Raw genomic sequence first — 56,118 nt, 5'->3', positions numbered from 1 at the left:
GCGGACCCTGGTGACCGTCCTGGCGGTCGTCACCCTCCTGGTGGTCGCGATCTCCATCGCCAACCGGGGCAAGCCCGACCCGACCACCACCACCGCGAGCGGCTCCGCCGACCGCGCCACCCCGAGCGCCGCCTCCGGCGCGGGCCCCGCGCCCAGCGGCGACCAGCCCGTCGCCACCACCGCGAACGGCATCGCCGCCGGCTTCCCGCACACCGACCAGGGTGCCCAGTCGGCCGCGGCCAACTACGCGGTGGCCATCGGCTCCGCCGACATGTTCCGCACCGACAGCCGCCACACCATCGTCACCACCATCGCCGACCCCGCGGCCGCCCCGGCCCTGCAGGCCCGCCTGGACCAGGGGTTCGGCGGCGACACCGTGACCCGCTACGGCCTGGACGCCCAGGGCCGCGCACCCAAGGGCCTCACCTTCGTCAGCCGTACCGTGCCGGTCGGCACCAAGGCGGTCGGCTACAACGACACCGAGACCAAGGTCGAGGTGTGGTGCACCGGCATCACCGGCCTCGCCGGCGAACGGTCCGTCCTGCCGGTCGTGGCGAACTGGTTTACGCTCACCTTCACCCTCCGCTGGACGGGCAGCGACTGGAAGCTCACCGACTACGCCAGCCGGCAGGGCCCCGCCCCCATGCCCGGCGACCAGCAGGCCGCCACCGCCGAGGAGATCACCGGCGCCGTCCAGCAGTTCGGGGGTTTCCGCTATGCCCGTTGACCACGCACCGAACCGTCGTAGCGCGGGCCGAGGCACCGAAGCCTCGCCTTCCGGTCGCACCACCGCCCGTCGGACGGGCACGGTGGCCGGCGCCGTGGCGGTCATTCAGCTCGGGGCGTTGCTCGCGGCCCAGCGGGTCTTCGCCGAGCCGTCGCCGACGGCGACGCCGTCGCCAACGCCGAGCGCGACCTGCCAGAAGGTCGATCTTCCGATCCCGGGCAGCGATGCCGGCTGTGCCCCGAACGGGGCCGTGGTCATCCCCGGGAGCGGGACGGTGGGGAGTGTGACGGATCCGCTGGGGTCGCTGGCGAAGGGGTGTGCGCAGGCTGCGGCGTGGGTGGTGCGGAAGCTGTCGGGGGCGATCGATGGGACGACGGAGGTGGACTTCACCAATGCGTCGTTCCTGCAGCAGTACGCGGTGGTGTTCGCCGCGTCGACGATCATCACGCTGGTGCTGTGGCTGCTGGCGGTGACCAAGCGGGCGGTCCGCGGGGCGCCGTTGGCGACGGCGGTGTCGGAGGCGATCGGGTTCCTCTGGCTGACCGTGGTGGCCTCGGCGTTCACGCCGCTGATCCTGTACACCGTGGTGAGTGCGACGGACGGGCTGACCAAGGCGATCGCGGTGGGGACGAAGTCGGACACCGGGACGTACCTGGGCGGGTTCGCGGACACCCTGGAGAAGGGTGACATGGGCGGTGGGCCGCTGATCCTGATCATCGTCTCGCTGGTGGCCGTGCTGGCGGCGGCGGTGCTCTGGATCGAGCTGCTGATCCGGGCGGCGATGCTGTACGTGGGCGCGCTGCTGGGGACGGCGGTGTACGCGGGGCTGGTGGACAAGCAGTTGTGGAAGCACGTGCGCCGCTGGGCGGGGCTGATGGTGGCGGTGGACCTGGCGAAGCCGATCATCGTGATCATCCTCGGGCTGGCGGGTGCGGTGGCGGCCGGGGCGGGTGCCACGGACGACTTCGCCCGGGTGCTGTCGGGGCTGGCGATCCTCTTCCTGTCGATCTTCGCGAGTGCCGCGGTGTACCGGTTCGTGCCGGGCTTCGGCGACGAGATGGTGAACATGCGTCAGGCCCGGGCCAGTGCGGTGTCGGCCGGGTCGGCGATGATCAACGGGACCGCGAACCTGATGAAGCAGGGCATCACCACCCATGGCGACCGCGGCCCGCAGCCGGGTGGCGGGGGCGGTGGGGGTGCGGGCGGCGGTTCGGTCGCGCCGGGCATCGCCGCCCACGCGGCGCGGACGCCTGCGCCGCCGCCGCAGGCCGGGCCGCCGGCCCAGGCCGCCGGGGCGATCCGCGACAGCAATCCAGCGAAGGGAGGGTGACGGGTAAGTGAGCAGCGAACCGCTCGGCCAGTACGGTGCCCAGTACGCCCAGTCGTACGTGCACCAGCGCCGTACCTATCTGATCGGCAAGGCCCGCCCGAACGCGCCGATCGGCCGGAACCGCGAGTCCGGCGAGATCGTGCTGATCATCTTCGGGGCCTTCCTCGGCATGGTCTGGGGCCTGATGATGCCGATCCTGCCGTTGCGGATCGGGGGCCTGGTGGGCCTGCCCCTGCTGGCGATCGCGGCGGTGTACGTGCCGTACCGGCGCCGGACGTTCTACAAGTGGGTGGAGATCAACCGCACCTACCGCCGGACGGTCCGCAGCGGGCGGGGGGTGTGGAAGTCGGAGGTCATGGACGCCGGGACGCGGCTGGACGGCCGCGAGGTGGAGATCGGCCCGCCGCCGGGGGTCGGGCGGCTGCGCTGGCTGGCGGCGCCGTTCGGGCCGGACGAGGTCGGGGTGCTGATGCACCTGGAGCGGCGCACGGTGACGGCGGCGATCGAGATCGAGGGCCCGGGCGTCGGGCTGCGGGACTCGGAGGATCAGGAGGCGCTGGTCGACCGGTTCGGGACGCTGCTGAAGCACGTCGCGAACGGGGACGGCTTCGTGACCCGGCTGCAGATCCTCGCCCGGACGCTGCCGGCCGACCCGGACGCGCACGCCAAGGACGTGGAGCGGCGCGGTGACCCGGACTCGCCGCGCTGGCTGAAGGACTCGTACGACCAGCTGCAGTCGATGGTGTCGACCTCCTCCGAGCAGCACCGGGCGTACCTGGTGGCCTGCATGCACTACACCCGGGACCTGGCGGCCGAGGCGCACGCGATGGGCCGGACCGCGAACGGGCGGCGGGCCCGGGACGACGAGGGGCTGGCCGCGGTGATGGCCCGCGAGCTGACCGACATCTGCGCCCGGCTGGCGGAGGCGGACATCCGGGTGCGGCAGCCGCTGGGCCAGGCCCGGCTCTCCTCGCTGCTGCACTCGATGTACGACCCGGACCACCCGATCGACCACATCCAGGCGATGTCGAAGCGGAACGCCTGGCCGGCCGAGCTGGACGCCACGCACCCGCAGTACCTCCAGGCGAAGACCCGCGAGTCGGCGACCCGGGAGCCCTGGTGCCACGCCACGGCATGGGTCAAGGAGTGGCCGCTCACCCCGGTCGGCGTCAACTTCCTGGCGCCGCTGCTGGTGCACACCCCGGACGTGATCCGGACGGTGGCGGTGACGATGGACCTGGAGCCGACCGACGTCGCGATCGAGCGGATGCTCACCGAGAAGACCAACGACGAGGCGGAGGCCAGCCGCGCCGCCAAGATGAACCGCACGGTCGACCCGCGCGACCTGGCCCACACCGGCCGGGTGGACCAGCGCGGCGACGACCTGGCGTCCGGCGCGGCCGGCGTCAACCTGGTCGGCTACATCACGGTCTCCTCGCGCAATCCGGACGCGCTGGCCCGGGACAAGCGGACCATCCGCGCCTCCGCCGGCAAGAGCTACCTCAAGCTGGAGTGGTGCGACCGCGAGCACCACCGCGCGTTCGTCAACACCCTGCCGTTCGCCACCGGCATCCGCCGCTGATCCACCTGGAGGCCCCGCATGGCGATCGGCAACCTCACCGACGCGTTCACCAGCCTGATGTACGGCAAGGTGGAGACCACCCGTCTGCCGGTGCGCACCTCCACCGGCCAGGCGCAGGCGGTCTACCTGCCGACCGCCGCGCCGGGGCTGGGCGACTCGGGCGTGATCATCGGGCGTGAGGTGTACAGCGGCAAGGGGTACGTCTACGACCCCTTCCAGCTGTACGGTCAGCAGCTGCCGGCGCCGCACTGGCTGGTGCTCGGCGAGTCCGGGAACGGCAAGTCGGCGCTGGAGAAGACCTACGTACTGCGCCAGCTGCGGTTCCGGGACCGCCAGGTGGTGGTGCTGGACGCGCAGGGCGAGGACGGGGTCGGCGAGTGGAACCTGATCGCCAACGCGCTCGGCATAAAGTCGATCCGGCTGGACCCGATGGCGGCCCGGGACGGCGGGGTGAAGCTCAACCCGCTGGACCCGGCGATCACCCAGACCGGGCAGCTGTCGCTGCTGCGCACCATCGTCGAGGTGGCGATGGGGCGGGGGCTGGAGGAGCGGGCCGGCTTCGCGCTGAAGGCCGCGCACGCGCACGTGGTCGCCACCGTCCAGGACCGGCAGCCGGTGCTGGACGACATCATCGACACCCTGCGCAACCCCGAGCTGTCCTCGGTGGAGTCGCTGGGGGTGGCGGTGGACGAGGTGCAGTCCTGGGGCCTGGACGTGGCGCTGGTGCTGGACCGGCTGGTCGACGGTGACCTGCGGGGCATGTTCGACGGGTCGACCACCGACGGCATCGACCTGGACGCGCCGCTGATCGTCTTCGACCTCTCGCACATCGACCGGAACTCGATCGCGATGCCGATCCTGATGGCGATCGTCGGGGTCTGGCTGGAGCACACCTGGATCAGGCCGGACCGGAAGAAGCGGATCTTCCTGGTCGAGGAGGCCTGGCACATCATCAACAGCCCGTTCGTGGCCCAACTGTTCCAGCGCCTGCTGAAGTTCGGCCGTCGGCTGGGCCTCTCCTTCGTCGCGGTGGTGCACCACCTGTCGGACGTGGTGGACGGCGCGGCCGCCAAGGAGGCCTCGGCGATCCTGAAGATGGCCTCCACCCGGACGATCTACATGCAGAAGGCGGAGGAGGCGCGGGCCACCGGCCGGGTGCTGGGGCTGCCGCGCTGGGCGGTGGAGATCATCCCCACACTTTCGCCCGGAATCGCGGTCTGGGACGTCAACGGGAACGTCCAGGTGGTGAAGCACATCATCACCGAGGCGGAGCGCCCACTGGTCTACACCGACCGCGCGATGACCGAGGACGCCGTGGCCGAACGGGTCCGTGCGGAACGCCAGTTGGCGGCCGAGCCGGGGGTCTGAGCCGGTTCCGGCAGTGTCGCCGACGCCCCCCGGCGGGCCTTCGGCGGCTCTCGCCGGGGGCGCCGGAGGCGGCCCGAAGGGGTGCGCCGGAGGGGAAAGTCCGGCGACGATTCGTCAGTAGGTAACCCTGTCGTTACGTTCAGGGTCCTGACAGCTACGCGCGTTGACTCTAGGCTGCACTCGCGCAACGACACTCAGCGCCCGCCCGGACCCGTCCACAGCAGGGCGCTCTCTCTCAGGTGCAGGGGACCCCTTCATGCTCTCCGTCAGATCCCGACGTGCGGCGCTGGCCGTCGTCGCCGCCGCCGGCCTGGTCGGCACGGTGGCCGTGCCCACCGCGGCCCAGGCCGCGGACGCCAAGCGTCCCAAGACCGTCAACCTCCAGTTGCTGGCCATCAACGACCTGCACGGCAACCTTGAGCCCCCGGCCGGCTCGTCCGGCACCATCCGCGAGGTCGACCCGGCCACCGGCCAGGTCGTCAGCACCCCGGCCGGCGGCGTCGAGTACCTGGCCACCGCGCTGCGCCAGGCCCGCATACCGGCCGACGACTCGATCACCGTCGCCGCCGGCGACCTGGTCGGCGCCTCCCCGCTGACCTCGGCGCTCTTCCACGACGAGCCCACCATCGAGGCGCTGGACCAGCTCGGCCTGGACGTCACCTCGGTCGGCAACCACGAGTTCGACGAGGGCGCCGCCGAGCTGCGCCGCCTCCAGGACGGCGGCTGCCACCCGGTCGACGGCTGCTACGAGGAGGGGCGCAAGTTCAAGGGCGCCAACTTCAACTACCTGTCGGCCAACGTCCTCAACGAGAAGACCGGCAAGCCGCTGCTGGCCCCGTACTGGGTGACCAAGTCGCAGGGCGTGAAGGTCGGCTTCATCGGCGTCACCCTGGAGGGCACGCCGAACATCGTCACCGCCGAGGGCGTCAAGGGCCTGAAGTTCGGCAACGAGGTCGCCACGATCAACAGGTACGCCGCCGAGCTGAAGGCCAAGGGCGTCAACTCGATCGTCGCGCTGATCCACGAGGGCGGCCTCCCGGCCAGCAGCACGTACAACTACGACTGCGGCGCGGCCGGCGAGGGCATCTCCGGCCCGATCGTCGACATCGCCAAGAAGATCGACCCGGCGGTCGGCGCCATCGTCACCGGCCACACCCACAACGCGTACGCCTGCACCATCCCCGACCCGCAGGGCGTGCCGCGCTCGGTCACCAGCGCCGCCTCCTTCGGCCGGCTCTACACCGAGATCGACCTGAAGCTCGACAAGACCACCGGCGCGATCGTCCGCCCGTCGGTCAAGGCCGAGAACCACGTCGTGCGCCGCACCGTCGAGAAGGCCCCGGACATGACGGAGCTGATCTCGCGCTACTCCAAGCTGGCCGCGCCGATCGCCAACCGTCCGCTCGGCTACATCGCCGCGGACGTCAACGGCCGGGGCAACAACGACCCGGAGAAGCCGCTCGGTGACGTGATCGCCGACGCCCAGCTGGCCGGCCTCGCGCCCGCCGACAAGGGCGGCGCGCAGATCGCCTTCATGAACCCGGGCGGCATCCGCTCCGACCTGGTCTACAAGGCCAGCGGTTCCGAGGGCGACGGCGTGGTGACCTACGGCGAGGCGTTCACCGTCCAGCCGTTCACCAACATGATGCAGGTCAAGACGCTGACCGGGGCACAGCTGATCCAGCTGCTCCAGCAGCAGGTGAGCGGCTCCAACGAGGCCTCGCCGAAGATCCTGCAGTCGTCCAAGGGCCTCACCTACACCCTGGACATGCGCAACAAGGGTGCCGAGCGGATCGTCCTCGACTCGGTCCGGCTGAACGGCGCGCCGATCGACCCGGCCGCCAAGTACCGCGTCGCGGCCAACGAGTTCCTGGCCGGCGGCGGCGACGGCTTCCCGGCCTTCGCGGCCGGCACCGACAAGCTCGTCGGCGCCTCCGACCTGGACGTCTTCGCCGCTTACCTCGGTGCCAACAGCTCGGCCGCCGCGCCGCTGAAGGTGCCGGCGCAGGACCGCATCAAGGTCATCGGCCCGGGCAGCTCCATCGGCTGACCGTGAGCCGGTCGGGGCGGGGCGCTGTCGGGGCGCCCCGCCCCTCTTTGCGTTCCGGAGCTGCGTTCCGGGCCTGCGTTCCGGGCCTGTCTGCCGGGCCTGTCTGCCGGGCCTGCCTGCCGGGCCGCCTCCGGGACCCGCGCTCCCGGCTCAGTCGGCGCCCGGGCCGCCGGGCAACCGGACGGTGGCCAGCGTGCCCGGGCCGTCGTCCGGGGCCGGCCCGAGCGACACCTCGCCGCCGGCCTCCCGGACGCTCTGCGCCACGATCGACAGGCCCAGCCCGGAACCCGGGAGCTGGCGCGAGGACGGGGAGCGCCAGAACCGGTCGAAGACGTACGGCAGTTCGTCCGGCGGGATGCCGGGGCCGTGGTCGCGGACGGTCAACACGCCCTGGTGGAGGCGGACTTCGACGGTTCCGCCGGGCGGGCTGTACTTGACCGCGTTGTCCAGCAGGTTGATCACGGCCCGCTCCAGGGCGGCGGCGTCGGCGTGCACGAACCAGGGCTCGGTGGCCGTCTCGAAGACCAGCCCCGGGCCGCGCAACCTTGCCCGTGCGACGGCCCGTTCGGCGATCTCGTGCAGGGCGACCACGGCGAGGTTCCGGCCGGGCTTGGGGGAGTCGGGGCGGGACAGCTGGAGCAGGTCGCCGATCAGGGCGGTGAGTTCCTGCATCTGGGCCTTCATGTTGCCCAGCAGCTTGGTCTTCGTGGCGGGCGGCAGCGGGCGGCCGGTCTCGTCGCTGCGGATCAGCAGGTCGACGTTGGTGCGCAGCGAGGTGAGCGGGGTGCGCAGCTCGTGCCCGGCGTCGGCGATCAGACGGGTCTGCCGCTCACGGGAGTTGGCGAGCGCGGTGCTCATCGAGTTGAACGAGGTGGAGAGCCGGGCGATCTCGTCCTCGCCGTGCACCGGAATGGTGCTGCCGACCTCCTCGGTGCGGGCGATGTGCTCGACGGCGTCGGAGAGCTGGTCGACGGGCTTGAGCGCGGAGCGGGCGACGAGCCGGCCGGCGAGGCCGGCCAGGATGACCCCGCCGAGGGCCACCCCGCCGAGGACGAAGGCGAGTTGGCGGAGGTCGCGCTCGACCCCGTCGACGGGGGTGGCGGTGAGGTAGGCGTAGCGTTCACCGGTGGCCGAGTCAGCGAGCAGGTTGATCCGGACCATGGCCGGTGTGCCGTCGAGGTAGCGGCCCTCCCGGTAGACGAATTCCGTGGAGAGGGTGCCGACGCGGTCGGTGGCCTTGGTCTCGATGGCCTTCGGCACCGAACTCGGCGTGAGACAGATGCTGCCGTTCTGGCCGTAGAGCTCGGTTGTGAACTGGCCGGTGCCCCGGGGCGGTACGTTGCCGACCAGGCCGGGCATGAGCCTGTCGCGGATCTTTGCTGCGGCCACCGCCTTGCTCTGGGCTTCGGCGGCCGACGGGGCGCAGTACCCGAGCCGGCTGCGCTGGAGCACCGGGTCGGCGGGCTCCAGCGCAGGCTGGTCCATGGCTCGTGAGAGGTTCTGCCTCACCTGGCCGTAGAGCTTCTCCTCCACGATGAACCAGCAGGCCAGGGCCGAGGCGGCGATGGCCACCGCGACGGCCGCCGCGGTCAGGAAGGTGAGGCGGCTGCGCAGCGAGCGGGCGCGGTACCAGGCGAGGAGGCGGAGGCGGCCGCGGTGCGGGACGCGGGGCGGTGCGAGCGGGGGCGGCGGGATCGGGGGGGTCACGTGAGCGTGCCGGCGGCCGGGCGGAGTGCGTAGCCGACGCCGCGGACGGTCTGGATGATCCGGGGCAGGCCGCCCTGCTCGGTCTTGCGCCGCAGGTACATCACGTACACGTCCAGCGAGTTGGAGGAGGGTTCGAAGTCGAAGCCCCAGACCGCCTTGAGGATCTGCTCGCGGGTGAGCACCTGCCGGGGGTGGGCGAGGAACATCTCCAGCAGCATGAACTCGGTGCGGGTCAGTTCGACGGGGCGGCCGGACCGGGTGACCTCGCGGGTCGCGGTGTTCATCCGCAGGTCGGCGAAGGCGAGGACGTCGCCCTCCTCCTCGACCGCGGCGGCCCGGGCGGCGGCCTCGGTGGCGAGGGCGTTGCGGCGGAGCAGGGCGCGGACCCGGGCGAGCAGTTCGTCGAGTTCGAAGGGCTTGGCGAGGTAGTCGTCGGCGCCGACGTCGAGGCCGGTGACCCGGTCGCCGACGGCGTCCCGGGCGGTGAGCATCAGCACCGGGACGGTGTCGCCGCGCGAGCGCATCCGGCGGACGGCGGTGAGGCCGTCCATCCGGGGCATCATGATGTCGAGCAGGACGAGGTCCGGCCGGTCGCGTTCGACGTACTCCAGTGCCTCGTAGCCGTCGGTTGCGGTGGCGACCTCGTAGCCCTCGAAGGCGAGGCTGCTCTCCAGGGCGTCCCGGAGGGCGGGTTCGTCGTCGACCACGAGGAGCCGGGCGGTGGGCTGCTGCCCGGGCTCTGCGGGGGTGCGGTCGTCAACGGACGGGGTCATGGGCGGTTGCCCTTTCTGTGGGCCTCGTGGGCGGTGGTGGGAGGGCCTGCTCGGGTCAATTGTCGGACGTCGTCAGACGTTCTGGCCGGACTGCAGCTTCGGCAGCACCTGCTTGATGTCGTCGATCGGGATGGCGAAGCCGAGGCCGACGCTGCCGGCGCTGCCGCCGCCGGCCGTGGCGCCGGCGCCGGTGGGCGAGTACATGGCCGAGTTGATGCCGATGACCTGCCCGTTCGCGTTGATCAGCGGGCCGCCGGAGTTGCCGGGGTTGAGCGCGGCGTCGGTCTGGAAGGCCTGGTAGGTGGTGGTGTCGCCGCCGGTGGGCTGGGTGGTGCCGCGCAGTCCGGGCAGGTTGGGGAAGCCGAAGCCGCCGTTGCCGCTGGTGGTGCCCTCGTCGAGCTGGACGGTGACCTCGCGGTGCTGGGCGCTGATGATGCCGGAGGTGACGGTGCCGGTGAGGCCCGCCGGGTTGCCGATGGCGACGACCGGGTCGCCGACGGAGACGGCGGAGGAGTCGCCGAGGACGGCGGGGGTGAGCTTCTTCGCGCCGCTCGCGGTGATCACGGCGGCGTCCAGGCTCTTGTCGGTGCCGGTGAGGGTGGCGCGGGTGGTGGAGCCGTCGTGGAAGGTGACGGTGATCTGTCCGCCGGAGGCCGCGCCGGAGACCACGTGGTAGTTGGTGAGGATCTGCCCGTCCGCGGTGAGCACGACGCCGGTGCCGGTGGCGGTGCCGTTGGCGGTCTGGACGGCGACCTGGACGACGCTGGGCGAGACGGCCGCGGCGATGGCGGCGACGTCGGCGCTGCCGTCGGAGCGGGCGGAGACCGGGCTGGCGACGGTGCCGGTGCGGTTGCCGGAGCCGTGCTCCTGGGCGGCGACCACGCCGCCGGTGACCCCGCCGAGCACGGCGGCGACCGCGGCGACGGCGGTGACCAGGGCGAGCCGGCCGCGCAGCAGGCCGCGTCGGGCCCTGCCGCCGTGGGAGGCCGGGCCGCTGCCGTCGCCGCCGTGCCCGGCGGGGACCGGAGGGACCGGGGGGACCGGGGGTACGGGCGGGGCGGTGGGCGGCGGAGGGGGCGGGGTGCCGACCGACGGGGTGCCGGCGGCCGGGTACCCGAAGTCCTGGTGGGTGGTGCTGCCGAGCACGGTGCCCGGGATGACCTGCGGGTCCCCGTGGCCGTATGGCGCCCCGTGGCCGTGGGGGGCCCGGCCGTACTCGCTCCCGCTCCCGCTCCCGTACGGGCCGTCGTCCTGCGTGCCGCCGCGGTACTGCTCGTGATCGCTCATGCGGACCAACGTCCGCCCGCCGGATGAGAATCCGATGAGAGTGCGCTCAGAACGCTCCGAGAAGCCCGTTGACTTCTCATAAAGCCTGGTCAGGCTAGGCCGCGGGGTCGGGCGGCGTGCAGCCGCAGGAACGCCGGACGACCAGGCGCGACGGGAACTTGCGGACCCGTTCGGTGTCCGAGCCGGGCACCATCAGCGAGTCGTCGAGCACCAGGTCGACCGCGGCCCGGGCCATCGCGTCCCGGTCGGAGGCGACGGTGGTCAGCGGCGGGTCGGCCAGCGCGGCCTCCGGCACGTCGTCGAAGCCGGCCACCGCGAGGTCCTCCGGCACCCGCAGGCCGAGCTCGCGGGCTGCCCGCAGCACGCCGATCGCCTGGTCGTCGGTGGAGCAGAAGATCGCCGGCGGGCGGTCGGGGGAGCCCAGCACGCCGAGCGCGACGTCGTAGGCGCCGTACCGGTGGAACGGCGCGTCGATCAGGTGCGGTTCGGTGGGCAGGCCGTGCGCGTCCATGGCGCGCTGCCAGCCCTCGACGTGGTCGATGACCGGGTCGCCGGGGGCGGGGGACTCCACCGGACCGCCGAAGCAGGCCACGTACGGGTGCCCGTGCACCTCCAGCAGGTGGCGGACGACGGTCTCGGCGCCGCCGACGTCGTCGGTGACCACCGCGACGTCGTCGATGGCCTCGGGCCGGCGGTGCAGCAGCACGACCTTGGCGCCCTCCATCGCGGCGAACTCCTCGGCGGCCCGCTGGGAGGGGCCCTGGCTGACCAGGATGAGGCCGGAGACCCGCATGCCGAGGAAGGCCCGGACGTAGTGGACCTCGCGGTCGTCGACGTAGTCGGAGTTGCCGATCAGCACGAGCTTGCCGCGCTCGGAGGCGGCGCGTTCGACGGCGTGCGCCATCTCGGCGAAGAACGGCTGGCGGGCGTCCGGGACGACCATGCCGATGAGGTTGGTGCGGCGGGAGGCCATCGCCTGGGCGACGCTGTTCGGCCGGTAGCCGAGCTGCTCGATCGCCGCGAGCACCTTCTCCCGGGTGGCGGGCGCGACCGGGCGCGGCCCGTTGTTGATGACGTAGCTGACGACCGCGGTCGAGGTACCAGCCAGTCGGGCTACATCGTCGCGCGTCACTTTGGCCACGGGGGGAGTCTACGCGTGTGGCGTGCGGCCGGGCAGTGGGGACCGCGGCCGCCGGGCGGTGCCCGCCGGACAGCACGGGGCGAATGCGGACAGGCCGGGCGGGTGTTCCCGCCCGGCCGGCCTGTCAGGCCTCCAGCGGTGCCGTGGAGCGCAGCGAGGCGGTCTCCGGGCGCTCCCCCTTGTCCGGCTTCTCGGGGACGACGAAGCGGTAGCCGACGTTGCGCACGGTGCCGATCAGCCCTTCGTGCTCGACGCCGAGCTTGGCGCGCAGGCGCCGGACGTGCACGTCGACCGTCCGGGTGCCGCCGAAGTAGTCGTAGCCCCAGACCTCCTGCAGCAGCTGGGCCCGGGTGAAGACCCGGCCGGGGTGCTGGGCGAGGTACTTGAGCAGCTCGAACTCCTTGAAGGTGAGGTCGAGCACCCGGCCCTTGAGCTTGGCGGAGTAGGTGGCCTCGTCGACCGAGAGGTCGCCGTTGCGGATCTCCATCGGGCTGTCGTCGGTGACGACCTGGAGCCGGCCCATGGCCAGCCGCAGCCGGGCCTCGACCTCGGCGGGGCCGGCGGTGTCGAGCAGGACGTCGTCGATGCCCCACTCGGCGGTGACCGCGGCCAGGCCGCCCTCGGTGACCACCAGGATCAGCGGGCAGCCGATGCCGGTGGAGCGGAGCAGCTGGCAGAGGCTGCGGATCTGCGGCAGGTCGCGCCGGCCGTCGACCAGGATCACGTCGGCACTGGGGGTGTCGACCAGGGCGGACCCCTCGGCGGGGGCCACCCGGACGTTGTGCAGCAGCAGGCCGAGGGCGGGCAGTACCTCCGCGGAGGGCTGCAGCGCGTTGGTGAGGAGGAGCAGAGAACTCATACCCGGTAGTCCCCTTTCCGGGTCGTCGCGGTCGCGTTACGGCTGCCGCCACAGCCGGATGGCGCACGTGCTGGGGAGGGGGAGGATGCGGACGCCGCTGGGGAACCGGGGGACTCGCCGGCGCGCACGGCGGAACGGGGCGCGCGTCGAGGGTCCCGCAACCCGCGATGCACCGTTTCTGCCCTGCTCATCTGCGAACCTTCCGGTCCTGTCCCGTTCCGGGCGGCGGCCCGGAGCCGGGGTTCCGACACCCCGGCCTGGCCCCGGCACGTCGTTGTGCCGTTTGTGGCGGGGCGGTTCCTGCGGCACGCCGGGGGTGGGCCGACGATTCGCACGAACGTCCGTACTGGCGTCCTGAAAGCACAAAAGGATCCGGGGGCGACTCTGCCCGGATCCCTCAGGGGTCGAGGATAGCCGACCCGTCCCCGCCCCGGGGAGGGCTCGAATCCGGCGGTTCGGCCTTTTCGGGCGCGCCCCGGGTGAGCCTGGCCACAGCTTCGCGGGGCCGCGGACGGGCATCGGGCCAGGGCGATTGCCGGTCGCGCGGGCGAACAGGCCATCATGGGACGCACATCGGCGGCACCGTGCGCGTACACCGTTCGGGTGGGGCGCTCGGCGGCTCCGGTGGTGGACCCGGCCGGGTTACCGGGCCCGGGCGAGGACGACGAAGAAGGGGTTGCCATGGGCGCGACCACCGGGCACGACCCGGCCGGCGCCACTCGGGTGGGCGGGACGATCCGCTACTGGGCGGCGGCGAAGTCGGAGGCCGGGCTGGCCGAGGAGCCGTACCGGGCGGCGACCCTGGCCGAGGCGCTGGAGGCGGTCCGGGAGCGGCACGCGGACCGGCCGAAGCTCGTCGGGCTGCTCGGGCACTGCTCCTACCTGGTGGACGGCTCGCCGGTGGGCGGCCGTGACCACGCGACCGTGGCCCTCACCGAGGGCGGCACGGTCGAGGTGCTCCCCCCGTTCGCGGGCGGGTGAGCGGCGTGACGGAGAGGAACGACCCCACCCCGGACGGCCGGCCGCAGCCGCAGTACCCGTACGAGCAGCCCCGGCCGCAGTACCCGCACGGGCAGGCGCAGCGGCTGCCCCCGCAGCCGCAGCCGCACCAGGCTCAGCAGCAGCCGCCCTATCCGTACGCCCCGCAGCAGGCGTACGCGCCGGATCCTTATGCGCAGCAGGGGCTTGCGGCGCAGCCGTACGCCCCCGAGGCGGGGCATACGCCGTATAGCGGCCGCCCCGGGCAGCAGCAGTCCGCGCAGCACTACGGTCAGCAGCCGCCTGCGCCGCAGACCTACGGGCAGCAGCCCCAGGCGGGCCAGGTCCCGGGCAGCCAGGCCCCGAGCGGCCAGGTCCCGAGCGGCCAGGTCCCGAGCGGTCAGCCGTACGGTGGCCACGTCCAGGTTGGTCAGCCGTACGGGCAGCAGCCGTACGGCGCCGGTCCGGGCGGAGGCGGGGGCGTGGACGACGCCGCGACCGCGCTGCTCCCGCCGGTCCCGCCGGTCCCGCCGGTCGACGACGCGGCGGCGACCGCGCTGCTGCCGCCGGTGAGGGTGTCGGGAGCGATGCCGCAGGCCCAGGCCCAGGCCTACGCGCAGGACCCGGCCCAGGCCCAGGCCCACGTGCAGGACCCGGCCCAGGTCTTCGACCCGCCGACCATGACGCTGAAGCGTCCGCCGGTTCCCGCCCCGACCGTTCCGACCGATCCGGCCGCCGCCCGGGCTGCCCGTGCCGCGCGCGCCGCCCGGTCCACGCGGCAGGCCCCGCCCGCCGGGCAGGCCCCGCCCGCCGGGCAGGCCCCGCCCGCCGCGTACACCGCGCCGGTCGCGCCCGCCCCCGGGCTGCCCGCGCAGCCGCCCCCGGCCCCCGCGGCGCCGGCCGTCCCGTCCGGCGCCGCCCGGACCGGCTCGCCGATCATCGATCCGGGCCTTCAGCCCGCTCTGATCACCGCGGGTGCGGCCGCCCTGCTGGCCGGTGGCGCGGCCCTCGGCCGGTTGCCGCTGGCCCTGGTGGTCGCGCTGCTCCAGGCGCTGACGGCGGCCGGCTGGTTCCGGCTCAACGGCATGTGGCCGGCCCGCCAGGGCATCGCGCTGGCGGCGCTCGCCGGCCTGGTGGCCGACGTGGCGGTGCTGCTGGCCGACGACGACGGCGGCACGGCGGCGGTGGTCGGCACCCTCGGCGGGTTCTTCCTGCTGGTCCTGGTGCTGCAGACGTTCCGGCCGGCCGACCCGAAGGAGCGTTTCTACGCGCTCACCGTGCTCGGCTCGGCCACCGTGGTGACGGTGCTCTGCACCGCGCTGCTGCTGGCGGACTGGGTGCCGGCGGCGGTCGGCGCGGTCGCGCTGGCGACCTTGCTGGCGGCGGCTCCGCTGCCCGGCCCGAAGCCGCTGGGCCCGGTGCTGGGCCTGCTGGCGGCGGTGGGCCTCGGCCTGGCCGTGGGCGCGCCGCCCGCGCTGGGTGCGGCGGCCGGGATCGGCGCGCTGGTCGGGCGCCGGGTGGCCGGGTACGACTTCCCGTCCCGGTTCGTGCACATGACGGCGGGCGTGGCGCTGCCGCTCGCGGTGGCCGCGCCCCTGGTGTGGATCGCCACCGAACTGCTGGCCGGCTGATCCGGCCGGTCCGGGCGTCCGCCCTCCCGGGGGCGGGCGGCCGGACCTGCGGCGTGCCGTACGACGCCCGCCCCGGAACCATGCTCCGGGGCGGGACGTCGTACGGTCGTGCGGGAGCGGCCGCTCGGGAGCGGCCCGGTCCGGATCCGGACACGGTGTGCGGATGCGGTTCGGAACACGGCGACCGGCGACGACGGGGGAGAGCGATGCGCGGCTGGCTGAAGGCGACGATCGGCCTGGTGGTGCTCTCGGGAGTACTGGTGGGCGCCGACCGGATCGCGGTCGGGGTGGCCGAGGACGAGGCCGCCGACCAGCTGTTGAAGAGCGGCCGGATGAGCCAGCGGCCGGACGTGTCGATCGACGGCTTCCCCTTCCTCACCCAGGTCCTGTCGATGAAGCTGGACGACGTGCGGATCTCCGCGGACGGGCTGACCGTCGGCGACGGCAGCCGCCAGGTGGCGCTGCACTCGTTCCGGGCGAAGCTGTCGGGCGTCGAGGTGAGCGACAGCATGAGCAGCGCCACCGTGGACAGCGGGACCGGTACCGGGCTGATCTCCTACGCCGACCTCTCCCAGCTGCTGCCGCCGGCCTCCCAGCTGGTGCCGAACGCGAGCGGGCTGGCGCTGGGCGGCAACACCCGGCTGAGCCTCTCGTACGGCGGCCCGGGCAAGATCAAGGCCGCGTTCGGGCCGGTCCCGGTCGGCGAGGGCACGGTGCACAGCAAGGGCAACACGGTGACGGCGGAGGGCTTCCGGCTGACCGGGGTGGCCGCGATGCTGGCCGGGCTGACCAGCCAGCCGCTGGATCCGGTGAGCTTCACCCTCTCCTCGCTGCCGGCGGGGCTGAACCTGTCGGAGGTCACCCCGAAGGAGGACGGCCTCCAGCTGTCCTTCGAGGGCAAGGGCGTCAAGCTCATCGGCTGACCGCCACCGCCCGGCGGCTCCGCGCCCACGCGGTTCCCGCCGGTTCGTGTCCGTTCGCCTCCGTTCCGCTCCGCGAGACGCGCTGTCCAGCGCGGACGGCGGAGCGGTGTCGTTTCCACCCCCTGACCGGGTCCCGCGGGGCGTCCGGCCGGTTCCCGACGCCCACGAATCGGTCAAATCCCAGCATGCGATCCATTTGATCTCAGTATTCGATACGCTGATGACAGCAGGTGCCGGGTGTCCCTAGCATCGTCGGCATGAAGCGACAGACGGACCTCACGAAGCGGCGGGCGGTAGACCTGTGCCGCGTGGCCGCCTGTCTGTGTCGAATGCGTTAACTCGGCGATTTGGCAGGGCGTTTGTCGCCCGCCGCCGATTCCCCCGGTGACCTGGACCGGCCCCCCGGGCCGAACGTCGCCGCCCTGCACCGCAGATCACCGCCCGGCCGTACCGCGGATCCGCCCCCGTCCCATCATTCGGACGGAATTTCGGACCGGGCGTCGTCGGGCAACCCGGCAGCACCCCTCCCCGGCCTCCGGCCGGGGACCCCAGAGCAGCAATACCTTCCGCAAACCGCCCTCGGATGGAGAACATCACCATGAGCCGTAGCGACGTCCTGGTCGACGCCGACTGGGTCCAGGCCCACCTGGACGACCCGAAGGTCGTCATCGTCGAGGTCGACGAGGACACCTCCGCCTACGACAAGAACCACATCCGCAACGCGGTCCGGATCGACTGGAAGTCGGACCTCCAGGACCCGGTCCGCCGCGACTTCATCGACCAGGCCGGCTTCGAGGCGCTGCTCAGCGCCAAGGGCATCGCCAACGACGACACGGTCGTGCTCTACGGCGGCAACAACAACTGGTTCGCGTCGTACGCCTACTGGTACTTCAAGCTGTACGGCCACGGTGACGTCCGCCTGCTCGACGGCGGCCGCAAGAAGTGGGAGCTGGACTCCCGCGACCTCGTCTCCGAGGTGCCGACCCGCGCCGCGACCGAGTACAAGGCGCAGGCCGCCGACGCCTCGATCCGCGCCTTCCGCGACGACGTGATCGCCGCCATCGGCAACCTCAACCTGGTCGACGTGCGCTCGCCCGACGAGTTCTCCGGCAAGCTGCTCGCCCCGGCCCACCTCCCGCAGGAGCAGTCGCAGCGCCCCGGCCACGTGCCGAGCGCCCGCAACATCCCGTGGGCCAAGAACGCCAACGACGACGGCACCTTCAAGAGCGACGACGAGCTGAAGGCCCTGTACGAGGCCGAGGGCATCGACCTGGCGAAGGACACCATCGCGTACTGCCGCATCGGCGAGCGCTCCGCGCTCACCTGGTTCGTGCTGCACGAGCTGCTCGGCCAGGAGAACGTCAAGAACTACGACGGTTCCTGGACCGAGTACGGCAGCCTGGTCGGCGTGCCGATCGAGCTCGGCAACTGAGCCGCCCGCTCCACCCGTAAGGCTGAAGGGAAGACAAGACATGTGCGGTGCGAAGGCCGGTGGGCCGGACCTGGCAGGAGTTGACGTGGCGAACGAGACGATCATCCAGGGTTCCGTGACCCGCGACGGCGAGCCGGTCAACGGCTACGTCCGACTGCTCGACGAGGGCGGCGAGTTCACGGCGGAGGTGCCCACCTCGGCGACCGGCCAGTTCCGGTTCTTCGCCCGCCCGGGCAAGTGGACCCTGCGGGCGCTCATCCCGGGCCAGACCGTGGACCGCCAGGTGGTCGCCTCCCAGGGCAACCTGACCGAGGTCGCGATCGCGGTCTGATCCACCTCCACCCCGGTGGACGGAGTACCGAGGGCCCCTGCCGAGCAGGGGCCCTCGGGCATACCGTGGAGGTGTGCAGGCACGCCGGCGACACCGCTACTACTTCGCCATGATGGGCGTCTGCCTCGGGCTGTTCGTGCTGGCCTGGGGCGTCGTGCGGTTCTGGTCCGTCCCGGCCGCGATCGGCATGTGCGTGGTCGCGATGGTGATCCCGCCCGCCGCCGCGGTCTTCGCCAACAAACGGGACCCCGAGGACGACTGGTGGAACGACCCGCGGTGGGAGGACCCGAAGTGGGACGACCCCGGCCACGACCGGGACCGTCCCGACAGCGACCGCCCCGACCGGGGCCGTCCCGACAGCGACCGCCCCGACCGCGGACCGCGTCCGTAGCCGGTCGTCAGTAGACGAGCGCCTGCACGCCGTCGGCCATGATCTCGCTGACGAAGACCTGTGCGCCCGCGATCCGGACACCCTCGACGGTGTCCTTCTGCTCGATCCCGCGCCGCACCGCGCACTGGGTGCAGAGGGTGACCGTGCCGGCCGCCAGGACCGACTCCAGCAGGTCCGGCAGCGGCGCCGCGTGCGGCAGCTCGAACTCGGCCGCCCGCCCGGGCAGCGCGAACCAGGACGACTCCCCGGTCAGCCAGAGCGAGACCTCGATCCCGCTGGCGACGGCGACCGCCGCCACCGTGAAGGCCTGCGAGCACCGCTCCGGCGCGTCCGCGCCGGCGGTGACCTTGATGACGAGCTTCTTCGACTGCGACTGCTGCGACTGCTGCGACTGAGACGACATGCCGACACCCTAGATCGACGACGTGGTGGGGCTCACCGAGAACCGTCGGCACCCGGCGGATAGAGTGAGCGCGAGCAAAATCCACCACACTGTCGCCGCCCTGGGAGCCCCCCGTGTCCGGTCTGGAAATCTTCTTCGACGGTCTGCTGGCCCTCATGGCCGTGCTGATCACCTGGTTCGCCATCTTCGCGGTGATGAAGCTGTACCAGGGCCAGCGCTGAGCGACTGCCGTACGGTTGAAGCAGTCCCGCACCGACGACAGTGACCAGGAAAATGATCGAGATCCCTTCTGACCTCCACCGGGACGTCGTCCCGCTCGCCTTCCTCCTCGGCACCTGGGAGGGCGCGGGCGTCTACGCCCCGCTGCCGAACGAGGAGGGCTCCGGCGCGGAGAAGTGCAACTTCGGCCAGGAGATCGTCATCCGCCACGACGGCCGGCCCTTCCTGGAGTTCCGTTCCCGTACCTGGGTGCTGGACAACGAGGGCGAGAAGGTCCGTCCGCTGGAGAACGAGCACGCGTTCTGGCGCATCACCAGCAACCACCAGGGCACCAGCGGTGTGCGCGGCGTCGAGATCTCCTCGGTCCGCGACGACGGCACGGTGGAGATCTGGTACGGCGAGCTGGCCGACGGCAAGCCGCAGATCGACGTCTCCACCGACGCGGTGGCCCGGATCGAGGGCTCGCCGGAGTACTCCGGCGGCAAGCGCCTCTACGGCTTCGTCAACGACGAGCTGCTCTGGGTCGGCGAGAAGGCCGCCCCGAACGTGCCGCTGCGGCCGTACATGTCGGCGCAGCTGAAGAAGGTGCTCAGCCCGGCCCAGCTGATCAAGGACATCAACGACCTGCCGGACGACGGCATCGCGTTCTTCCGCTGAGCCCGGCCCCTCCGCGCCGAGCACACCACGCCTGAGGTAGGGACCGGCCCCGCGGCCGGTCCCTACACTTGCCTCAGGACCCCCGACATTGGCAGGGACAGGACCCGTGGCGGACACCGGCACCACCGACTGGCAACTCTCCGGCGACTGGAAGGCCGGCCTGCGTGAACGCGGCTACCGGCTCACACCCCAGCGCCAGCTCGTGCTGGAGGCGGTCGACGCCCTCGACCACGCCACCCCCGACGAGATCCTCGGCCACGTCCGGCGGACCGCCAGCGGCGTCAACATCTCCACCGTCTACCGGACCCTGGAGCTGCTGGAGGAGCTGGGGCTGGTCTCGCACGCGCACCTCGGCCACGGCGCCCCGACCTACCACCTGGCCGGCCGCCACCACCACCTGCACCTGGTCTGCCGGGACTGCGAGCGGGTCACCGAGACCGGCACCGAGATCGCCGGGCCGCTGATCGACGGCCTGCGCGCACAGCACGGCTTCGACACCGACCTGGAGCACTTCGCCATCTTCGGCCGCTGCGCCGACTGCACCGCCAAGCGCTCCGCGGCGCAGTCGTAAGCTTTCCGGTATGAAGAGCCCGCTGCTTGCGCTGCCCGGTGCCGTCCCCGCCGAGGGAACCGACGAGGGGGTGGCCGCCCACTACGGCGACCTCTTCCGCGAGCAGCGCAGCCTCGCGCAGGGCACCGGCTTCGTGGACCTCTCGCACCGCGGCGTGGTCACCGTCACCGGCGACGACCGGCTCGCCTGGCTGCACCTGCTGCTCACCCAGCACGTGAGCGCGCTGCCGCCGCAGCAGGCCACCGAGGCGCTGGTGCTCTCCCCGAACGGGCACGTTGAGCACGCCCTCTACCTGGTCGACGACGGCACCACCACCTGGGCGCACGTCGAGCCCGGCACCCAGCAGGCGCTGATCGGCTACCTGGAGAGCATGAAGTTCTTCTACCGGGTCGAGGTGGCCGACGCGACCGCCGACTACGCGGTGGTCCACCTGCCGGCCGGCTCCACCGCCTCCGCCGAGGGCGCGGCGGCCGTCCGCGAGCTGCCGTACGGGCGGGACCTCTTCCTGCCGCGTGCCGAGCTGGCGGCGCTGACCGGGGGGTACGGTCCGGCGTCCGGGATCTGGGCGTACGAGGCGCTGCGGATCGAGGGCCACCGGCCGCGGCTCGGCTTCGAGACCGACCACCGGACCATCCCGCACGAGGTGGACTGGCTGACCAGCGCCGTCCACCTGCAGAAGGGCTGCTACCGCGGGCAGGAGACGGTGGCCCGGGTGCACAACCTCGGCCGCCCGCCGCGCCGGCTGGTCTTCCTGCACCTGGACGGCACCGAGGAGGTGCTGCCCCCGCACGGGACGGAGGTGCGGCTCGCCTCGGACCCGGAGGGGCGGGCGCTCGGCTTCGTCACCTCCTCGGCGCGCCACCACGAGCTGGGACCGGTCGCGCTGGCGATCGTGAAGCGGAACGTGCCGCTGGACGCGGTGCTGCTCGCCGGCACGGTGCCGGGGACGCAGGACGTGATCGTCCCGCAGTAGCCCCGCCGACCGCAGTAGCCCCGCCGGCCGCGGTAGTCCCGCCGGCCTAGCAGCCGCCGACCGCCGGGGCCCCGCCGACCGCGGCGGTCAGACCTCGACCAGCACCGTGAACGGCCCGTCGTTGACCAGCGCGACCTGCATGTCCGCACCGAACCGGCCGGTCTCGACCTTGGCGCCGAGCGCCCGCAGCCGGGCGACGACCTCGTCCACCAGCGGCTCGGCGACCGGGCCGGGGGCGGCGGCGTTCCAGGTGGGGCGGCGGCCCTTGCGGGCGTCGCCGTAGAGCGTGAACTGGCTGATCACGAGCAGCGGCGCGCCGATGTCGGAGCAGGACCGCTCCACGCCGTCCTCGTCCGGGGGCAGCAGCCGCAGGGTCCAGAGCTTGCGGGCCAGCTGGGCCGCCTGGGCGGGGGTGTCGTCGTGGGTGACGCCGACCAGGACGCAGAGCCCCGGCCCCTCGATCGCGCCGACGGTCTCCCCGGCCACCGTCACCCGGGCCTCGGCCACTCGCTGTACCACTGCTCGCATGCGGCCATTGTGCCGGAGGCGGCGGGGGCGTCCGCGAGCCCCCCAGGGGCGCTCAGCTGTCTGGCGCGCGCTGGGTAGCGTGCGCCTGCGCGCCGGTTGGCGCCGCTCTCCCTGCGGAAAGCTTCGGTCATATCAGCCACCCCTCTTCGCCAGGGGGCCGTTCGGGTGCACGGGCGGTGCGGCGGCGCCGGGCGGGGTGGCACGCTGGGGGACCGTACAAGGGGTCCGGGGCGCCAAGGTCCGCCGCACCGGGCCGGGTTCGGCCACACGGTCGAGCCGGTGGGTCAGGTGTTCCGGTCGCGTCGCCCCGGTGGGTGGCGGTGGCCGGGGGCGGGAACCTTCGCGGGTGGCCCGGGCGTGCCCCGGACGGGTGGGCGCCACGGGCGCACGCGACGGGAACGGGCCGGACCGGCGGCAGGCGACGGGGTGCCGCGAGCGGGCGGGATCGGGACGACGGCAGGTGGTTGGTTGATGGACGCTAGCAGCACGGCGCAGGACCGTTCCGGGCGTGCGCCCGAGGGGGCGGGGCCGGAGCGGGACCTGGAACGGCTGGGCCTGGATCAGCTGCGGATCCTGCGCCGGGAGACCCTGGAGCAGGAGGCCGACCTCTCCTACCTGCGGCGGCTGCTGCACGGGCGGATGGACATCCTGCTGGCGGAGCTGGACCGCAGGCCGGGCGGCGCGGCCCCCCGCCCGGCGGAGGCCGGGGAGCCGGCCGGCGCCCTGCTGGAGCGGCTGCCGGCGATCCTCACCGACGCGCCGTCCACCGTCCGCCGGTCGGCCCGGCACGTCACCCTGGGCCCGCCGCGCGGCCACCAGTCCCAGCTGGAGGCGGACGAGCTGATGGGCGACGTCCAGCTGGCCGATCTGGCCGCGCACCCGGCCGAGGAACTGCTGGCGGCACTGGACCGGCTGCGCTCGCACGAGCGCGAGGTGTCCGGGCGCCGGCAGCTGCTGCTGCGGACGGCGGACGGCTGCAACGCGGAGATCACCCGCAGGTACCGTGATGGGGAAGCACGGGTCGACGACCTGCTCGCAGGCGGCCCGCTCTGACCGGGTGAGGCGCCGGGGGCTGGGTCGGGCCCGGCTCGCCCCCGGCCCACCCTCACCTCCGGAAGGCTCCCGCCATGTCCAAGCCCACCGCCCTGTCCGTGCTCGCCGAGGTCGTCCGCTCGGGATTCACCGAGGGCCGCCACCACGGCTCGCTGGTGCTGCTGGCCGCCGACGGTTCGGTCGAGTTCGCACTGGGGGCGCCGGAGGCGCCGGTGTTCCCGCGGTCCTGCGCCAAGCCGTTCCAGGCGGTGGCCACCCTGCGGGCCGGGTTGGCGATCGAGGGCGAGCTGCTGGCACTGGCGGCCTCCAGCCACTCGGCAGAATCGTTTCACCTCGATGGGGTACGACGGATCCTGGCCGGGGCCGGGCTGGACGAGTCCTCCCTGCGGACCCCGGCGGACCTCCCGCTCGACGAGACCGAGGCCGAGCTGCACCTGCGCGCCGGCGGGGAGCGCGCGCCGATCCTGATGGACTGCTCCGGCAAGCACGCCGGCTGGCTGGCCGCCTGCGTGGCCAACGGTTGGCCCGTCGACAGCTACCTCGACCCGGCCCACCCGGTCCAGCTGCTGGCCCGCGAGGCCATGGAGCAGGCCACCGGCGAGCCCGCCGGGCACGCCGGGGTGGACGGCTGCGGCGCGCCGCTGCTGGCCGTCAGCCTGACCGCGCTGGCCCGCGGCTACCGGGCGCTGCTGCTGGCCGGTTCGGGCACGCCGGAGCGCCGGGTGGCCGACGCGATGCGCGCACACCCCGAGTACGTCGCCGGCACCCGCCGGGCCGACACCTGGCTGATGCGGGCGGTGCCGGGCGCGCTCTCCAAGATGGGGGCGGAGGCGGTCCAGGTGGTGGCGCTGCCGGACGGCCGGGCGCTCGCCTTCAAGATCGACGACGGTGCCGAGCGGGCCCGCGGACCGGTGCTGGCGGCCGCGCTGCGCCGGCTCGGGGTGTCCGCCGAGGACGGCACGGTCGAGCGGATAGCCGCCTCCCCGCTGTTCGGCGGCGGGGTCCCGGTGGGCGAGGTCCGGGCCGCTTTCTGAGCCTCCGACCGCGGGCGCCCGGAACGGCCGCCCGCCGGTTTCCCCGCCGGTCCCCCCCCCGCCGGTCCCCCCGCCCCCTCCCGGCGGGCGGACCTGGACGGCGGTCGCCGGAGTGCGGACGGACGGCCCCCGGTGCACGGTGGACCGGGGGCCGTCGCACAGCTGAGGGAGTCCGTCATGAGCGAGCACGTCTACCGGGTGACCGAGATCGTCGGGTCGTCGACCGAGAGCATCGACGCCGCGATCCGCAACGGCGTCGAGCGGGCCTCCCGGACGCTGCGCAACCTCGACTGGTTCGAGGTGACGCAGGTCCGGGGCCACCTCGCGGAGGGGCGGATCGAGCACTACCAGGTCGGCCTGAAGATCGGCTTCCGGCTGGACGACGAGGCCTGAGCCGGACGCGGCCTGAGCCGACGCGGTACGGCCGGGCGCGGTACGACGGGGCGCGCGCCGGCCGGCCTCAGCCGCGTTCGGGCAGCACCAGCGGGACGCCGGTGCGCGGGTGCGGCAGGACCTCGACCGGGTGGCCGTAGACCTCGCTGAGCAGCGGCGCGCGCAGCACCTCGGCCACCGGCCCGTCCGCGACGGTGGTGCCGCCGGTCAGCAGCACCACCCGGTCCGCGTAGGCCGCCGCCAGCGACAGGTCGTGCAGGACGACGACCACGCCGTCCCCGGCGGCCGCCCGTTCGCGGGCGACCCGCAGCACCAGCTCCTGGTGGCGCAGGTCGAGCGCGGCGGTGGGCTCGTCGAGCAGCAGCAGCGGGGTCCGCTGGGCCAGCACCCGGGCCAGGGCCACCCGGGCCCGCTCGCCGCCGGAGAGCGCGGTGAACGGCCGCCCGGTGAAGGCGGTGGACTCGGTCGCGGCCATCGCCCCGCCGACCACCGCGTCGTCCTCGGCGGCGGCCGCCGTGCCGGACCAGGGCGCGCGGCCCATCCGGACCACCTCGTCCGCCGGGAACGGGAAGGACAGCGCGGCCGACTGCGGCAGCAGGGCGCGGTGCCGGGCGAGCTCGGGGGGCCGGTAGCCGGCCAGCGGGCGGCCGAGCAGCCGGACCTCGCCGGAGGTCGGCGCGAGGTCGCCGGCCAGGACGGAGAGCAGGGTGGACTTGCCGGCGCCGTTCGGCCCGAGCAGGGCGACCACCTCGCCGGCCGTCACCCGGACGTCCGCGCCGGTGAGCAGCTCGCGCCCGCCGACCGTCAGCCGGACGGCCTCGGCGGTGAGGAGTTCGGTGCCCGGGGCGGGGCGTCCGGGTACGTCGGGGCGGGTTCGCAGCCTCATGCCCAGCCTCCCTGCTTGGTCCGGGTGCGGCGCAGCAGCCAGAAGAAGAACGGGCTGCCGATCAGTGCGGTGAGCACGCCGAGCGGGAGTTCGGCGGGCTCGGCCAGGGTGCGGGCGGCGAGGTCGGCGGCGACCAGGACGAGCGCACCGCCGAGGGCGGAGGCGGGCAGCAGGAACCGGTGGCCCGGTCCGGCCACCATCCGCAGCAGGTGCGGGACGACCAGGCCGACGAAGCTGATGATGCCGCTGACCGCGACGGCGGCGGCGGTGAGCAGCGCGACCAGGGTGATCAGCACCAGGCGCATCCGCTCGACGTCGACGCCGAGGTGGCGGGCCGGCCGTTCGCCGAGCGCCAGCAGGTCCAACGGCCGTGCGTAGCGGGGGGCGAGGGCCAGGCCGACGAGTGCGAACGGCAGGACGGCCAGCACCTTGCCCCAGGTGGCCTGGGAGAGCGAGCCGAGCTGCCAGAAGGTGACCTGGTTGATCGCGGCGGAGTCGGCGGTGAACAGGAAGAGGCCGATCAGCGCGCCGCAGAAGGCGTTCACCGCGACGCCGGTGAGGATCAGGGTGACCACCTCGGTGCGGCCGCCGGAGCGCGACATCGCGTACACCGCGAAGACCGTCAGCAGGCCGGTGGCGAAGGCGAAGGCGGTGATCGTCCAGTTCCCGAAGGCGTCCAGGCCGAGCACGATGCAGGCGACCGCGCCGACCGCGCCGCCGGAGGAGACGCCGATCACCGCGGGTTCGGCGAGCGGGTTGCCGAAGACGCCCTGCATCAGGGCGCCCGCGCAGCCGAGCGAGCCGCCGACCAGCAGGGCCAGCACCACCCGGGGGAGGCGCACGTTCCAGAGCACCGACTCGGGGACGCGGTCGAGCGGGTGGCCGCCGAGGCCGAGCCGGTGGGCGAAGGAGGCGAGGATGTCGCCGAGCGGGATGCGGTAGGCGCCGATGCCGGCCGCGAGCAGGGCGCAGACCACCAGGGCGGCGGCCAGTCCGGCGATGACCAGGGTGGTCCGGCTCCGGCTCCGGCTCCGGCTCCGGGGCCCGGCCGGCGGGGCGGACTTCTTCTGCACGGCGGCGGCCTGGGGCGGGGCGGTGGTCACTTGGCGCCCGTCGGGTAGAGCTGTTCGGCGATCTCGCGGATGACCTGGGGGGTGCGCGGGCCGTAGCTGAGCAGCTGGCCGTCCTCGATCGAGACGATCCGGCGGTCCAGTCCGGCCGGGGTCTGGGCGACGCCGGGCAGCTTGAGCAGGCCGTCGACGCCGCCGACGGATTCGAGTCCCTTGCTCATCACCAGGATCGCGTCGGGTGCCGCCTTGACCAGGGCCTCGCTGGTGAGCGGGGTGAAGTCGCCGGAGAGTCCGGCGGCGGTGCCGGCGTCCGTGCCGCCGACGGCCTCGATCAGCGAGCCGGCGCCGGAGGCCGGGCCGCCGAGCAGGAAGACCGAGGCGCTGCCGCGCAGGTAGAGGAAGGCGACCTTGGGGTGGCGGTCGACGGCGGGCAGGGCGGCCCCGGCCTCGGTGATCCGCTGCTCGGTGCGCTCCTTGAGCTGCCGTCCGGAGTCGGGGACCCCGAGGGCGGCGGCGACCGTGTCGATGCGGGGGCCGACGTCGCCGAGCTTCTTGGCGTCGTCCAGCACGATCAGCGGGACGCCGGCGGCGCGGATCTGGTCGATCGCCTCGGCGGGGCCGGTGGAGCGGTCGGCGAGGACGACGGTCGGGTGCATCGAGAGCACGCCCTCGGCCGAGACGTCGTGCGCCTGGGTGATCACCGGCAGGGCGGCGGCCTGCTGGAAGGTGGTGGAGACGTCCCGGGCGACCACCCTGGGACCGAGGCCCAGGCTGAACACGATCTCGGCCAGGCTGCCGTTGAGCGGGATGATCCGGTCGGCGCTGGCGACGGTGACCTGTCGGCCGTCGGCGGAGGCCGCGGTGGCGGGGAGTTGCGGGGCGGGCTCGCCGGGCAGCGGTTCGACCGTGTCCGGGGCCTTCGAGGTGCCCGCTCCGGTGGCCGCGCCGGCGGAGCCGGCGGACGGGCCGCAGGCGGTCAGGGCGAGCAGCAGGCCGAGGGCGAGCAGCAGGAGGGCGGGCCCGGTGGCCGCCCGGGTTCGGGTGGTACTGCTGCTCAACATGGGCCCCTTCGCTGGGAGTTGTCCCCGCCGTGCGCCATGTGGAGGGGGGCGGTCGGCGGGGCTCTTGACTCATATATTAGGTTAGCCTTACCTCAATATCGCAAGGGGGTCGGTGGTGTACCGACTCCCCTTGCCCCGTCGCGCCGAGGAGTGATCCGCGTGCCTCTGCCCAGCCGCCTACGCCGCCTGGCCGCCACCCTGGTGGCCGCCCTCGCGGCCCTGATGACGGTCGTGGTGCTGCCCGGCCAGGCGGTGGCGGCGGAGGGGAAGGTCTCCGGCGGGCGGCTCGACTGGGGGATCAAGCAGTCCTTCCTGACCTACGTCACCGGGCCGATCGCCAAGGGGAGTTGGGCGCTGACCGGGGGAGCGGCCACGGTCTCCGGCAGCGGCTTCCGGTTCCACTCCGCGAACGGCACCTACGACCCGGCGACCGGTGCGCTGACCGCCGCGTTCTCCGGCGGGGTCCGGTTCACCGGGCACCAGGAGAACGGCGTCAACGCGCTCGACCTGAGCGTCGGGCGGCTCACCTTCCGGGCCGCCGCGGGCGGCGCGGCCGGGCTGTACGCGGACGTCAGCAGCAAGTCCAAGGAGACCGGCCAGGTCAGCAGCGCGAGCCAGGCCAAGCTGGCCGACCTCTCGCTGGCCGGCGTCGACCTGCGCGGCGCGGCCGGCACCCTGACGCTCAGCGGTGTCCCGGCGACGCTGACCGACGCCGGGGCCAAGGCCTTCGGCAACTTCTACACCGCGGGGACCGCGCTCGACCCGGTCAACCTCTCGGTCAACCTCCCGGCCGCCCAGTCGGGTTCGGCGGCACCCTCGACGGCCCCGACGGCCGCCGCGCCGACCCCGACCGGGACGCCCACGCCGACCGCCGCCCCGGCCACCGCACCGGCCACGACGCCGGCCACCGCACCGGCGCCGACCGCCGAGCCGACCGCCCCGCCCGCGACCCCGGAGGCCGCCGCCCGGACGGAGTTCGGCAACGGCGCGCTCGACTGGGGCGTCCGGCGGACCTTCCGCGACTACGTCACCGGCTCGATCGCCCAGGGCCGCTGGGAGCTCACCGGCGGTGCGGCGGACGGCGGCGCCTTCTTCCGCTGGACCCCGGCCAAGGGCGGCTACGACCCGGCGACCGGCGCGCTGACCGCCGCCTTCACCGGCAGCGTCCGCTTCACCGGCATGAAGACCGGTGAGACCTACGGCCTGGACCTCACCCTGGCCAACCCCTGCGTGACGATCGCCGACGGCCAGGGGCGGCTGCTCGCCGACGTCTCCGGCCGCACGCCGGACGGTGCCACCCAGCAGCTCACCGGCGTCGAGCTGGGCACCTTCGACCCGGCCGGACTGAAGCCCGAGGGCGGTCTGCTCAAGGCCGTCGAACTCCCGCTGAAGCTCGGCGAGTCGGGCGCCAAGGCCTTCGGCGGCCTCTACCCGGCGGGCACCGCGATGGACCCGCTGAGCTTCGCCGTCGCGCTCGACCCGGCCGCGGCCCTCCCGCCGCTGCCCGACATCGGCAGCGCCCCGGTCACCGCCTCGCCCTCCGCCGCACCGGTCGCCGCGTCCTCCGACGCGGGCGGTTCGGGCGGCGTGCCGACGGCGGCCGTGGTGGCCGGCGGTGTGCTGGCGGCGGCGCTCGCCGCGGCCGGTGCCGTGTACACCCTCCGCCGGCGCCGCGCCGAGCCGGCGGACCCCCAGGCCGCCGAGCCGGCCGACGCGGCCTGACGGCCGCCCCACCCTTCCCCCGCCTCACCGAACGGAGTCCCCCATGTCCCGCAGCACCGCCCTGCCCCCGGCCGGCCGCCGCAACCGCACCCGGATGGCCGCCCTGGCCGCCGTCACCGCCGGTCTCGCCCTGGCCGCCGCCGGTGCTCCCGCCCTGGCGTTCGGCGCCGGTGCGCCGAGCACCGTCACCTACGACACCGGTTCGCTGGACTGGGGCGTGAAGGCCAGCTTCCGCAGCTACGTGACGGGGCCGATCGGCCAGGGTGCGATCGAGCTGAGCGGCGGCGCCACCACCAACGCCGACGGCAGCTTCCGCTTCGGCCTGGCGAGCGCCACGTACGACATGGGCACGCACGAGCTCAAGGCCGGTTTCAAGGGCGGCGTCCGGTTCACCGCCCACCACGGCGCGCTGGACCTGACGTTCACCGACCTGAAGATCGTCACCGCGGGGACGACCGGCCGGATCACCGCCGACACCAGCGGCACGGAGACGATCGGCTCCCCCGAGGTGACGAAGCGCGACGACGTCCCCCTGGTGACCTTCACCGTCGGCCGGGACACCACGACCGGTGTCCCGACGGAGACCAAGCTCACCGCGGAGGGCGCCAAGATCCTCGGGAGCTACCCGGCCGACACCGTGATGGACCCGCTGTCGCTGGTGCTCAAGCAGAGCCCGGCGACCCCGTCCCCGACCGCCACGCCGACCCCGACCCCGACCGCCACGCCGACGGAGACCGCCACGCCGACCGCGACGGGCTCGCCGACGGCCACCGGCTCCCCGTCGGCCACCCAGTCGCCGACCACGTCGGGCTCCCCGTCGGCCACCCAGTCGCCGAGCGCCTCCGGCTCGCCGTCCGCGACCGGCAGCCCGTCCGCGACCGGCTCGCCGTCCGCGACCGGCTCCCCGAGCGGGACGCCGTCCGCCACCACCACGTCCACCACCCCGCCGGCCGCCGCCGGTGAACTCGCCGTCGTCAACGGCACCCTGGACTGGAAGGTCAAGGAGAGCTTCCGCAAGTACCTGCAGAGCCCGGTGGCCAACGGCAAGGTCGAGTTCGGCGGCGGCGCGGCCGACTACCGCTTCGGCAACGCGACCGGCAGCTACAACACCAGGACCCACGCGCTGTCGGCGGGCTTCGCCGGCTCGGTCCGCTTCCTCGGCCACCCCGCGGCCGGCGGCCACCAGCTGGACACCACCTTCTCGAAGCTCGGCCTGAGCATCGCCAAGGACGGTGCCTTCCTGACCGCCGACGTCAACGCCAAGTCGCTGGACGGCAGGACGACCGCGCTGTCCGGCGCCCGGATCGCCAAGCTCGACCTGTCCAAGGCGGACCTCACGCCGGTCAACGGCGTGGTGACGCTCACCGCCGTCCCGGCCGTGCTGACCGCCGACGGCGTCCCGGCCTTCGCCAACTACCCGGCGGGCGAGGTGCTCGACCCGGTCACCGTCTCGCTGGCCTTCGACAAGAGCGCCCCGCTGCCCTCGGCCCCGGCCGGCGGCGGCACGGCGGGCGGCACCACCGCGGGCGGCACCGGCACCGGCACGGGCACCGGTGCGGGCTCGGTCGGCGGCGCCTCGCTCACCACCTCGGGCGGCGCCTCGCTCGGCGGCTCCGGCGTGCTGGCCTCCACCGGCTCCTCCACCCCGGTGGTCCCGCTGCTGGCCACCGCCGGCGGCCTGCTGCTGGCCGGTGGCGGCGCCACCGTGCTGGCCCGCCGCCGCGGCGCGGTCCGGGCCTGACGACCGGCCGCCGACCCGACGGTCCCGGGTCGGCGGCCCGACGGAACAGCCCCGGCGAGCGGTTGCTCGCCGGGGCCGTCCCCGTTCGCCGTGCAGAGCGGTTCACGCGCTCAGCGGGTACCGCGCGTCCAGGTCCTGGAAGATCGCGCCGTTGAGCCGGAACGCCAGCTTGCACTCCTCGACCACCCGGCGGCGCTCGATCTCGTCCAGCACCAGCCCGGCGGCGTCCAGCTTGGCCCGGTAGTCGCGCTTGAAGGCGGCCGGGTTGCCGACCTCCTCGAAGACGTAGAACCGCACGCCGTCGCCCTTGCGCTCGAAGCCCCAGGTCTTCTCCGCGATGCCGCGGATGATCTGACCACCCGACAGGTCGCCCAGGTAGCGGGTGTAGTGGTGCGCGACGTACCCGGCCGGCCACTGCTCGGCCAGCTCCTCCACCCGGGCCGTGTACGCGGCGGTGGCGGGCAGCGGCTCCAGCGCGTCGCGCCACCCGGGCCCGAGCAGGTGCGCCAGGTCGCGCTCGATGGCGGCGGTCCGCATCAGCGCCGCGTCGATGAACGGCCCGGCCACCGGGTGCTCCGCCAGCTCGGCGGCCCGGCCCTCCAGGGCGCGGTAGACGTACCAGAGCTGGCCGGTGAGGTCGGCGTAGGCGTCGACGCCGAGGTGCCCGCCGAGGAGCCGGCTCATGAACGAGGACTGCTCCGCGGCCTCGTGTTCAGCACTGCTCGCGGTGCGCAGGACGGTGGAGAACGGGACGGGCTGCTCGGGTATGGGCATGCGGGCCTCCAGAGATCGAGAACGCCCCCGATTGCTTTGGTTAGCCTAGCCTAATCTCGCATGATGCCGACAGGGTGTCGGGAAGATCCGCGCCCGCCGGACCGGCCCCGGACACGGCGAAGGCCGGGGTCCGCGGGACAACCCCGCGAACCCCGGCCTCCGACTGCCCCGACCTACCTCGAACCGCTCCGGCGGACGCGCCGCCGGGCGGACGGGATCGGCACGGCTCGGCTCAGTGGCCGCCCTGCTCCGCCAGCCGCTTGATCGACGCGGTGACCTCGGCCTCGGCCTCGGCGCGGCCGACCCAGTTGGCACCCTCGACCGACTTGCCGGGCTCCAGGTCCTTGTAGACCTCGAAGAAGTGCTGGATCTCCAGGCGGTCGAACTCCGACACGTGGTGGATGTCCTGCAGGTGCTCCCAGCGCGGGTCCGTCGCCGGGACGCAGAGCAGCTTGTCGTCGCCGCCGGCCTCGTCCGTCATCTTGAACATGCCGATGACGCGGCACTTGATCAGGCAGCCGGGGAAGGTCGGCTCCTCCAGGATGACCAGCGCGTCCAGCGGGTCGCCGTCGTCCGCGAGGGTGCCCTCGACGTAGCCGTAGTCGGCCGGGTAACGGGTCGAGGTGAAGAGCATCCGGTCAAGACGAAGGCGACCGGTCTCGTGGTCGACCTCGTACTTGTTGCGGGAGCCCTTCGGGATCTCGATCAGGACGTCGAACTCCAACGGTTCCTCCAAGGTAGGTACTGACAGAATCCAAGTGTCTCCTACGGGAGTGGGTGCTCAGGAAAGGGGCCGGGTCGTGCGAGCAGGGGCTGGGGCGGGGCGTCGCCGTCGGGGGACGGCGGCGGGGCTGTTCGGGACGGCGCTCCTGGTCGCCGGGACGGTGCTGACCTCGGGTGGTGCGTACGCGCAGCCTTCCGCGACACCGAGCGGGACACCCTCCCCCGGCGGGTCCACCACACCCGCCGCCGGCGGCACCGGCACGCCCGGCGCGGCCACCGGTACGCCCGCCGCCACCGGCACGCCCGGCGCGGCCACCGGTACGCCCGCCGCCACCGGCACGCCCGGCGCGGCCCGCCCGGCGCCCGCCGCGGGCACGGTGCTCGCCACCGCCGAGGTCGGCCCGGGCACCGGACTGCCCACCGCCCAGGGCCTCCAGCAGGCGCTCGCCACCGCGCTCGCCGACCGGAACCTCGGCACCGTCAGCCTCGCCGTCGCGGACGCCGCCGACGGCAGGCTGCTGTACGGCAGCGGCGAGAACACCCCGGCCACGCCGGCCTCCACCACCAAGCTGGCCACCTCGGTGGCTGCCCTCTCGCTGATCCCGGCGGACACCCGGCTGACCACCCGGGTCGTCAAGGGCGCGGCTCCCGGCGGGATCACCCTCGTGGGTGGTGGCGACCCGACCCTGACCGCGCTCCCCGCCGACCAGGTGCAGATCGCCGGCCTGCCCGCCGACCCCGACACCGCCCCCGCCTCACTGGACGCGCTGGCCCGGCAGACCGCCGCCGCCCTGAAGGCCGCCGGCACCACCACCGTCACCCTGGACTACGACCTCTCGCTCTACTCGGGCAGCCCGCAGCACAAGAACCACGACGGGGAGAACATCGCGCTCGTCACCCCGCTGATGGTGGACGAGGCCAAGGTCGACCCGAAGAGCCGCGAGGACGCCCCGGCCCGGTACGCCGATCCGGCAGGCCAGGCCGCCGAGGCCTTCGCCGCCCTGCTGAAGTCCCAGGGCATCACCGTCCAGGGCAAGGCCAAGCAGGCCGCCGCCCCGGCCGCGGCCGACGCCCCGGTGCTCGGCCGGGTGGACTCGCCGACCATGGCGCGGCTCGTCGAGCGGATGCTGACCACCTCCGACAACACCCTCGCCGAGGCGATCGCCCGTCAGGCCGCGCTCGCCGCCCACCAGCCGGCCGGCTTCGAGGGCGCCTCCACCGCCGTCACCCAGGAACTCGCCCGGCTCGGCGTGCCGATGAACGGCGTGGCGATCAACGACGGCAGCGGCCTGCACACCGGCAACGCGATCCCGCCGGTCGTGCTGGTCCGGCTGCTCGCGCTGGCCGCCTCCGACCAGCACCCCGCACTGCGCCCGGTGATGACCGGTCTGCCGATCGCCGGCTTCACCGGCACCCTCGGCAAGCGGTTCGGCGCCGGCTCCGGCGCCGCCGACGCGGCCGGGCTGGTCCGCGCCAAGACCGGCAGCCTCAGCGGCGTCAACACCCTGGCGGGCACCGTGGTGGACGCCGAGGGGCGGCTGCTCTCCTTCGCGGTGATGACCCGGACCAGCGCCCCCGTCGACTCGGCCCGCGCCGCGATGGACCGCATCGTCGCCCGGCTGGCGGCCTGCGGCTGCCACTGACCGGCCACTGTGGCTCCCCCCGGCGGACGAGAGCACGTACGGTGAGGGGTATGACGAGCGCGAGCGGCGGTGCTGACATGGTCGACTGGAATCTCGCGGTCGCAACCGCGACCAGGCTGGTACGGCCGGGGCCGGAGGTGAGCCGCGCCGAGGCGGCCGCCGTGGTCGCCGAGCTGCGCCGGCACGCACTGGAGGCCGAGGAGCACGTCCGGGAGTTCACCGGCATGCGCTCCAGCAGCCTGTCCGAGGCGGCCGCGACCCCGGTGCTGATCGTGGACCGCCCGGGCTGGGTGCGGGCCAACGTGGCGGGCTTCCGCACGATCGTCCAGCCGCTGGTGGAGAAGCTCCAGGCGCGCCGGGCCAACGGTTCCGGCCCCGGCGTCTTCGGCACGGTGGGGGAGAAGGCCACCGGTATCGAGGTCGGCGCCCTGCTGGCCTTCCTGTCCACCAAGGTGCTCGGCCAGTACGAGACCTTCGCCCCGGCCGAGTCCTCGCTGGAGACGCCGGACAGCCCCGCCGCCCTGTTCGACAAGCCGCGGCTCGGTCCCGAGACCGCCGGCCCGGGCCGACTGCTGCTGGTGGCGCCGAACATCGTGCACGTCGAGCGTGAACTCGACGTCGACCCGGCCGACTTCCGGCTCTGGGTCTGCCTGCACGAGGAGACCCACCGCACCCAGTTCACCGCGGTGCCCTGGCTGCGCGACCACATCCAGTCCGAGGTGCAGTCCTTCCTGTCCGAGACCGACGTCGACCCCGGCGCGCTGCTGGACCGGCTGCGGGACGCGGCCGGCTCGCTCGGCGGAGGCCTGCCCGGGCTCGGCGGCCGCGCGGAGAGCGCCCCGTCCGCCGGACTGCTGGAGATCGTCCAGTCGCCCTCCCAGCGCGAGATCCTCGGCCGGCTGACCGCCGTGATGTCGCTGCTGGAGGGCCACGCCGACGTGGTGATGGACGGCGTCGGCCCGGCCGTGGTGCCGAGCGTCGCGGAGATCCGGGAGAAGTTCCAGCAGCGCCGGGACCGCGGCGCCAACCGCCTCGACCTGGTGCTGCGCCGGCTGCTCGGCATGGACGCCAAGCTCCGCCAGTACCAGGACGGCGCGGTCTTCGTCCGGGGCGTGGTCGACCAGGTCGGGATGGACGGCTTCAACCGGGTCTGGACCTCGCCGAACACCCTCCCGACCAAGGAGGAGATCCACGACCCGGCCGCCTGGGTGGCCCGGGTGGCGCGCTGAGGGGGCGGTGATTCGCCCGCTCGCCTCCGGGGCGCTCCGACCCGGTGCCGACGGTCGGCGCTCCGATGCCGCTCGTGCCTCGCGGCCTCCTCGCGCTCTCCCTCTCGGCACCGGCGCGCCCCTTCGGCTCGGGGCGGTGATCCGCCCGCCCGCCCCCCGGGGCGAGCTGATCCGGCGCGGGCGGGTGCTCCGGAGCCCGGGACGGGGGGTTCGGTCCGAAGGGTGGTCGCGGATGGTCAAACCCGTTCGTACGGGTGGTCCAGTCGTGCAGATGGCGGGTGAAGATACGTTTCTCCATTCACCCGAACGTGGGACGGTGGTCGTACCGGTGGCGCGGGTGGCGTAGCGGCTGCCTCCTTTCTGCCACCATCTGTGAGCGCCCGGTAACGCGGCGCTCATGGAAGCGCGGTCCCCGCCGCGCCCGCAGCCGTCCTGTCCCCTCCGTCGAGGAGTCGTCCGCCGTGGGCCCACACCCCGCCGTCGCAGCGATACGCCTGGCCGTCCGCCGTACCCTCACCGACCTCGCCGCCGAGGCCGGCTCCACCTTCACCGTTCCCGTCCGCGAGCCGCGCGAGCGCACCGGCGGCGTGCCGCTGGCCGTCGCCGCCGTCGGCACCACGCTGATCGGCAACGCCCACCGCCACCCGTCCGGGCTGCCGCGCACCCCCGCCGCGCCCGGTTCGCCGCTGGTCCTGGTCGCCGTCAGCGGCGGCGCGGACTCCATGGCCCTGGCCATCGCGACCGCCTTCGAGGCTCCCAAGATCGGCCTGCGGGTCGGCGCCGTCACCGTCGACCACGGCCTCCAGGCCGGCTCCGCCGACCGCGCCGCCCAGGTCGCCGAGCGGCTGCGCGAACTCGGGCTCGACCCGGTCGAGGCGATCCCGGTCCGGGTCGGCCGCGAGGGCGGCCCCGAGGCCGCCGCCCGGGACGCCCGGTACGCCGCCCTGGACGAGGCCGCCGAGCGCCACCGCGCGGTCGCCGTCCTGCTCGGCCACACCCGCGACGACCAGGCCGAGACCGTCCTGCTGGGCCTGGCCCGCGGCTCCGGCTCCCGTTCGCTGGCCGGGATGCCGGCCCAGAAGGGCCGCTACCGCCGCCCGCTGCTGGAGCTGGACCGGGCCGCCACCCGGCAGGCCTGCTCCGCCCAGGCGATCCAGGTCTGGGACGACCCGCACAACTGCGACCCGGCCTTCACCCGCTCCCGGGTCCGCCACGAGGTGCTGCCGGTGCTGGAGAAGCACCTGGGCGGCGGCGTGGTCGAGGCGCTCGCCCGCACCGCCCGGCTGTTCCGCGACGACGCCGACGCGCTCGACCAGTGGGCCTCGCTGGCCGAACGCGACCTCCGTACGGGCGAAGGCACCCTGGACGCCGTGAAACTGGCCGAACTGCCCCCCGCCGTACGGCGCCGGGTGCTGCGCCGGGCGGCGCTGCGCGCGGGCTGCCCGGCCGGGGACCTCTTCGCCCGCCACCTCGAAACGATCGACCTGCTGGTCACCGGATGGCGGGGTCAGGGACCGTTGCACCTACCCGGGGGCGTCGAAGCCACCCGGCGGTGTGGCACGCTGGTCTTTCGGCGACAGGGCGACTGACGGGCTGGTGTGCCCCGGGGAAGCCGGCCGCCGGCCATCCAGACCCCGACACGTTTGAGGACGTATCCCCGGTGGACCAGAACGACATGGGCGCTGACCTCGCGAAGGTGCTCATCAGCAAGGACGAGATCGACGCGAAGCTCCTGGAGCTGGCCGAGCGCATCGACCGGGACTACGCAGGCAAGGACCTGCTGATCGTCGGCGTCCTCAAGGGTGCCGTGATGGTCATGGCCGACCTCGCCCGCGCCCTGCACTCGCAGGTCACGATGGACTGGATGGCCGTCTCCTCCTACGGGATGGGCACCAAGTCCTCCGGTGTGGTGCGGATCCTCAAGGACCTCGACACCGACATCGCCGGCCGTGACGTGCTGATCGTCGAGGACATCATCGACTCCGGTCTGACGCTGTCCTGGCTGCTCGGCAACCTGGGCTCGCGCGGCCCGGCCTCGCTGGAGGTCTGCACCCTGCTGCGCAAGCCGGACGCCGCCAAGGTCGAGATCGACGTCAAGTACGTCGGCTTCGACATCCCGAACGAGTTCGTGGTCGGCTACGGCCTCGACTACGCGGAGAAGCTGCGCAACCTGCCGTTCATCGGCACCCTCGCCCCGCACGTCTACGGCGGCTGATTGACCCCGTTCGGACGACGGGCGGGAACAGTTGGCCGTTCCCGCCCGTTGGGTAGGGGGGACATAGAAACACGTCGTGTCGCTGTGCTCCCGTCACGAGCGGGTCGTACTGCGGTACGGTCCAATAAAACCGCTCTTCACATGAGCACAGACCGGATGCGCCGGCGGCCCACAGCCCCGCGGCGCCGTTGAGTGGCAGGAGGGACGGGGCGGCAACGCCCCGCATGGATGGACGTCAAGCGATACTTCCGTGCGCCGATCATGTGGATCGTGCTGGCCGTCCTCGCCGTCATCGTGCTGATGCAGGTCGTTTCGGATTCGAACGGCTACAAGACGGTGGACACCGGGCAGGTCGTCGCAGCGATCGACGCGAAGCAGGTCAAGTCGGCGCAGATCACCACGGGTGACTCGAGCACAATCAAGATCCAGCTGAAGGACGGTGCCAAGCTGCCCGCAGTGGGCACCGGCAAGCCGCAGTCCGGCAGCAAGTTCCAGGCCTCCTACATCGGCGACCAGGGTGTTGCGATCGCCGACAAGCTGCAGGCCCAGATCAACGACAACGACCAGAGCACGCTCACCGAGGGCTACACCGTCAGCCCGGAGAAGCAGAGCACCCTCGTCAGCCTCCTGCTGTCGATGCTGCCCATCGTGATCATCGTGCTGGTCTTCCTGTTCCTGATGAACCAGATGCAGGGCGGCGGCTCGCGCGTCATGCAGTTCGGCAAGTCCAAGGCCAAGCTGCTGACCAAGGACACCCCGAAGACCACCTTCTCCGACGTCGCCGGCGCGGACGAGGCGGTCGAGGAGCTCCACGAGATCAAGGAGTTCCTGCAGGAGCCCGCCAAGTTCCAGGCCGTCGGCGCCAAGATCCCCAAGGGTGTGCTGCTCTACGGCCCGCCCGGGACCGGCAAGACCCTGCTGGCGCGTGCCGTCGCGGGCGAGGCCGGGGTGCCGTTCTACTCGATCTCCGGCTCGGACTTCGTCGAGATGTTCGTGGGTGTCGGCGCCAGCCGTGTCCGCGACCTCTTCGAGCAGGCCAAGGCGAACGCCCCGGCGATCGTCTTCGTCGACGAGATCGACGCCGTCGGCCGGCACCGCGGTGCGGGTCTCGGCGGCGGCCACGACGAGCGCGAGCAGACCCTCAACCAGCTGCTGGTCGAGATGGACGGCTTCGACGTCAAGGGCGGCGTGATCCTGATCGCGGCCACCAACCGTCCGGACATCCTCGACCCGGCGCTGCTGCGCCCGGGCCGCTTCGACCGCCAGATCGCGGTGGAGCGCCCCGACCTGCAGGGCCGTCTGGACATCCTCAAGGTGCACCAGAAGGGCAAGCCGATCGCGCCCGACGTCGACCTCTCGGCCGTCGCCAAGCGCACCCCCGGCTTCACCGGTGCCGATCTGTCGAACGTCCTGAACGAGGCGGCGCTGCTGACCGCCCGCTCGGACAAGAAGCTGATCGACAACAACATCCTGGACGAGGCGATCGACCGCGTCGTGGCTGGTCCGCAGAAGCGCACGCGGATCATGTCCGAGAAGGAGAAGAAGATCACCGCGTACCACGAGGGCGGTCACGCCCTGGTGGCGGCGGCCTCCCCGAACGCGGACCCGGTGCACAAGATCACCATCCTGTCCCGCGGCCGGGCCCTCGGTTACACCATGGTGCTGCCGGACGAGGACAAGTACTCCACCACCCGCAACGAGATGCTCGACCAGCTGGCGTACATGCTGGGCGGCCGCGCGGCGGAGGAGCTGGTCTTCCACGACCCGACCACCGGCGCCTCGAACGACATCGAGAAGGCCACCGCCACGGCGCGGGCCATGGTCACCCAGTACGGCATGACCGAGCGCCTCGGTGCGATCAAGTTCGGCAGCGACAACTCCGAGCCCTTCCTGGGCCGTGAGATGGGCCACCAGCGCGACTACTCGGAAGAGGTCGCCGGGCTGGTGGACGAAGAGGTCAAGAAGCTCATCGAGAACGCGCACAACGAGGCCTGGGAGATCCTGGTCGAGAACCGCGACGTGCTCGACAACCTGGTCCTGGAGCTCCTGGAGAAGGAGACCCTCAACAAGGAGCAGATCGCCGAGATCTTCGCCCCGATCGTCAAGCGCCCGGCCCGTCCGGCCTGGACCGGTTCCGCCCGCCGGACCCCGTCCACCCGCCCGCCGGTCCAGTCGCCGAAGGAGCTGGCGCTCACCAACGGCGCCGCCGCCGTCGAGGCCGCCCCGGCCGACGTGGTGAAGCTCCCGCCGCTGCAGGCAGACCCGCCCGCCGAGGGCTGATCGAAAGCACCGGCACCGCACGGAATGGATGCCGCGTCACCAGGGTTTGTACCCTGGAGGCGCGGCATCCGTGCTGTTCGGCCAAGTCAGTCCCACCAGACCAGTCCCACGAGAAGCGAGGCCCGCATGATCGACCCGGTGACGCTCGACGGTCCGCCCGCCGTCGGCACCTTCGACCAGAAGCGGGCCGAGAACGCCATCCGCGAGCTGCTGCTCGCCGTGGGCGAGGACCCGGACCGCGAGGGCCTGCTGGAGACCCCCGCGCGGGTGGCACGGGCGTACAAGGAGATATTCGCGGGCCTCTGGCAGGAGCCCGAGGACGTCCTCACCACCACCTTCGACCTCGGCCACGACGAGATGGTGCTGGTCAAGGACATCGAGCTGACGTCCGTCTGCGAGCACCACCTGGTCCCGTTCCGGGGCGTCGCGCACGTCGGGTACATCCCGTCGACCACCGGCAAGATCACCGGGCTGTCCAAGCTGGCCCGGCTGGTCGACGTCTACGCCCGCCGGCCGCAGGTGCAGGAGCGGCTCACCAGCCAGGTCGCCGACGCGCTGATGCGGATCCTGGAGCCGCGCGGCGCGATCGTCGTGGTCGAGTGCGAGCACATGTGCATGTCGATGCGCGGCATCCGCAAGCCCGGGGCCAAGACGATCACCTCCTGCGTGCGCGGCCAGCTGCGCGACCCGGCCACCCGGGCCGAGGCGATGAGCCTCATCATCGGGCGCTGACCGGGCCGCCGCCGCGGGCCGCCACGGGTCAGATCGCCTCCTGCGCCTCCGCCGTCGCGTGCGGGGGCGCGGGCGTGCCCAGGGCGTTGCGGCGCGCGGGCATCCGCAGCCGCACCATCCGGCGCCAGCCGTACAGCAGGTCGTACAGGTAGAGCGCGTGGACGCCCGCGGTGACCACGGCCAGCTGCCAGCGGGGCCACCGCAGGATCCGCGCCATCCGTGACGTCACCGCGAGTCCGACGTCCCGGTGGGTGCGGATCTCGCCGCGGGCGCTGGTCTCCAGGACGTGCCGGATGTACGGGCCGTGGCCCTCGGTGACCAGCCGGAGCAGCTCCTCGTGGCAGTAGGCGAGGTGGTTGTCCTCGTCCGCCGAGATCATCCGCATCGCCCGGCCGACGTCCGGGTTGTCGCCGTACACCTTGACCAGTTGGCGCATCTGCTCGGCCGCGCGCTGCTCGGTGACCCGGCTGTGCGCCAGGTAGGTGATGATCTCGCGTTCGGTCAGCGGCACGCTGCTGGTGAGCCGCTCGTGGGCGAGGCCGACGCCCTGGCGCTCCAGCAGCATGCAGTAGTCGGCCTCGGCGGGGACGTCGACCTTGGGCAGGCCGCGCTTGTTCAGCAGCTGGGCGAAGATCCGGCCGTGCTTGCGCTCGTCGGCGCCGTGCCGGGCGATCTTCGGGGCGAGCACCGGGTCGCGGGTGAGCTCGGTGATCCGCTCGTTCTCCCAGCCGCCCTGGTCCTCGCCGCCGGCTGCGATGCTGCAGAACAGCTGATAGGCCTCGTCGTTCCGGTAGATCTCGTCGAAGAGTGATCGGGTGCTGAGCATGGGGCCTCCTGCCCGGATCCGGGACGGTGCCGGCCGTTCGGCCGGGCGGTCTCGATGCGTTCCCCCGGCTCGCCGCCCGGTCCGCCCGACCGGCCGGTAATCACTCAGCTGCCCTAGCCGAGGTGGTGGCCCATCCACTCCAGGGAGGCGGGCAGCTCGCGCACCCAGCTCTCGAAGTTGTGGCCGCCGTCGTCCAGGTACAGCGACTCCACGGCGAACTGCGGGTTGGCGGCGGAGACCTGCTGGGCGAGGTCGACGAACTGGACGGTCCGCGGGTAGTCGGCCTCCTTGCGGGTGGAGACCACCAGCATCGACAGGGCCGGGACGGGCAGGTTCTGCAGCCGCCAGGCGAGGTCGCTCTGCTCGGCCAGTGCCTTGTCGCCGCCGAACAGGCTGCCGCCGGTGAACTGGTCCTCGACGACCTTGAAGTCGCCGTGCAGGCCGCCGGCGACGCCGAAGACGTTCGGGAACCGCATCGCCAGCCGGAACGCGCAGCTGCCGCCGGTCGAGTAGCCGAAGGTCCCCCAGGCGGCGGGCGAGCGGCTGGTCCGGTACGCGGAGCGGAGCGCCTCCGGGACGTCCTTGGTGAACCAGGACTCGGCGGCCGGCCCGCCGGGGACGTCCACGCACTCGGTGTTCCGCGGCGGGGCGACGGTCGGACGGGACAGCACCACGATGGTCGGCTGCATCCGGCCGGCGCGCTGGAGCTCGGCGGCGGTCTGGATGACCGGCAGGTCCTTCATCAGATTGAGCGTCGTGCCGGGGTAGCCGGCGATGGCCAGCATCACCGGGAAGCGGATCAGCGCGAACTTCGGGTCGAAGTACTCGGGCGGCAGGTAGACGAACATCTGGTCGGACAGGCCGGTCTCCTTGCCGGTGATCCGGACCGACTCGACCTTGCCGGCCTCCTCGGGCGGGCCCTTCGGCAGGTCGCCGATGGTCTCCATGCCGCCCTCCTCGGTCGGCTGGAGCAGTGCGTCGGGGGCCGGCGCCCCCTTGTGGTTCTCGTTGCTGGTGAGGGTGAGCTTGGTGCCGCCCGAGCTGAGCAGGTCGTCCCATGTGGTGTAGAAACCGAAGGAGTTGTTGACGGCGAGGGCCAGCACCGCGAGCACCGAGACCTGAGTGACCGTCATCAGTCCGACCCGGCCGAGCACCGGCAGCGGGCGCTGCCGCGCCAGCCGGGGCCAGATCCAGAGGGTGGTGACGAGGGCCGCCGAACCCAGGGCGAGGAGCGAGTTCATCAGCGCGTCGCTGGTCAGTTCCATGCCGTGGGCCTTCCGGTGGGACACTGTCGGTGCAGGGTTCATCGTCTGGCGGTGCGTCAGCCGGGGCCAGCGCGGCTAGGCTGTCCGGACGCCGGGCGGGCCCGGGAGACCGCCCGCCGCGGTGCGCAACCGGCGCCCTAGAATGCGGCGTCCACCGTACGTACCGCGTACGCGGGGCCCCGTCGCGCCACGCGGCGCGGGGCTCCGGCACCCACCCCTCGGCTCAATCGCAGTGCCCCCAGGGGGCCGGTTTACCCTCCGTTGCCGGTTCCTTGGTGTGCGTATTGCCTGATGAAGGAAATGGCATGAAGGCCCATCACGGCTCCTCCCCCGGAGTGACCGGACACCGCTCCGCAGCCTCTACGCTGAACCTCCATGAGCGTTCCCGTGTCCGTTGAGCCGAGTCCCGAGCAGCCGCCCCGCCGCCGCGGGCTGCAGACGCTTCGTACCCAAGCGGCCGCCGTACCGCGGGCCTGGCTGCCCGGCGCGGTCGGCTACGCCTGTCTGCTGATCGGGCTGGTGGACATCGCCAGCGCGGTGTTCCCCAAGCTCCGGCACACCAAGGTGCACACCTTCGCCGGGCAGCTGCCCGGCGGCACCACCACCCTGGCCGCGGCCGGCACGCTGATGGTCGGCCTGCTGCTGGTGCTGCTCGCGCACGCGCTGCGCCGGCGCAAGCGGCGGGCCTGGCGGGCGGTCTGCGTCCTGCTGCCGGTCGGTGCCGCGCTGCACCTGCTGCGCTGGCACCAGCTGGGCCCGGCGGTCATCTCGCTGGTGCTGTTCGTCGTCGTGCTGGTCCACCGGCGCGAGTTCTACGCCAAGGCAGACCCCCGCACCCGCTGGCGGGCGCTGGTCAACCTGGTCGTGATGGGCGCCGTGAGCGTGCTGCTCGGCCTGCTGGTCGTCTCCACCCGGACCGGGTACGAGCTCGGCCACGCCGGCCTGTACGAGCGGCTGGAGCACGTCCTCTACGGGCTGTTCGGCTTCGAGGGGCAGGTCCACTACAGCTCGGACCGGGTCTCCGACCTGGTCGCCTACCTGCTCGGCGGGATGGGCCTGATCACCGCCTTCACCACCGCGTACCTGGCGCTGCGGCCGGAGAAGCCCAAGCCGGAGCTGACCGCCGAGGACGAGGAGAAGGTCCGCGGGCTGCTGGAGCGGCACGGCGAGCGGGACTCGCTCGGCTACTTCGCGCTGCGCCGCGACAAGAGCGTGCTGTTCTCGCCCAGCGGCAAGGCGGCGATCTCCTACCGGGTGGTCTCCGGGGTGATGCTCGCCTCCGGCGACCCGGTCGGCGACGTCGAGGCCTGGCCCGGCGCGATCAAGGTCTTCATGGCCGAGGCCCGCGAGCACGCCTGGGTGCCGGCCGTGATGGGCTGCAGCGAGGTCGGCGGAGAGGTCTGGACCCGCGAGGCGGGCCTGGACGCGCTGGAGCTGGGCGACGAGGCGATCGTCGACACCGCCACCTTCTCGCTGGCCGGGCGGGCCATGCGAAACGTCCGCCAGATGGTCAAGCGGATCGAGCGCAACGGCTACTCCTGCCAGGTCCGCCGGGTCTCCGACCTGACCCCGGAGGAGAAGTACCGGATCGCCGAGGCCGCGGCCCGCTGGCGCGGCACCGACACCGAGCGCGGCTTCTCGATGGCGCTCGGCAGGTTCGGCGACCCGGGCGACGACGCCTGCGTGGTGGTCACCGCCCACAAGGCCCCGGAGGAGGGCGAGGCCGGCGACGACCTCAAGGCCGTGCTGCACTTCGTCCCCTGGGGGGCGGACGGCATCTCGCTGGAGCTGATGCGCCGGGACCGGGCCGCCGACCCGGGACTGAACGAACTGCTGATCGTCGCGGCGCTGCAGGCGGTGCCCGCGATGGGCGTCCGCCGGGTGTCGCTGAACTTCGCGATGTTCCGCTCGGCGCTCGCCCGCGGCGAGCGGATCGGTGCCGGTCCGGTGCTGCGGGCCTGGCGCGGACTGCTGGTCTTCCTCTCGCGCTGGTTCCAGATCGAGTCGCTGTACAAGTTCAACGCCAAGTTCCAGCCGGAGTGGGAGCCGCGGTTCCTGGTCTTCCCGAACACCCGGGACCTGCCCCGGATCGGCTTCGCCGCGATGCAGGCGGAGGCCTTCATCACCCTCGGCATGCCGCGGCTGGGCCGCAGGCGGCAGCGCCAGGGCCTGATGCCGGCCGACGCCCGACCGGAGGTCACCGAGGCCGCCTGAGCGGTCCGGCGGGCCGCCCGGTCCCCGCGCCCCCTTCCGCCGGCCCCCGTCGAGGACCCTCCTCGGCGGGGGCCGGCGGCGTCCTCCGGAGGGGGTTCGGGGGGTGGGCTGCCGAGTGACCGGATGGCGTCGGCCAGATAATGGGGTTATGAGCGATTCGGTGCCCTTCTCCCTGCCGGCCGGACTGCCGCGGCTCGACCGCTGCGCCGTCATGGGCGTGGTCAACGTGACCCCCGACTCCTTCTCGGACGGCGGCCTGTGGCACGACCCCGCCCGGGCGATCGCCCACGGGCTGGCGCTCCGCGCCCGCGGCGCGGACCTGGTCGACGTCGGAGGGGAGTCCACCCGCCCGGGTTCGCAGCGGGTGCCCGAGGGCGAGGAGCTGAACCGCGTCCTGCCGGTGGTCCGGGAGCTGGTCGACGCCGGGGTGACCGTCTCCGTCGACACCATGCGGGCCTCCGTCGCGGAGCAGGCCGTGGCGGCCGGTGCGGCGATCATCAACGACGTGTCCGGCGGGCTGGCCGACCCGGCGATGGCCCGGGTGGTGGCCGAGACCGGCGTGCCGTTCGTGGTGATGCACTGGCGCGGGCAGTCCGCCGACATGGACCGGCTGGCGGTCTACGACGACGTGGTCGCGGACGTGGCCGCCGAGCTGACCGTCCGGATGGAGGCGCTGCTGGCGGCCGGGGCCAAGGAGGAGCAGCTGATCCTCGACCCGGGCCTGGGCTTCGCCAAGACCGCCGAGCACAACTGGGCGCTGCTCGGCCGGCTCGACGCACTCACCGCGCTCGGCCGGCCCGTCCTGGTCGCCGCATCGCGCAAGCGGTTCCTGGGTACGCTGCTCGCCGACCCGGAAACCGGGGAACTGCGCCCGGCCCGAGAGCGCGACGACGCGACCGCTGCGGTGTCGGTGCTGTCGGCCCGGGCGGGGGCCTGGGCGGTGCGGGTGCACGACGTGTCCGGCACGGCGGATGCCGTCCGGGTGGTCGCGGCCTGGCAGCGCGCGGCCCGGCAGGGGTGACCGGCAGGGAGGACGGGAGGGTCATGGCAGGTGACGGCAGGTTGAGCGGGGAGACCGCGGGCCGACGGGCCGCCGAGGCGGACCGGGAGGCGGTCCTGGAGGCCAACCGGGCGCTCTACGAGGCGCTGGAGAACGGGGACCTCGCGGCGGTCGAGGACGCCTGGCTCGGGGCGGGCGAGGCCGACGACAAGGGGGGCGTGGTCTGCGTCCACCCGGGCTGGCCGGTGCTGCGCGGACGGGCCCAGGTGACCCGGTCGTACATGCTGATCATGGCGAACACCGAGTACATCCAGTTCATCCTCACCGACGAGGAGGCGGAGGTGCACGGCGATGTGGCCCTTGTCACGTGCACCGAGAACATCCTTTCCGGCGGCGAGGCGGAGGAGGAGGGCGAACTCGGCCCGCTGGTCGGCGGAAAGGTCGTCTCGACCAACCTCTTCCGCCGCACCCCGGGCGGGTGGAAAGTCTGGTCGCATCACGGTTCACCCGTTCTGACCAGCGCCGACGAGGACGAAGAGGACTGATTCCGCGAGCGGGCGGGAAATGTCGCCCGGCGGTGGCCCGGGAATTCCCGGACGGTCACCGAACGTTCACGTCAAGCGCCATTCCGGCGCGCGTGGCGACGGTTCGTGCCGGGTAGGACGGTCAGGTGTTGTCGGCGCGCGCGGGTAGATTCGAAAACGCAGTGGCGGGCGCGACGCCCGCCTTCGCCCTGCCTGCCCACACCCTTCCGGGGCGGGGCCCGTCCGACTGGGAGCAGTGATTCGTTTGCTGGACCGCGTCACCCTGCGGGGCCTGCGTGCCCGGGGCCACCACGGCGTCTTCGAGCGCGAGCGGGTCGAGGGCCAGACCTTCGTGGTGGACCTGGTGCTGTACCTGGACACCCGCCCCGCCGCGTCCGGCGACGACCTCACCCGCACGGCGCACTACGGCATCGTGGCCGAGGAGGTCACCGCGATCATCGCCGGCGAGCCGGTCGACCTGATCGAGACCCTGGCCCAGCGGATCGCCGACCAGTGCCTGAAGCACCAGGCGGTCGAGGAGGTCGAGGTGACCGTGCACAAGCCGGACGCCCCGATCACCGTGCCGTTCGACGACGTGACCGTGACCATCCACCGGGTCCGCGCGTGACCGCCGCCGCGCGCGCCGCGGCAGCCGCAGAGCCCGTTCCAGCCGTAGAGGAAGTCCGATGAGCACGAGCGACCCGACCGCCGCGCCGAGCGCGTTCGACCTGGAGAGCCGGGTGGACTCGGTCGACACCACCCTGCACGGCCAGCGCTGCGCCGTGATCGCCCTCGGCTCCAACCTCGGCAACCGCCTGGACACCCTCCAGGGGGCCGTGGACGCCCTGGCCGACACCCCCGGGCTGAGGATCAAGGCCGTCTCCGCCGTGTACGAGACGGCGGCCGTCGGCGGCCCCGAGGACCAGCCCGCCTACTACAACGCGGTGGTGGTGCTCCGCACCTCGCTGCCCCCGCGCGACCTGCTGGAGCGCGGCAACGCGATCGAGGACGCCTTCGGCCGGGTCCGCACCGTCCACTGGGGGCCGCGCACCCTGGACGTCGACATCCTCGCCTACGAGGGCGTCACCAGCGACGACCCGCAGCTGCTGCTGCCGCACCCGCGCTCGCACGAGCGGGCCTTCGTGCTCGCCCCCTGGCTGGACGCCCAGCCGGACGCCGAGGTCCCCGGCCACGGGCCGGTGGCCGAGCTGCTGGCGGCGCTCGGCGGTCCGGACGCCCAGGGCGTCCGGCGGCGCGAGGACATCGGGCTGACCCTGCCGGAGTAGCGGGCGCCCCGCCCCGCCCGGGCCGGCACGGAGCCGGTCCGGGGAACTCGGGCGGGGGTCCCGGCCGTACGAACTGGTGGGCGCCGACCAGGTGGGCGCCCCGGTGCGGGGTGCCTGTCGAGCCGGGCCCGGTACGGTGGCCTGGCGCCGCCGTGCCCGTGCCCGGGGGCGGCCGCCCGTCACCGCTGCCCCGGGAAAGGACCTTGTCCGCGTGAAGCTGCTTCGCCTCCGCCTGCTGGTCGGCATCACCGCCGTCACCACGGCGCTGTCCTGGGCCGGCGCCAAGCTCTGGTCCTCCCTGGACACGCTGCCCGCCGTGCCGGGCGCGGCGCCGGTGGTGCTGGCCGCGGTGGCGGTGATCCTGCTCGCCACCGCGCTGTCGCTGCGCTCGCGGCTGAAGGCGGCGCGCGAGCGGCAGCCCGGGGCGAAGCGGGTCGATCCGCTGGGCGCGGCCCGGGCGGTGGTGCTGGGCCAGGCGAGCGCGCTGGTCTCGGCGGTGGTCACCGGCATCTACGCGGGCGCCGGGATCCACCTGCTCGGCGAGCTGGACGTGCCGGCCCGCAAGGACCAGGCGATCACCGCCGGCTTCGCGGTGCTGGCCGGTGTGGCGGTGATCGCGGCGGCGCTCTGGCTGCAGCACGTCTGCAAGCTGCCGGAGAACCACGACGACCCGGGTGCCCACGGGCCGGCGGCCACCCACCGCTGAACAGGCATTTTCCGGTGATCTTGGGTGATTCCCCGGGTACGTCCGGTAAGGCCGGTGCGGTGTCAAGGGCCAAAGCGGACCCTGGGCTGACACGGCCCCAATTCGCACGCTAGTTTCTTGGCATGTCTCGCGGACGCCACCGTCATTCCTCCGTCCTCGGCCGGATCTTCCCCCCCACCGCCGCCGGCGTGCTCATCGTCGCCGCGTTGGCCGCGCTGCTTTTCAGTCAGGACACCGTCCTGGTCCGCTCGGTGGGCGTCGCGGCGGTGCTCGCGACGCTCGGGATCGCGGTGCTGCTGCGGCAGCGCGACCGGGCCGCGCGGGCGGCCGCCGAGGTCTCCGTCGCGCAGCGGCTGCGGGCCGAGGAGCGGTTCGAGGAGCAGCTCGCCGAGGCCGAGTACGCGGCCGAGGTGGCCGAGGAGCGGGCCACCCGGTTCGGGCGGCGGCTGACCGCCGAGAAGTCCCGGCTGGCGAAGGCCGAGACCGAGATCGCCCGGCTGCTCAAGGAGCGGGCCGTGATGGTCGCCGAGCAGGCGCTCAAGGAGGCCGAGGCGACCCAGCGGGCGCTCGCGGCGAGCCGGCCCAGGTACCCGGCCAGTCCGGCCGCGTTCGTCCGCGCCGGGGCCGTGCTGCGGCAGCTGGAGCGGCGCGCGGCGCAGCTGCAGGCGCAGCGGGAGCGGGAGGCGCAGCGGCAGGCCGAGCGGGAGCGCGCGGCGGGTGCCGAGCTCGCGCTGCGGGCCAGGACGGCGCCCGCCACGACCTCGTCCGCGACGACCTCGGCCGCCGCCTCCCCGGCGGCTTCCCCGCGGGTGGTGCCGGCGGTTCCGGCTCCGGTCGCCCCCGCGGTGCCCGCCCCCGGTGTGGCGGGGCCGTCCGCGGCGGCCGCCCAGGCGGCTCCCGGTGCTCCGGAGGTGCGGGCCGTTCCGGCGGCTCCGGCGGCTCCGGTCCGGCCGGTGCTGACGGCGACGGTCGGACAGCTCGGCGGGGCGCCCGCCGTCCCGCCCGCGGTGCCGGCGGAGCGGCAGCGTCCGCGGCCGGTGCAGTCCTCGGCGGTGCGGGGGCAGGGGTTCAGTTTCTTCGGCCGCGGCTCCGGTCCGGCGGTCCGGGCGGCCGCTCCGGCGCCGTCCGTCGGCAGTGTCGCGGAGCTCGGCGAGCGGGCCGACCTGGCGGACGTGGTCGGGGACGAGGCGGTCGAGGCCCAGGCCCGGCAGCAGGCGCGGGAGCAGGCGGCGGCCGGGCAGGCCCCGGCCCAGGCCCGGACCCAGGCTCCGGCCCCGTTCCAGGCCGTCGTCGCCGGCGGGGAGCGGTCCGAGGCGGAGACGCAGGTGCTGCCGCAGGTCGGGGCCCCCGAGGCGGACGCCGAGGAGGCGGCCGGGCCGGAGGTGGTCGACCTGACCCCGCACGACGAGACCGAACTGATCCAGCTCCCGGAGCTGCGCGCCTCGCGCTGAGCACCGGCCCCGGAACGACGGCGGCGCGGGAGGACGGCGTACCGTCCTCCCGCGCCGCTCTTCCGTTCCGGGCCACCCCGCTCCGTGCGCGGCGGGCGCGGGAGCGGCGGAGCGCCCGTCCGCCGAGGGCGGGACGGGCGCTCCGGGGCGCTCGGCCCCGGGCGTCAGGACGCCCGGGGACCGGAGTGCCGGGACGTCAGATCTGGACGCCGAAGTCCTGGGCGATGCCGGCCAGGCCGGAGGCGTAGCCCTGGCCGACGGCGCGGAACTTCCACTCGGCGCCGTTGCGGTAGAGCTCGCCGAAGATCATGGCGGTCTCGGTGGCGGCGTCCTCGGAGAGGTCGTAGCGGGCGATCTCCGCGCCACCGGCCGCGTTGATCACGCGGATGTAGGCGTTGCGGACCTGGCCGAAGTTCTGCGACCGGGCGACGGCGTCGTAGATCGAGACCGGGAAGGTGATCCGGGTGGCCTCGGCCGGCAGCGTGGCGAGGTTGACGTTGATCGCCTCGTCGTCGCCGGCGCCCTCGCCGGTGCGGTTGTCACCGGTGTGGACGACGGTGTTGTCCGGGCTGCTCGTGTTGTTGAAGAAGACGAAGTGGCCGTTGGACAGCACCTTTCCGTCCGCGTTCAGCACGATCGCGCTGGCGTCCAGGTCGAACTCGGCACCGGTCGTGGTGCGGACGTCCCAGCCGAGGCCGACGGTGACCGCGGTCAGGCCGGGGGCCTCCTTGGTCAGCGAGACGTTGCCACCCTTGGAGAGGCTCACTGGCATGGTGTGTGCTGTCCCTTCGATTGCTTTTGCCGGGGATAACGCGGGAACCGGCGGAGATGGTTCCACGCGGGTCGGCGGATTTCCGCCGCCGGCACGGGTTCGGGTATTCCCCGTCAGATTCGACGGAACCGGCCCTGAAGTGACCAGATGGCCGGATTCTCGGCGAGATCGGGGTGCATGTCGAAGAGGTCGGCGAGAGTGTCCTGGAGAAAGTCGCGGGCTTCGCGCCTCAGGTCGCCGTGGCGGACCACCGCGGGCGGCTCGTCGGGCAGCCAGGTGGCGGTGATCTCGACCCAGTTGAACCGGCGGGCGAACCGCAGCAGCTCGGTGTTCTGGGTGAAGTCGAGATCGGCGGTCTGCACCCGGGCGGCGCGGCCGCCGGCCGGGTCGCGGTCCAGTTCCTCGGCGATGTCGCAGAGCGCCCAGGCGAAGTCCAGCACCGGGACCCATCCCCAGGCTGTGGACAGCTCCGCGCCCTCGGCGTCGAGGTAGACGTCGCCGCAGAACAGGTCGTACCGCAGCGCGTGCGTCGTCGCGGTCCGGTAGTCGGTCTGCGGGGGGTCGGGGAAGCGGTTGGAGAGGGAGTAGCCGAGCTCGATCACACAGGCCATTGTCGGGGCTGGGCGGCGGGTCGGATAACCGGGTGACCGGCGGGGCCCCGGCGCGGGATGATGGGCGCATGCCCGAGCCCATCCGCGTACGGGGATCGGTGGTCGTCCCCGACGCCGAGCTCGTCTGGCGCTTCTCCCGTTCCTCCGGCCCCGGTGGCCAGCACGTCAACACGTCCGACACCCAGGTCGAGCTCCGCTACGACCTGGCGGCCTCGGCCGCGCTGCCCGAGGTCTGGAAGCAGCGCGCGCTGGAGCGGCTGGCCGGCCGGCTGGTGGACGGGCGGGTGCTGGTGGTCCGCGCCTCCGAGCACCGCTCGCAGTGGCGCAACCGCGAGGTCGCCGCGGCGCGGCTGGCCTCGCTGCTCGGTGAGGCGACCGCGCCGCCGCCGAAGGCCCGTCGGGCGACCAGGCCCAGCAAGGGCATGGTCGAGCGGCGGCTCTCCAACAAGCGGCACCGCTCCGAGCTGAAGCAGGGGCGGCGCTCCCCGCGCGGCGAGTAGCCCGCCGGGCGCGGCGGCCTGCCGCGCGTACGCGCGGGCCGGGCTCAGCCCAGGGTGCGGTAGCCGCCGCGGAAGTAGAGCAGCGGGCGGCCGCCCGGGTCGGGCACCAGCGCCTCCAGGACGCGGCCGAGCAGCAGCGTGTGGTCGCCGGCCGCGATCCGCTGCTCGGTGCGGCACTCGACGGTGGCGAGCGCCCCGTCGATGAGCGGGGCCCCGCTGAACGGTCCGCGGTGGTGCGGGGCGTCGGCGAACAGCAGCCGGTCGCTGAGCCGGCCCTTCATGGCGAACCGTGAGCCGAGCGCCCGCTGTCCCTCGGCGAGCAGCGAGACCGCCCAGGTGTCGGTCCGGGAGAGCACCTCGTCCATCCGGGAGTCCTCGCGGACGGAGATCAGGACCAGCGGCGGCTCCAGCGACACGGAGAGGAAGGACGTGGCGGTCATGCCGAGGTCCTCGCCGTCCTCCGGGTCGTGGACGGTCACCAGGCTCACTCCGGCGGCGAGCTGGGAGAGCGCCGCCCGGAACTCGTCGGGCGTTGCTTGGGAGGCAGCTTCGGGCTGCGGGGACGAGTACACGTACCGCACGGTAGCCCGGGACCGGGCGGAACGGCATCGGGCCCTGGTCGTAGGACCAGCGGCGCAGGGGGCCGGTGCGGACGCCGGGTGGGCCGGGGGTTACGGTTCGCGGTCGCTCTCACCCTCAGGAGTGAAGGGGAGGGCCTGCCGGCGGGCAGCCGGCTTCAGTGCGGGGCCGTGACGGCCGACCACGAGAAATGTTCCGATAGCGGCTTATGTCCACTTACGGAACGGATGAACTGATTAAGGGCGCATAAGTGTCGTGTGATTTAAGTCACAAGTGATGACCTATTGCTGACCGAGCGTGCCGAACGCTGTGCTCCCTGTGATTCAGTTCTTCTGGCAATCGGACGATAACCAATCAAGACCTATCCGAAGCAGCCGGGGAGCCCCCGCATGGAAGCCGAGTCGGAGCCGTACGTCCGTCTCGCGACCCTCCGCACCTTGCACCGGGTCGTGGCGGACCTCAACGCTGCCCGCAGCCTGGCCGGGACGCTGCAGGCCGTGGTCGAGGGTGCGGTGCACGGGCTCGGCTTCGACGCCGCCGCGGTCAGCCTGGTCCGGCCGGACGGCGACCTGGTGGTGGCGGCCGTCTGGGAGCTGGAGGAGAGCGCCATGGGCGGCCCCTCCGTGCTGCTCGGCCAGGTCGGCTCCCGCGAGTCCTGGGACCGGCTGCTCGGCGTCAGCGACCACTGGGGCACCCTGCGCTTTCTCCCCTACGACCGGGGCTGGGCCGTCGCCAGCGACATCCCGCGCTGGATCGGGGACGGTCCGATGCCGGTCTACGCCAACGACTGGCACCCCGCCGACGGCCTGCTCGCCCCGATGTACAGCGCCGGCGGCGACCTGCTCGGCGTGCTCTCGGTGGACCGACCGCGCAGCGGCAAACGGCCCGGCGCCTGGACCCGCGAGGCGCTGGAGATGTTCTCCCTGCAAGCCTCCATCGCGATCGGCAACGCCCGGCTGCGGGCCGAGATGCAGCGCGCGCTGGCCCGCCTGGAGAAGGAGCAGCAGGCCCTGCGGGCCAGCGAGGAGAGCTTCCGGCAGGCGTTCGAGTACGCGCCCAGCGGGATGGCCATCACCGAACTGCACGGCGCCGGGCGCGGCCAGCTGACCAGGGTCAACGACGCGCTCTGTCGCCTGCTCGGCCGCCCCCGCGCGGTGCTCCGCCAGCAGAGCTTCGCCGACCTCGTCCACCCGGACGACCGGGCGCTGCTGGAGCGCACCAGCGCCGAGAGCGGCCGGGCTGAACTGCGGCTCTCCCGCCGGGACGGCGGCTACCAGTGGGTCTGCCTGCGCAACTCGATCGTCGCCGACGCCGCCGAGGGCCCGAGCTTCCTGCTCACCCACGTCGAGGACATCGAGGACCGCAAGCGGCACGAGCTCCAGCTCGCCCACCGGGCCAGCCACGACGCGCTCACCGGCCTGCCGAACGGTGCCGAGCTCAAGGCCAGGCTCGGGCGTCGGCTCTGCGCCCAGCCCCAGACGGTCGGCGCCGTCGCCGGGCACCAGTCCGGGCCCGCCGACGTGCCGTACGGGAGCGCCGGCCTCCCGACCGGCGGCTACCCCGGCGCCGGGTACGCGGTGGCCGACTCCTACACCGCGCACACCGCGTACGACGGCCTGGAGGGGACCGACCCGCGCTCCGGCCCGGCGCACGGCTACGGCTCCCCGGAGGGCTACCCGCTGCCGGCCGCCGGCGCGGCACCGGGACCGGCCGGCTACGGCGAGCACGTGCACGCGGTGGTCCCCGCCGACCACGGGGCCGGGAGCGAGGCCTGGTCGGGCCCGTTCCGCTCGGGCGCACCGGCCGTCGTCGAGAAAGGGCTGGCGGTCCTCTTCTGCGACCTCGACGGCTTCAAGTCGATCAACGACCGGTTCGGTCACAACGCCGGCGACGCCGTCCTGGTCGAGGTCGCCCGCCGGCTCAGCGGGGCCGTGCGGGACGGCGACACGGTGGCCCGGCTCGGCGGCGACGAGTTCGTGGTGCTGGCCGACGGCATCGGGCGCGACGAGGCCAAGGACCTCGCCCACCGGCTGCGCAACGCGATCATCCCGCCGATGCGGATCGACGGACGGGCGATGCGGGTCGGCGTCAGCCTGGGGATCGGCTGGGCGGGCTGCGGGATGAGCATCGAGGAGGTGCTGCACACCGCGGACGAGCGGATGTACGACGAGAAGCGCGCCCGGGGCGGTTCGGTGCGCGGGGCCAGGGGCGAGCGCTCGCACCGGCGGGCCGGCTGATCCTCCGGTCGGCGGGGCCGCTGGAGGGCCCCGACCGAGGGCCCGACCAGGGGTCGCGGACCGCGCGGTCGGGCGGTTCCGGACGAAAGCTACCCGCTGGTTGTCAAGGGGTCTTTTCGGGGCGTCGCCGACGGCAGGTAGTGTTCCCGGGTACAAGCGACCACGACCAGCGCCGGGGGCACGGCAGCCCGGCGGCGCGACCGCGATGGGGGAGTTGACCACCGTGACCACCGCCGGCAGCAGCGGAGTGCCCCAGGGCCCGGAGGGCGGCACCCCGCAGGACGACGACCCGTTCGGCTACCTGTACCGTCCGGCCGAGGGCGGGGCGGCCCAGCCGTCCGAACCCCAGCAGGGCGTGCCGCGCACGCCGTACAGCCGCCCGATGGAGGTCGGCCGCGCCCAGTACGGGCAGCAGGCCCGGCCCCAGCAGCCCTACCCGGCCCAGCCTGGCTACCCGCAGGGCCAGCCCGCGCAGCCGTACCCGCCGCAGGGCGAGTACGGCGGCCAGCCCACCCAGCACTCCGAGTACGGGGGCGCCCCGACCCAGCAGGCCCGGTACGCCGAGCACTCCCGCCCGCAACCGGGGGAGGAGCGGCCGGGCAGCGGCCGGGGCAAGGGGGCGGTCATCGGTGCGGTGGCGGTGGTCGCGGCCATCGCGATCGGCGCCGGCATAGCCCTCTCCACCGGGGACCCGGACGGGGGCAAGGACGAGAACGCCAAGGGCGGCACCACCTCGGCCAGCGCCCCGGCGACCCCGGGCGGCACCGGCAGCACGAGTCCGACGGCCTCCGCCTCGGCGACGCCCTCGGCGACCGCCACGGCCGGGCCGGGCACCGTCGACGCGAGCCAGCTCCAGGCGCAGAACGCGCCGTCCGGGAACACCGTCAAGGGTGCCCGGTCGGCGGACGGCAGCTACCTGACGCTGCAGCCCGGCGGGTCGGTCACCTGGACCGGTGAGGTTCCGACCGCCGGCAGCTACAAGTTCTGGGTGTACTACAACAACCCGGGCGCCGACGTGAAGGGCCCGGCGGCGGTGAACGGCAAGGACTGGCCGGGCGGGCTGTCGTTCAAGAACTACTCGCCCGGGAAGGATCCGGCGTCCTCCTGGTTCAAGACGTACATAACCCCGCCGCTGCAGGCCGGGGCGAACACGATCACGATCACGGTGCCGGCGGGCAGCGGGGCGATCCTGATCGACCAGGTGGTGCTGGAGACCTCCGGCTGATCCGGCTGCCGGTCCGCCGGCCCGTGCACGTGAGACGGCCGCCCGCTCCCCTCGGGGAACGGGCGGCCGTCTCACGTGCGCCGGCCGGCGCGGGCAGGTCGCGGGCGAGGCCCGGGGATCAGGCGGAGGCGATCGGGGCGAAGCGGTCGCCGCCGGTGATCCACTCGCCCCGGCGCATCACGGCGACCAGGTCGTACGTGGCGGAGTCGAGCACCGCGAGGTCGGCGTTCTTGCCGGTCTCCAGCGTGCCCACGGTGTCGGCGAGGCCGAGCAGGCGGGCCGGGACGGCGGAGAGGGACTCGACGGCCTGGTTGAGGGTCAGGCCGTTGACGGTGACCGAGCGCTTGAACGCGACGTCCAGGGTGAGCGTGGAGCCGGCGATCGCACCGCCCTCGACCAGCCGGGCGACACCGTCCTTGACCTCGACCTGGAGGGGGCCGAGGGGGTAGAGGCCGTCGCCCATGCCGGCGGCGCCCATGGCGTCGGTGATCAGGGCGACGCGGGA

At 73.5% G+C, this 56,118-nt stretch carries 54 protein-coding genes (1 of these 54 only partly in view); 36 read left to right on the top strand and 18 right to left on the bottom strand.

Annotation, left to right across the window (positions count from 1 at the left end):
- The 5 genes from AC067J_RS39385 to AC067J_RS39365 all read left to right on the top strand — a co-directional run.
- Nucleotides 1-727, top strand: the 3' portion of a protein-coding gene (locus tag AC067J_RS39385; RefSeq protein WP_478307613.1) for a hypothetical protein. 95 nt of this gene lie to the left of the window's left edge; only the last 727 of its 822 coding nucleotides appear in the window; the start codon falls outside the window, past its left edge; its stop codon occupies nt 725-727.
- 283 nt (nt 728-1,010) lie between these two features.
- Nucleotides 1,011-2,057, top strand: coding sequence for a hypothetical protein (locus tag AC067J_RS39380; protein WP_478307612.1), 1,047 nt, complete (start codon nt 1,011-1,013; stop codon nt 2,055-2,057).
- A 7-nt stretch (nt 2,058-2,064) separates the two neighbouring features.
- Complete coding sequence (locus AC067J_RS39375) at nt 2,065-3,639, top strand: SCO6880 family protein (protein ID WP_478307611.1); 1,575 nt, start codon at nt 2,065-2,067, stop codon at nt 3,637-3,639.
- An 18-nt stretch (nt 3,640-3,657) separates the two neighbouring features.
- Complete coding sequence (locus AC067J_RS39370) at nt 3,658-5,007, top strand: ATP-binding protein (RefSeq protein WP_478307610.1); 1,350 nt, start codon at nt 3,658-3,660, stop codon at nt 5,005-5,007.
- 256 nt (nt 5,008-5,263) lie between these two features.
- On the top strand, nt 5,264-7,057 hold the full coding sequence (locus AC067J_RS39365) for a bifunctional metallophosphatase/5'-nucleotidase (protein ID WP_478307609.1): 1,794 nt from the start codon (nt 5,264-5,266) through the stop codon (nt 7,055-7,057).
- Nucleotides 7,058-7,207: 150 nt separating this feature from the next.
- Here AC067J_RS39365 and AC067J_RS39360 read toward each other — a convergent pair whose 3' ends face one another.
- From AC067J_RS39360 to AC067J_RS39340, 5 genes are all read right to left on the bottom strand, one after another.
- A complete protein-coding gene (locus tag AC067J_RS39360) occupies nt 7,208-8,764 on the bottom strand; it encodes a sensor histidine kinase (protein ID WP_478307608.1) in 1,557 nt (518 codons plus the stop codon).
- Nucleotides 8,761-9,537 carry a response regulator transcription factor gene (locus AC067J_RS39355; protein ID WP_478307607.1) on the bottom strand — a complete coding sequence of 259 codons (777 nt, stop codon included), beginning with the start codon at nt 9,535-9,537 and terminating at the stop codon, nt 8,761-8,763. Before AC067J_RS39355 ends, AC067J_RS39360 begins: the two co-directional genes overlap by 4 nt.
- 72 nt (nt 9,538-9,609) lie before the next feature.
- On the bottom strand, nt 9,610-10,824 hold the full coding sequence (locus tag AC067J_RS39350; protein ID WP_478307606.1) for a S1C family serine protease: 1,215 nt from the start codon (nt 10,822-10,824) through the stop codon (nt 9,610-9,612).
- Nucleotides 10,825-10,918: 94 nt separating this feature from the next.
- Entirely contained in the window at nt 10,919-11,965 is a 1,047-nt protein-coding gene (locus tag AC067J_RS39345; RefSeq protein WP_478307605.1) for a LacI family DNA-binding transcriptional regulator, read from the bottom strand.
- A 124-nt stretch (nt 11,966-12,089) separates the two neighbouring features.
- Nucleotides 12,090-12,824: a response regulator transcription factor gene (locus tag AC067J_RS39340; RefSeq protein WP_478307604.1), complete on the bottom strand. Its 735-nt coding sequence runs from the start codon at nt 12,822-12,824 to the stop codon at nt 12,090-12,092.
- Between the two features lie 681 nt (nt 12,825-13,505).
- Here AC067J_RS39340 and AC067J_RS39335 point away from each other — a divergent pair.
- From AC067J_RS39335 to AC067J_RS39305, 7 genes are all read left to right on the top strand, one after another.
- Nucleotides 13,506-13,805, top strand: coding sequence for a MoaD/ThiS family protein (locus AC067J_RS39335; protein ID WP_478307603.1), 300 nt, complete (start codon nt 13,506-13,508; stop codon nt 13,803-13,805).
- A gap of 5 nt (nt 13,806-13,810) precedes the next feature.
- Nucleotides 13,811-15,433, top strand: coding sequence for a hypothetical protein (locus AC067J_RS39330; RefSeq protein ID WP_478307602.1), 1,623 nt, complete (start codon nt 13,811-13,813; stop codon nt 15,431-15,433).
- A 206-nt stretch (nt 15,434-15,639) separates the two neighbouring features.
- Nucleotides 15,640-16,356 carry an LmeA family phospholipid-binding protein gene (locus tag AC067J_RS39325; protein ID WP_478307601.1) on the top strand — a complete coding sequence of 239 codons (717 nt, stop codon included), beginning with the start codon at nt 15,640-15,642 and terminating at the stop codon, nt 16,354-16,356.
- A gap of 257 nt (nt 16,357-16,613) precedes the next feature.
- Nucleotides 16,614-16,694 carry an Ms5788A family Cys-rich leader peptide gene (locus AC067J_RS39320; protein ID WP_350517234.1) on the top strand — a complete coding sequence of 27 codons (81 nt, stop codon included), beginning with the start codon at nt 16,614-16,616 and terminating at the stop codon, nt 16,692-16,694.
- A 260-nt stretch (nt 16,695-16,954) separates the two neighbouring features.
- Nucleotides 16,955-17,788 (top strand): sulfurtransferase, encoded by an 834-nt coding sequence (locus tag AC067J_RS39315; RefSeq protein WP_478307600.1) that lies wholly within the window; start codon nt 16,955-16,957, stop codon nt 17,786-17,788.
- A gap of 40 nt (nt 17,789-17,828) precedes the next feature.
- A complete protein-coding gene (locus AC067J_RS39310) occupies nt 17,829-18,119 on the top strand; it encodes a DUF1416 domain-containing protein (RefSeq protein ID WP_030397542.1) in 291 nt (96 codons plus the stop codon).
- A gap of 73 nt (nt 18,120-18,192) precedes the next feature.
- Nucleotides 18,193-18,510 (top strand): DUF3099 domain-containing protein, encoded by a 318-nt coding sequence (locus AC067J_RS39305; RefSeq protein WP_478307599.1) that lies wholly within the window; start codon nt 18,193-18,195, stop codon nt 18,508-18,510.
- Nucleotides 18,511-18,517: 7 nt separating this feature from the next.
- Here the strand turns inward: AC067J_RS39305 and AC067J_RS39300 are convergent, their stop codons facing one another.
- Nucleotides 18,518-18,913: a DsrE family protein gene (locus AC067J_RS39300; RefSeq protein WP_478307598.1), complete on the bottom strand. Its 396-nt coding sequence runs from the start codon at nt 18,911-18,913 to the stop codon at nt 18,518-18,520.
- Nucleotides 18,914-19,186: 273 nt separating this feature from the next.
- On the opposite strand from AC067J_RS39300, the gene AC067J_RS39295 reads away from it, so the two are divergent.
- The 3 genes from AC067J_RS39295 (at nt 19,187) to ygfZ (ending at nt 21,333) form a co-directional block, all read left to right on the top strand.
- Nucleotides 19,187-19,789, top strand: coding sequence for a heme-binding beta-barrel domain-containing protein (locus tag AC067J_RS39295; RefSeq protein ID WP_478307597.1), 603 nt, complete (start codon nt 19,187-19,189; stop codon nt 19,787-19,789).
- Nucleotides 19,790-19,895: 106 nt separating this feature from the next.
- On the top strand, nt 19,896-20,360 hold the full coding sequence (locus AC067J_RS39290; RefSeq protein WP_478307596.1) for a Fur family transcriptional regulator: 465 nt from the start codon (nt 19,896-19,898) through the stop codon (nt 20,358-20,360).
- 10 nt (nt 20,361-20,370) lie between these two features.
- Nucleotides 20,371-21,333 (top strand): CAF17-like 4Fe-4S cluster assembly/insertion protein YgfZ, encoded by a 963-nt coding sequence (gene ygfZ, locus AC067J_RS39285; RefSeq protein ID WP_478307595.1) that lies wholly within the window; start codon nt 20,371-20,373, stop codon nt 21,331-21,333.
- Between the two features lie 87 nt (nt 21,334-21,420).
- On the opposite strand, the gene dtd is transcribed toward ygfZ, so the two are convergent.
- Nucleotides 21,421-21,861, bottom strand: a complete 441-nt coding sequence (dtd, locus tag AC067J_RS39280; RefSeq protein ID WP_478307594.1) for a D-aminoacyl-tRNA deacylase — start codon at nt 21,859-21,861, stop codon at nt 21,421-21,423.
- Nucleotides 21,862-22,332: 471 nt separating this feature from the next.
- On the opposite strand from dtd, the gene AC067J_RS39275 reads away from it, so the two are divergent.
- The 3 genes from AC067J_RS39275 to AC067J_RS39265 all read left to right on the top strand — a co-directional run bounded on the left by AC067J_RS39275 (nt 22,333) and on the right by AC067J_RS39265 (nt 24,341).
- The gene (locus AC067J_RS39275; RefSeq protein WP_478307593.1) at nt 22,333-22,914 is read left to right on the top strand and encodes an RsiG family protein; all 582 of its coding nucleotides are present in this window, start codon (nt 22,333-22,335) and stop codon (nt 22,912-22,914) included.
- Nucleotides 22,915-22,988: 74 nt separating this feature from the next.
- Entirely contained in the window at nt 22,989-23,948 is a 960-nt protein-coding gene (locus AC067J_RS39270) for an asparaginase (protein WP_478307592.1), read from the top strand.
- 177 nt (nt 23,949-24,125) lie between these two features.
- On the top strand, nt 24,126-24,341 hold the full coding sequence (locus AC067J_RS39265; protein ID WP_478307591.1) for a dodecin: 216 nt from the start codon (nt 24,126-24,128) through the stop codon (nt 24,339-24,341).
- 67 nt (nt 24,342-24,408) lie between these two features.
- Here the strand turns inward: AC067J_RS39265 and AC067J_RS39260 are convergent, their stop codons facing one another.
- The 3 genes from AC067J_RS39260 to AC067J_RS39250 are packed head-to-tail and all read right to left on the bottom strand — an operon-like array spanning nt 24,409 to nt 27,358.
- Complete coding sequence (locus tag AC067J_RS39260) at nt 24,409-25,227, bottom strand: heme ABC transporter ATP-binding protein (protein ID WP_478307590.1); 819 nt, start codon at nt 25,225-25,227, stop codon at nt 24,409-24,411.
- A complete protein-coding gene (locus tag AC067J_RS39255; protein ID WP_478307589.1) occupies nt 25,224-26,330 on the bottom strand; it encodes a FecCD family ABC transporter permease in 1,107 nt (368 codons plus the stop codon). Before AC067J_RS39255 ends, AC067J_RS39260 begins: the two co-directional genes overlap by 4 nt.
- Complete coding sequence (locus AC067J_RS39250; RefSeq protein ID WP_478307588.1) at nt 26,327-27,358, bottom strand: heme/hemin ABC transporter substrate-binding protein; 1,032 nt, start codon at nt 27,356-27,358, stop codon at nt 26,327-26,329. Before AC067J_RS39250 ends, AC067J_RS39255 begins: the two co-directional genes overlap by 4 nt.
- Nucleotides 27,359-27,517: 159 nt before the next feature.
- On the opposite strand from AC067J_RS39250, the gene AC067J_RS39245 reads away from it, so the two are divergent.
- Entirely contained in the window at nt 27,518-29,080 is a 1,563-nt protein-coding gene (locus AC067J_RS39245) for an HtaA domain-containing protein (RefSeq protein WP_478307587.1), read from the top strand.
- A gap of 43 nt (nt 29,081-29,123) precedes the next feature.
- Nucleotides 29,124-30,821: an HtaA domain-containing protein gene (locus AC067J_RS39240; RefSeq protein ID WP_478307586.1), complete on the top strand. Its 1,698-nt coding sequence runs from the start codon at nt 29,124-29,126 to the stop codon at nt 30,819-30,821.
- A 102-nt stretch (nt 30,822-30,923) separates the two neighbouring features.
- Here AC067J_RS39240 and AC067J_RS39235 read toward each other — a convergent pair whose 3' ends face one another.
- Both AC067J_RS39235 and AC067J_RS39230 read right to left on the bottom strand, forming a co-directional pair.
- Nucleotides 30,924-31,595: a biliverdin-producing heme oxygenase gene (locus tag AC067J_RS39235; RefSeq protein ID WP_478307585.1), complete on the bottom strand. Its 672-nt coding sequence runs from the start codon at nt 31,593-31,595 to the stop codon at nt 30,924-30,926.
- Between the two features lie 232 nt (nt 31,596-31,827).
- A complete protein-coding gene (locus AC067J_RS39230; RefSeq protein WP_148643392.1) occupies nt 31,828-32,319 on the bottom strand; it encodes an inorganic diphosphatase in 492 nt (163 codons plus the stop codon).
- A gap of 76 nt (nt 32,320-32,395) precedes the next feature.
- Between AC067J_RS39230 and dacB the strand changes: the two genes are divergently transcribed.
- The 6 genes from dacB to folE all read left to right on the top strand — a co-directional run bounded on the left by dacB (nt 32,396) and on the right by folE (nt 40,417).
- On the top strand, nt 32,396-33,961 hold the full coding sequence (gene dacB / locus AC067J_RS39225; protein WP_478307584.1) for a D-alanyl-D-alanine carboxypeptidase/D-alanyl-D-alanine endopeptidase: 1,566 nt from the start codon (nt 32,396-32,398) through the stop codon (nt 33,959-33,961).
- Between the two features lie 50 nt (nt 33,962-34,011).
- Nucleotides 34,012-35,190 carry a zinc-dependent metalloprotease gene (locus AC067J_RS39220; RefSeq protein WP_478307583.1) on the top strand — a complete coding sequence of 393 codons (1,179 nt, stop codon included), beginning with the start codon at nt 34,012-34,014 and terminating at the stop codon, nt 35,188-35,190.
- A gap of 461 nt (nt 35,191-35,651) precedes the next feature.
- Complete coding sequence (gene tilS / locus AC067J_RS39215) at nt 35,652-36,779, top strand: tRNA lysidine(34) synthetase TilS (RefSeq protein WP_478307582.1); 1,128 nt, start codon at nt 35,652-35,654, stop codon at nt 36,777-36,779.
- Nucleotides 36,780-36,850: 71 nt separating this feature from the next.
- The gene (hpt, locus tag AC067J_RS39210) at nt 36,851-37,405 is read left to right on the top strand and encodes a hypoxanthine phosphoribosyltransferase (protein WP_030059589.1); all 555 of its coding nucleotides are present in this window, start codon (nt 36,851-36,853) and stop codon (nt 37,403-37,405) included.
- A 228-nt stretch (nt 37,406-37,633) separates the two neighbouring features.
- On the top strand, nt 37,634-39,685 hold the full coding sequence (ftsH, locus tag AC067J_RS39205; protein WP_478307581.1) for an ATP-dependent zinc metalloprotease FtsH: 2,052 nt from the start codon (nt 37,634-37,636) through the stop codon (nt 39,683-39,685).
- A 126-nt stretch (nt 39,686-39,811) separates the two neighbouring features.
- The gene (folE, locus tag AC067J_RS39200) at nt 39,812-40,417 is read left to right on the top strand and encodes a GTP cyclohydrolase I FolE (RefSeq protein WP_478307580.1); all 606 of its coding nucleotides are present in this window, start codon (nt 39,812-39,814) and stop codon (nt 40,415-40,417) included.
- A gap of 28 nt (nt 40,418-40,445) precedes the next feature.
- Here the strand turns inward: folE and AC067J_RS39195 are convergent, their stop codons facing one another.
- Both AC067J_RS39195 and AC067J_RS39190 read right to left on the bottom strand, forming a co-directional pair.
- Nucleotides 40,446-41,243 carry a ferritin-like domain-containing protein gene (locus AC067J_RS39195; RefSeq protein ID WP_478307579.1) on the bottom strand — a complete coding sequence of 266 codons (798 nt, stop codon included), beginning with the start codon at nt 41,241-41,243 and terminating at the stop codon, nt 40,446-40,448.
- 113 nt (nt 41,244-41,356) lie between these two features.
- Nucleotides 41,357-42,508, bottom strand: a complete 1,152-nt coding sequence (locus AC067J_RS39190; protein WP_478307578.1) for an alpha/beta hydrolase — start codon at nt 42,506-42,508, stop codon at nt 41,357-41,359.
- Nucleotides 42,509-42,883: 375 nt separating this feature from the next.
- Between AC067J_RS39190 and AC067J_RS39185 the strand changes: the two genes are divergently transcribed.
- From AC067J_RS39185 to AC067J_RS39155, 7 genes are all read left to right on the top strand, one after another.
- Entirely contained in the window at nt 42,884-44,722 is a 1,839-nt protein-coding gene (locus AC067J_RS39185) for a phosphatidylglycerol lysyltransferase domain-containing protein (RefSeq protein ID WP_478307577.1), read from the top strand.
- 148 nt (nt 44,723-44,870) lie between these two features.
- Nucleotides 44,871-45,743, top strand: a complete 873-nt coding sequence (gene folP, locus AC067J_RS39180) for a dihydropteroate synthase (RefSeq protein WP_478307576.1) — start codon at nt 44,871-44,873, stop codon at nt 45,741-45,743.
- Between the two features lie 23 nt (nt 45,744-45,766).
- The gene (locus AC067J_RS39175) at nt 45,767-46,267 is read left to right on the top strand and encodes a nuclear transport factor 2 family protein (protein ID WP_478307575.1); all 501 of its coding nucleotides are present in this window, start codon (nt 45,767-45,769) and stop codon (nt 46,265-46,267) included.
- A gap of 247 nt (nt 46,268-46,514) precedes the next feature.
- Complete coding sequence (gene folB / locus AC067J_RS39170; RefSeq protein ID WP_478307626.1) at nt 46,515-46,874, top strand: dihydroneopterin aldolase; 360 nt, start codon at nt 46,515-46,517, stop codon at nt 46,872-46,874.
- A gap of 58 nt (nt 46,875-46,932) precedes the next feature.
- Nucleotides 46,933-47,532, top strand: a complete 600-nt coding sequence (gene folK, locus AC067J_RS39165) for a 2-amino-4-hydroxy-6-hydroxymethyldihydropteridine diphosphokinase (RefSeq protein WP_478307574.1) — start codon at nt 46,933-46,935, stop codon at nt 47,530-47,532.
- 211 nt (nt 47,533-47,743) lie between these two features.
- Complete coding sequence (locus tag AC067J_RS39160; protein ID WP_478307573.1) at nt 47,744-48,238, top strand: DUF3180 domain-containing protein; 495 nt, start codon at nt 47,744-47,746, stop codon at nt 48,236-48,238.
- Between the two features lie 122 nt (nt 48,239-48,360).
- On the top strand, nt 48,361-49,689 hold the full coding sequence (locus AC067J_RS39155; RefSeq protein WP_478307572.1) for a hypothetical protein: 1,329 nt from the start codon (nt 48,361-48,363) through the stop codon (nt 49,687-49,689).
- Nucleotides 49,690-49,885: 196 nt separating this feature from the next.
- On the opposite strand, the gene AC067J_RS39150 is transcribed toward AC067J_RS39155, so the two are convergent.
- Nucleotides 49,886-50,461: a TerD family protein gene (locus AC067J_RS39150; protein WP_478307571.1), complete on the bottom strand. Its 576-nt coding sequence runs from the start codon at nt 50,459-50,461 to the stop codon at nt 49,886-49,888.
- 113 nt (nt 50,462-50,574) lie between these two features.
- Complete coding sequence (locus AC067J_RS39145) at nt 50,575-51,072, bottom strand: hypothetical protein (protein WP_478307570.1); 498 nt, start codon at nt 51,070-51,072, stop codon at nt 50,575-50,577.
- 68 nt (nt 51,073-51,140) lie between these two features.
- Between AC067J_RS39145 and arfB the strand changes: the two genes are divergently transcribed.
- A complete protein-coding gene (gene arfB / locus AC067J_RS39140) occupies nt 51,141-51,572 on the top strand; it encodes an alternative ribosome rescue aminoacyl-tRNA hydrolase ArfB (protein ID WP_478307569.1) in 432 nt (143 codons plus the stop codon).
- A 44-nt stretch (nt 51,573-51,616) separates the two neighbouring features.
- Here arfB and AC067J_RS39135 read toward each other — a convergent pair whose 3' ends face one another.
- Complete coding sequence (locus AC067J_RS39135; RefSeq protein ID WP_478307568.1) at nt 51,617-52,144, bottom strand: flavin reductase family protein; 528 nt, start codon at nt 52,142-52,144, stop codon at nt 51,617-51,619.
- Nucleotides 52,145-52,540: 396 nt separating this feature from the next.
- Between AC067J_RS39135 and AC067J_RS39130 the strand changes: the two genes are divergently transcribed.
- Nucleotides 52,541-54,388, top strand: a complete 1,848-nt coding sequence (locus tag AC067J_RS39130; protein WP_478307567.1) for a GGDEF domain-containing protein — start codon at nt 52,541-52,543, stop codon at nt 54,386-54,388.
- A 214-nt stretch (nt 54,389-54,602) separates the two neighbouring features.
- Nucleotides 54,603-55,613, top strand: a complete 1,011-nt coding sequence (locus tag AC067J_RS39125) for a carbohydrate-binding protein (protein WP_478307566.1) — start codon at nt 54,603-54,605, stop codon at nt 55,611-55,613.
- 118 nt (nt 55,614-55,731) lie between these two features.
- Here the strand turns inward: AC067J_RS39125 and AC067J_RS39120 are convergent.
- The coding region (locus AC067J_RS39120) for an amidohydrolase family protein (RefSeq protein WP_478307565.1) at nt 55,732-56,118 on the bottom strand (387 nt) is incomplete at its 5' end.

It is taken from the genome of Kitasatospora sp. NPDC042419 (assembly GCF_056437345.1).
The sequence above is the reverse complement of the archived record's forward strand: the minus strand, read 5'-3'. Positions and strand labels throughout refer to the sequence as shown.

Bases quoted from the DNA above. Each gene is read 5' to 3' on its own strand.
- AC067J_RS39370 (WP_478307610.1), top strand. From the start codon at position 3,658: ATGGCGATCGGCAACCTCACCGACGCGTTCACCAGCCTGATGTACGGC.
- AC067J_RS39365 (WP_478307609.1), top strand. From the start codon at position 5,264: ATGCTCTCCGTCAGATCCCGACGTGCGGCGCTGGCCGTCGTCGCCGCC.
- AC067J_RS39355 (WP_478307607.1), bottom strand. From the start codon at position 9,537: ATGACCCCGTCCGTTGACGACCGCACCCCCGCAGAGCCCGGGCAGCAG.
- AC067J_RS39350 (WP_478307606.1), bottom strand. From the start codon at position 10,824: ATGAGCGATCACGAGCAGTACCGCGGCGGCACGCAGGACGACGGCCCG.
- AC067J_RS39340 (WP_478307604.1), bottom strand. From the start codon at position 12,824: ATGAGTTCTCTGCTCCTCCTCACCAACGCGCTGCAGCCCTCCGCGGAG.
- AC067J_RS39335 (WP_478307603.1), top strand. From the start codon at position 13,506: ATGGGCGCGACCACCGGGCACGACCCGGCCGGCGCCACTCGGGTGGGC.
- AC067J_RS39325 (WP_478307601.1), top strand. From the start codon at position 15,640: ATGCGCGGCTGGCTGAAGGCGACGATCGGCCTGGTGGTGCTCTCGGGA.
- AC067J_RS39320 (WP_350517234.1), top strand. From the start codon at position 16,614: ATGAAGCGACAGACGGACCTCACGAAGCGGCGGGCGGTAGACCTGTGC.
- AC067J_RS39315 (WP_478307600.1), top strand. From the start codon at position 16,955: ATGAGCCGTAGCGACGTCCTGGTCGACGCCGACTGGGTCCAGGCCCAC.
- AC067J_RS39310 (WP_030397542.1), top strand. From the start codon at position 17,829: ATGTGCGGTGCGAAGGCCGGTGGGCCGGACCTGGCAGGAGTTGACGTG.
- AC067J_RS39300 (WP_478307598.1), bottom strand. From the start codon at position 18,913: ATGTCGTCTCAGTCGCAGCAGTCGCAGCAGTCGCAGTCGAAGAAGCTC.
- AC067J_RS39295 (WP_478307597.1), top strand. From the start codon at position 19,187: ATGATCGAGATCCCTTCTGACCTCCACCGGGACGTCGTCCCGCTCGCC.
- ygfZ (WP_478307595.1), top strand. From the start codon at position 20,371: ATGAAGAGCCCGCTGCTTGCGCTGCCCGGTGCCGTCCCCGCCGAGGGA.
- dtd (WP_478307594.1), bottom strand. From the start codon at position 21,861: ATGCGAGCAGTGGTACAGCGAGTGGCCGAGGCCCGGGTGACGGTGGCC.
- AC067J_RS39275 (WP_478307593.1), top strand. From the start codon at position 22,333: ATGGACGCTAGCAGCACGGCGCAGGACCGTTCCGGGCGTGCGCCCGAG.
- AC067J_RS39270 (WP_478307592.1), top strand. From the start codon at position 22,989: ATGTCCAAGCCCACCGCCCTGTCCGTGCTCGCCGAGGTCGTCCGCTCG.
- AC067J_RS39265 (WP_478307591.1), top strand. From the start codon at position 24,126: ATGAGCGAGCACGTCTACCGGGTGACCGAGATCGTCGGGTCGTCGACC.
- AC067J_RS39260 (WP_478307590.1), bottom strand. From the start codon at position 25,227: ATGAGGCTGCGAACCCGCCCCGACGTACCCGGACGCCCCGCCCCGGGC.
- AC067J_RS39250 (WP_478307588.1), bottom strand. From the start codon at position 27,358: ATGTTGAGCAGCAGTACCACCCGAACCCGGGCGGCCACCGGGCCCGCC.
- AC067J_RS39240 (WP_478307586.1), top strand. From the start codon at position 29,124: ATGTCCCGCAGCACCGCCCTGCCCCCGGCCGGCCGCCGCAACCGCACC.
- AC067J_RS39235 (WP_478307585.1), bottom strand. From the start codon at position 31,595: ATGCCCATACCCGAGCAGCCCGTCCCGTTCTCCACCGTCCTGCGCACC.
- AC067J_RS39220 (WP_478307583.1), top strand. From the start codon at position 34,012: ATGACGAGCGCGAGCGGCGGTGCTGACATGGTCGACTGGAATCTCGCG.
- ftsH (WP_478307581.1), top strand. From the start codon at position 37,634: ATGGACGTCAAGCGATACTTCCGTGCGCCGATCATGTGGATCGTGCTG.
- folE (WP_478307580.1), top strand. From the start codon at position 39,812: ATGATCGACCCGGTGACGCTCGACGGTCCGCCCGCCGTCGGCACCTTC.
- AC067J_RS39195 (WP_478307579.1), bottom strand. From the start codon at position 41,243: ATGCTCAGCACCCGATCACTCTTCGACGAGATCTACCGGAACGACGAG.
- AC067J_RS39190 (WP_478307578.1), bottom strand. From the start codon at position 42,508: ATGGAACTGACCAGCGACGCGCTGATGAACTCGCTCCTCGCCCTGGGT.
- AC067J_RS39185 (WP_478307577.1), top strand. From the start codon at position 42,884: ATGAGCGTTCCCGTGTCCGTTGAGCCGAGTCCCGAGCAGCCGCCCCGC.
- folP (WP_478307576.1), top strand. From the start codon at position 44,871: ATGAGCGATTCGGTGCCCTTCTCCCTGCCGGCCGGACTGCCGCGGCTC.
- AC067J_RS39175 (WP_478307575.1), top strand. From the start codon at position 45,767: ATGGCAGGTGACGGCAGGTTGAGCGGGGAGACCGCGGGCCGACGGGCC.
- folK (WP_478307574.1), top strand. From the start codon at position 46,933: ATGAGCACGAGCGACCCGACCGCCGCGCCGAGCGCGTTCGACCTGGAG.
- AC067J_RS39155 (WP_478307572.1), top strand. From the start codon at position 48,361: ATGTCTCGCGGACGCCACCGTCATTCCTCCGTCCTCGGCCGGATCTTC.
- AC067J_RS39150 (WP_478307571.1), bottom strand. From the start codon at position 50,461: ATGCCAGTGAGCCTCTCCAAGGGTGGCAACGTCTCGCTGACCAAGGAG.
- AC067J_RS39145 (WP_478307570.1), bottom strand. From the start codon at position 51,072: ATGGCCTGTGTGATCGAGCTCGGCTACTCCCTCTCCAACCGCTTCCCC.
- arfB (WP_478307569.1), top strand. From the start codon at position 51,141: ATGCCCGAGCCCATCCGCGTACGGGGATCGGTGGTCGTCCCCGACGCC.
- AC067J_RS39130 (WP_478307567.1), top strand. From the start codon at position 52,541: ATGGAAGCCGAGTCGGAGCCGTACGTCCGTCTCGCGACCCTCCGCACC.